The 57,127-nt window shown below is 72.5% G+C and carries 45 protein-coding genes and 2 tRNA genes (1 of these 47 cut by a window edge); 16 read left to right on the top strand and 31 right to left on the bottom strand.

Features of this window, described 5'->3' with window-relative positions; translation table 11 throughout:
- A protein-coding gene (locus ACFVVU_RS34715; protein ID WP_380682897.1) for a TIGR03960 family B12-binding radical SAM protein crosses the window boundary here: on the bottom strand, positions 1 to 1,758 show its 5' portion. 171 nt of this gene lie to the left of the window's left edge; only the first 1,758 of its 1,929 coding nucleotides appear in the window; its start codon is at positions 1,756 to 1,758; the stop codon falls past the left edge of the window.
- A gap of 436 nt (positions 1,759 to 2,194) precedes the next feature.
- On the opposite strand from ACFVVU_RS34715, the gene ACFVVU_RS34710 reads away from it, so the two are divergent.
- Positions 2,195 to 3,487 carry a M14 family zinc carboxypeptidase gene (locus tag ACFVVU_RS34710; protein WP_387793917.1) on the top strand — a complete coding sequence of 431 codons (1,293 nt, stop codon included), beginning with the start codon at positions 2,195 to 2,197 and terminating at the stop codon, positions 3,485 to 3,487.
- 36 nt (positions 3,488 to 3,523) lie between these two features.
- Here the strand turns inward: ACFVVU_RS34710 and ACFVVU_RS34705 are convergent, their stop codons facing one another.
- Entirely contained in the window at positions 3,524 to 4,552 is a 1,029-nt protein-coding gene (locus ACFVVU_RS34705) for a GDSL-type esterase/lipase family protein (RefSeq protein ID WP_387793916.1), read from the bottom strand.
- Positions 4,553 to 4,740: 188 nt separating this feature from the next.
- On the opposite strand from ACFVVU_RS34705, the gene ACFVVU_RS34700 reads away from it, so the two are divergent.
- Complete coding sequence (locus ACFVVU_RS34700) at positions 4,741 to 5,247, top strand: MarR family winged helix-turn-helix transcriptional regulator (RefSeq protein WP_380682900.1); 507 nt, start codon at positions 4,741 to 4,743, stop codon at positions 5,245 to 5,247.
- A gap of 45 nt (positions 5,248 to 5,292) precedes the next feature.
- The gene (locus tag ACFVVU_RS34695; protein ID WP_387793915.1) at positions 5,293 to 5,946 is read left to right on the top strand and encodes a nitroreductase family protein; all 654 of its coding nucleotides are present in this window, start codon (positions 5,293 to 5,295) and stop codon (positions 5,944 to 5,946) included.
- Positions 5,947 to 6,012: 66 nt separating this feature from the next.
- Here the strand turns inward: ACFVVU_RS34695 and rodA are convergent, their stop codons facing one another.
- From rodA to ACFVVU_RS34655, 8 genes are all read right to left on the bottom strand, one after another.
- Positions 6,013 to 7,212 (bottom strand): rod shape-determining protein RodA, encoded by a 1,200-nt coding sequence (rodA, locus tag ACFVVU_RS34690; protein ID WP_380682902.1) that lies wholly within the window; start codon positions 7,210 to 7,212, stop codon positions 6,013 to 6,015.
- On the bottom strand, positions 7,209 to 9,476 hold the full coding sequence (gene mrdA / locus ACFVVU_RS34685) for a penicillin-binding protein 2 (RefSeq protein ID WP_387793914.1): 2,268 nt from the start codon (positions 9,474 to 9,476) through the stop codon (positions 7,209 to 7,211). Before mrdA ends, rodA begins: the two co-directional genes overlap by 4 nt.
- 64 nt (positions 9,477 to 9,540) lie before the next feature.
- Positions 9,541 to 10,179, bottom strand: a complete 639-nt coding sequence (gene mreD / locus ACFVVU_RS34680; RefSeq protein ID WP_380682904.1) for a rod shape-determining protein MreD — start codon at positions 10,177 to 10,179, stop codon at positions 9,541 to 9,543.
- A 3-nt stretch (positions 10,180 to 10,182) separates the two neighbouring features.
- Entirely contained in the window at positions 10,183 to 11,157 is a 975-nt protein-coding gene (mreC, locus tag ACFVVU_RS34675; RefSeq protein ID WP_380682905.1) for a rod shape-determining protein MreC, read from the bottom strand.
- Between the two features lie 92 nt (positions 11,158 to 11,249).
- A complete protein-coding gene (locus ACFVVU_RS34670) occupies positions 11,250 to 12,275 on the bottom strand; it encodes a rod shape-determining protein (protein WP_355372351.1) in 1,026 nt (341 codons plus the stop codon).
- A gap of 319 nt (positions 12,276 to 12,594) precedes the next feature.
- On the bottom strand, positions 12,595 to 13,008 hold the full coding sequence (gene ndk, locus ACFVVU_RS34665; protein ID WP_380682906.1) for a nucleoside-diphosphate kinase: 414 nt from the start codon (positions 13,006 to 13,008) through the stop codon (positions 12,595 to 12,597).
- Between the two features lie 132 nt (positions 13,009 to 13,140).
- Entirely contained in the window at positions 13,141 to 13,479 is a 339-nt protein-coding gene (locus ACFVVU_RS34660; RefSeq protein ID WP_355372308.1) for a DUF4233 domain-containing protein, read from the bottom strand.
- Positions 13,480 to 13,481: 2 nt separating this feature from the next.
- Complete coding sequence (locus ACFVVU_RS34655) at positions 13,482 to 14,873, bottom strand: bifunctional folylpolyglutamate synthase/dihydrofolate synthase (protein WP_380682907.1); 1,392 nt, start codon at positions 14,871 to 14,873, stop codon at positions 13,482 to 13,484.
- 174 nt (positions 14,874 to 15,047) lie between these two features.
- On the opposite strand from ACFVVU_RS34655, the gene ACFVVU_RS34650 reads away from it, so the two are divergent.
- The 3 genes from ACFVVU_RS34650 to ACFVVU_RS34640 all read left to right on the top strand — a co-directional run bounded on the left by ACFVVU_RS34650 (position 15,048) and on the right by ACFVVU_RS34640 (position 19,440).
- Entirely contained in the window at positions 15,048 to 16,481 is a 1,434-nt protein-coding gene (locus tag ACFVVU_RS34650; protein ID WP_387793913.1) for a glycosyltransferase, read from the top strand.
- A gap of 54 nt (positions 16,482 to 16,535) precedes the next feature.
- Positions 16,536 to 17,732 carry a non-hydrolyzing UDP-N-acetylglucosamine 2-epimerase gene (gene wecB, locus ACFVVU_RS34645; protein ID WP_387793912.1) on the top strand — a complete coding sequence of 399 codons (1,197 nt, stop codon included), beginning with the start codon at positions 16,536 to 16,538 and terminating at the stop codon, positions 17,730 to 17,732.
- Between the two features lie 178 nt (positions 17,733 to 17,910).
- Positions 17,911 to 19,440, top strand: coding sequence for a chitinase (locus tag ACFVVU_RS34640; RefSeq protein WP_387793911.1), 1,530 nt, complete (start codon positions 17,911 to 17,913; stop codon positions 19,438 to 19,440).
- A 33-nt stretch (positions 19,441 to 19,473) separates the two neighbouring features.
- Here the strand turns inward: ACFVVU_RS34640 and ACFVVU_RS34635 are convergent, their stop codons facing one another.
- Together ACFVVU_RS34635 and ACFVVU_RS34630 are read right to left on the bottom strand one after the other, a co-directional pair.
- On the bottom strand, positions 19,474 to 20,007 hold the full coding sequence (locus ACFVVU_RS34635) for a hypothetical protein (protein WP_380715543.1): 534 nt from the start codon (positions 20,005 to 20,007) through the stop codon (positions 19,474 to 19,476).
- Between the two features lie 255 nt (positions 20,008 to 20,262).
- Positions 20,263 to 22,902, bottom strand: coding sequence for a valine--tRNA ligase (locus ACFVVU_RS34630; RefSeq protein WP_380687956.1), 2,640 nt, complete (start codon positions 22,900 to 22,902; stop codon positions 20,263 to 20,265).
- Between the two features lie 195 nt (positions 22,903 to 23,097).
- Here ACFVVU_RS34630 and ACFVVU_RS34625 point away from each other — a divergent pair, with 195 nt between their 5' ends.
- Positions 23,098 to 23,946 carry a hypothetical protein gene (locus tag ACFVVU_RS34625; RefSeq protein WP_387793910.1) on the top strand — a complete coding sequence of 283 codons (849 nt, stop codon included), beginning with the start codon at positions 23,098 to 23,100 and terminating at the stop codon, positions 23,944 to 23,946.
- 84 nt (positions 23,947 to 24,030) lie between these two features.
- Here the strand turns inward: ACFVVU_RS34625 and clpX are convergent, their stop codons facing one another.
- From clpX to ACFVVU_RS34595, 6 genes are all read right to left on the bottom strand, one after another.
- Positions 24,031 to 25,320 (bottom strand): ATP-dependent Clp protease ATP-binding subunit ClpX, encoded by a 1,290-nt coding sequence (clpX, locus tag ACFVVU_RS34620; protein ID WP_030309676.1) that lies wholly within the window; start codon positions 25,318 to 25,320, stop codon positions 24,031 to 24,033.
- A 235-nt stretch (positions 25,321 to 25,555) separates the two neighbouring features.
- Entirely contained in the window at positions 25,556 to 26,218 is a 663-nt protein-coding gene (locus tag ACFVVU_RS34615) for an ATP-dependent Clp protease proteolytic subunit (RefSeq protein WP_344344462.1), read from the bottom strand.
- A gap of 57 nt (positions 26,219 to 26,275) precedes the next feature.
- Positions 26,276 to 26,893, bottom strand: coding sequence for an ATP-dependent Clp protease proteolytic subunit (locus tag ACFVVU_RS34610; RefSeq protein ID WP_045941987.1), 618 nt, complete (start codon positions 26,891 to 26,893; stop codon positions 26,276 to 26,278).
- 284 nt (positions 26,894 to 27,177) lie between these two features.
- Positions 27,178 to 28,575, bottom strand: a complete 1,398-nt coding sequence (gene tig, locus ACFVVU_RS34605) for a trigger factor (protein ID WP_355372330.1) — start codon at positions 28,573 to 28,575, stop codon at positions 27,178 to 27,180.
- Between the two features lie 254 nt (positions 28,576 to 28,829).
- A complete protein-coding gene (locus ACFVVU_RS34600) occupies positions 28,830 to 30,404 on the bottom strand; it encodes an MDR family MFS transporter (protein ID WP_387793909.1) in 1,575 nt (524 codons plus the stop codon).
- A gap of 98 nt (positions 30,405 to 30,502) precedes the next feature.
- Positions 30,503 to 30,576, bottom strand: a tRNA-Pro gene (locus ACFVVU_RS34595).
- A gap of 144 nt (positions 30,577 to 30,720) precedes the next feature.
- Between ACFVVU_RS34595 and ACFVVU_RS34590 the strand changes: the two genes are divergently transcribed.
- Positions 30,721 to 30,791 (top strand) — tRNA-Gly (locus tag ACFVVU_RS34590).
- A gap of 82 nt (positions 30,792 to 30,873) precedes the next feature.
- On the opposite strand, the gene ACFVVU_RS34585 is transcribed toward ACFVVU_RS34590, so the two are convergent.
- Positions 30,874 to 31,434 carry a hypothetical protein gene (locus ACFVVU_RS34585; protein WP_380689237.1) on the bottom strand — a complete coding sequence of 187 codons (561 nt, stop codon included), beginning with the start codon at positions 31,432 to 31,434 and terminating at the stop codon, positions 30,874 to 30,876.
- Between the two features lie 216 nt (positions 31,435 to 31,650).
- Here ACFVVU_RS34585 and ACFVVU_RS34580 point away from each other — a divergent pair, with 216 nt between their 5' ends.
- Positions 31,651 to 32,454 carry a DUF6348 family protein gene (locus ACFVVU_RS34580; protein ID WP_387793908.1) on the top strand — a complete coding sequence of 268 codons (804 nt, stop codon included), beginning with the start codon at positions 31,651 to 31,653 and terminating at the stop codon, positions 32,452 to 32,454.
- Between the two features lie 36 nt (positions 32,455 to 32,490).
- Here ACFVVU_RS34580 and ACFVVU_RS34575 read toward each other — a convergent pair whose 3' ends face one another.
- From ACFVVU_RS34575 to ACFVVU_RS34560, 4 genes are all read right to left on the bottom strand, one after another.
- Entirely contained in the window at positions 32,491 to 32,685 is a 195-nt protein-coding gene (locus ACFVVU_RS34575; protein WP_355372342.1) for a hypothetical protein, read from the bottom strand.
- Positions 32,686 to 33,236: 551 nt separating this feature from the next.
- Positions 33,237 to 34,373 carry a PP2C family protein-serine/threonine phosphatase gene (locus ACFVVU_RS34570; protein ID WP_380689232.1) on the bottom strand — a complete coding sequence of 379 codons (1,137 nt, stop codon included), beginning with the start codon at positions 34,371 to 34,373 and terminating at the stop codon, positions 33,237 to 33,239.
- A 462-nt stretch (positions 34,374 to 34,835) separates the two neighbouring features.
- Positions 34,836 to 35,327 (bottom strand): ribose-5-phosphate isomerase, encoded by a 492-nt coding sequence (locus ACFVVU_RS34565; protein WP_355375987.1) that lies wholly within the window; start codon positions 35,325 to 35,327, stop codon positions 34,836 to 34,838.
- 81 nt (positions 35,328 to 35,408) lie between these two features.
- Positions 35,409 to 36,008 carry a biotin transporter BioY gene (locus ACFVVU_RS34560; protein WP_387793907.1) on the bottom strand — a complete coding sequence of 200 codons (600 nt, stop codon included), beginning with the start codon at positions 36,006 to 36,008 and terminating at the stop codon, positions 35,409 to 35,411.
- Positions 36,009 to 36,309: 301 nt separating this feature from the next.
- Here ACFVVU_RS34560 and ACFVVU_RS34555 point away from each other — a divergent pair, with 301 nt between their 5' ends.
- A complete protein-coding gene (locus ACFVVU_RS34555; RefSeq protein ID WP_380687691.1) occupies positions 36,310 to 37,725 on the top strand; it encodes an amino acid permease in 1,416 nt (471 codons plus the stop codon).
- Positions 37,726 to 37,804: 79 nt separating this feature from the next.
- Here the strand turns inward: ACFVVU_RS34555 and ACFVVU_RS34550 are convergent, their stop codons facing one another.
- Complete coding sequence (locus ACFVVU_RS34550) at positions 37,805 to 38,455, bottom strand: DsbA family protein (protein WP_380687689.1); 651 nt, start codon at positions 38,453 to 38,455, stop codon at positions 37,805 to 37,807.
- A 253-nt stretch (positions 38,456 to 38,708) separates the two neighbouring features.
- Here ACFVVU_RS34550 and pepN point away from each other — a divergent pair, with 253 nt between their 5' ends.
- Positions 38,709 to 41,273 carry an aminopeptidase N gene (pepN, locus tag ACFVVU_RS34545; protein ID WP_387793906.1) on the top strand — a complete coding sequence of 855 codons (2,565 nt, stop codon included), beginning with the start codon at positions 38,709 to 38,711 and terminating at the stop codon, positions 41,271 to 41,273.
- 76 nt (positions 41,274 to 41,349) lie between these two features.
- Here the strand turns inward: pepN and ACFVVU_RS34540 are convergent, their stop codons facing one another.
- Entirely contained in the window at positions 41,350 to 42,696 is a 1,347-nt protein-coding gene (locus tag ACFVVU_RS34540) for a glycoside hydrolase family 18 protein (RefSeq protein ID WP_380684195.1), read from the bottom strand.
- Positions 42,697 to 42,900: 204 nt separating this feature from the next.
- Entirely contained in the window at positions 42,901 to 45,564 is a 2,664-nt protein-coding gene (gene acnA / locus ACFVVU_RS34535) for an aconitate hydratase AcnA (RefSeq protein WP_380684194.1), read from the bottom strand.
- A gap of 341 nt (positions 45,565 to 45,905) precedes the next feature.
- On the opposite strand from acnA, the gene ACFVVU_RS34530 reads away from it, so the two are divergent.
- The 4 genes from ACFVVU_RS34530 to ACFVVU_RS34515 all read left to right on the top strand — a co-directional run bounded on the left by ACFVVU_RS34530 (position 45,906) and on the right by ACFVVU_RS34515 (position 48,765).
- A complete protein-coding gene (locus ACFVVU_RS34530) occupies positions 45,906 to 46,442 on the top strand; it encodes a SigE family RNA polymerase sigma factor (RefSeq protein WP_380684193.1) in 537 nt (178 codons plus the stop codon).
- Positions 46,443 to 46,552: 110 nt separating this feature from the next.
- Positions 46,553 to 47,683 (top strand): hypothetical protein, encoded by a 1,131-nt coding sequence (locus ACFVVU_RS34525; RefSeq protein WP_380684192.1) that lies wholly within the window; start codon positions 46,553 to 46,555, stop codon positions 47,681 to 47,683.
- 41 nt (positions 47,684 to 47,724) lie between these two features.
- Positions 47,725 to 48,132 (top strand): type II toxin-antitoxin system VapC family toxin, encoded by a 408-nt coding sequence (locus ACFVVU_RS34520; RefSeq protein WP_380684191.1) that lies wholly within the window; start codon positions 47,725 to 47,727, stop codon positions 48,130 to 48,132.
- Between the two features lie 78 nt (positions 48,133 to 48,210).
- Positions 48,211 to 48,765 carry a superoxide dismutase family protein gene (locus tag ACFVVU_RS34515; protein WP_387793905.1) on the top strand — a complete coding sequence of 185 codons (555 nt, stop codon included), beginning with the start codon at positions 48,211 to 48,213 and terminating at the stop codon, positions 48,763 to 48,765.
- Between the two features lie 37 nt (positions 48,766 to 48,802).
- Here ACFVVU_RS34515 and argF read toward each other — a convergent pair whose 3' ends face one another.
- The 3 genes from argF to ACFVVU_RS34500 form a co-directional block, all read right to left on the bottom strand.
- Complete coding sequence (gene argF, locus ACFVVU_RS34510; RefSeq protein WP_380684188.1) at positions 48,803 to 49,804, bottom strand: ornithine carbamoyltransferase; 1,002 nt, start codon at positions 49,802 to 49,804, stop codon at positions 48,803 to 48,805.
- A 190-nt stretch (positions 49,805 to 49,994) separates the two neighbouring features.
- On the bottom strand, positions 49,995 to 52,751 hold the full coding sequence (locus tag ACFVVU_RS34505; protein ID WP_387793904.1) for a polynucleotide kinase-phosphatase: 2,757 nt from the start codon (positions 52,749 to 52,751) through the stop codon (positions 49,995 to 49,997).
- On the bottom strand, positions 52,748 to 54,310 hold the full coding sequence (locus ACFVVU_RS34500) for a 3' terminal RNA ribose 2'-O-methyltransferase Hen1 (protein WP_387793903.1): 1,563 nt from the start codon (positions 54,308 to 54,310) through the stop codon (positions 52,748 to 52,750). The genes ACFVVU_RS34505 and ACFVVU_RS34500 overlap by 4 nt, the downstream gene beginning before the upstream one ends.
- Before the next feature lie 127 nt (positions 54,311 to 54,437).
- On the opposite strand from ACFVVU_RS34500, the gene dapD reads away from it, so the two are divergent.
- The gene (gene dapD / locus ACFVVU_RS34495) at positions 54,438 to 55,427 is read left to right on the top strand and encodes a 2,3,4,5-tetrahydropyridine-2,6-dicarboxylate N-succinyltransferase (RefSeq protein WP_380684184.1); all 990 of its coding nucleotides are present in this window, start codon (positions 54,438 to 54,440) and stop codon (positions 55,425 to 55,427) included.
- Between the two features lie 145 nt (positions 55,428 to 55,572).
- On the opposite strand, the gene ACFVVU_RS34490 is transcribed toward dapD, so the two are convergent.
- Positions 55,573 to 55,764, bottom strand: a complete 192-nt coding sequence (locus tag ACFVVU_RS34490; protein ID WP_380690261.1) for a DUF397 domain-containing protein — start codon at positions 55,762 to 55,764, stop codon at positions 55,573 to 55,575.
- Positions 55,757 to 56,620, bottom strand: a complete 864-nt coding sequence (locus ACFVVU_RS34485; RefSeq protein ID WP_380690259.1) for a helix-turn-helix domain-containing protein — start codon at positions 56,618 to 56,620, stop codon at positions 55,757 to 55,759. Before ACFVVU_RS34485 ends, ACFVVU_RS34490 begins: the two co-directional genes overlap by 8 nt.
- Positions 56,621 to 57,127: the final 507 nt, after the last annotated feature.

Genomic DNA, 57,127 nt, shown 5'->3' with positions numbered 1-57,127 from the left:
GAGTCCGCTGTCCAGGTGGTCCCAGGGCAGGACCTCCTCGTAACCGCGCTCGCGGGTGGTGTACCAGTCGACGTCGACGCCGGTGCCGGCCAGGCCCTTCTCGGCGCTCGCCATCCAGCGGTCGTACGAGAAGTGCTCGCGCCAGCCGTCGAAGCGGCCGCCGTCCTCGTAGACCGCGCGGATGATCGCGCCGACCCGGCGGTCGCCGCGGGAGAGCAGGCCCTCCACGATGCCGGGCTTGCCGTCGTGGTAGCGGTAGCCGATGTTCTTGCCGTACTTGCGGTCGCCGCGGATCGAGTCGCGCAGCTTGGCCAGCCGGGCGTCGGTGGCCTCGGCGGACAGCTGCGGGGCCCACTGGAACGGGGTGTGCGGCTTGGGCACGAACCCGCCGATGGAGACGGTGCAGCGGATGTCGTTCTGGCCGGTGACCTCGCGGCCCTTCTGGATGACGTTCTTCGCCATCTCGCCGATCTGGAGCACGTCCTCGTCGGTCTCGGTGGGCAGGCCGCACATGAAGTACAGCTTCACCTGGCGCCAGCCGTTGCCGTAGGCGGTGGCGACGGTGCGGATGAGGTCCTCCTCCGACACCATCTTGTTGATCACCTTGCGCATGCGCTCACTGCCGCCCTCGGGGGCGAAGGTGAGGCCGGAGCGGCGGCCGTTGCGGCTGAGCTCGTTGGCGAGGTCGATGTTGAAGGCGTCGACGCGGGTGGACGGCAGCGACAGGCCGATCTTGTCCTCGGCGTAGCGGTCGGCCAGGCCCTTGGCGACGTCGGCGATCTCGGTGTGGTCCGCGGAGGACAGCGACAGCAGGCCGACCTCCTCGAAGCCGGTCGCCTTGAGCCCGCGCTCGACCATGTCGCCGATGCCGGTGATGCTTCGCTCCCGCACGGGGCGCGTGATCATGCCGGCCTGGCAGAAGCGGCAGCCGCGGGTGCAGCCGCGGAAGATCTCCACGGACATCCGCTCGTGGACGGTCTCGGCGAGCGGGACGAGCGGCTGCTTCGGGTAGGGCCACTCGTCGAGGTCCATCACGGTGTGCTTGGAGACCCGCCACGGCACGCCAGGGGCGTTCGGCACGACGCGCCCGATCCGGCCGTCGGCCAGGTACTCGACGTCGTAGAACTTCGGGACGTACACGCCGCCGGTGCGGGCCAGCCGCAGCAGCAGCTCGTCGCGCCCGCCCGGGCGTCCCTCGGCCTTCCACTGCCGGACGATCTTGGTGATGTCGAGCACGGCCTGCTCGCCGTCACCGATCACCGCGCAGTCGATGAAGTCCGCGATCGGCTCGGGGTTGAACGCGGCGTGGCCGCCGGCCAGCACGACCGGGTCCTCGTCGGTCCGGTCGGCGGCGGCCAACGGGATGCCGGCCAGTTCGAGCGCGGCCAGCATGTTGGTGTAGCCGAGCTCGGTGGAGAAGGAGAGCCCGAACACGTCGAAGGCGCGCACCGGCCGGTGGGCGTCCACGGTGAACTGGGGGACGCCGTGCTCGCGCATCAGCGCCTCGAGGTCCGGCCAGACGCTGTAGGTGCGCTCGGCGAGGACGCCCTCCTGCTCGTTGAGCACCTCGTAGAGGATCATGACGCCCTGGTTGGGCAGGCCCACCTCGTAGGCGTCGGGGTACATCAGCGCCCAGCGGACGTCGCAGGCGTCCCAGTCCTTGACGGTCGAGTTCAGCTCGCCGCCGACGTACTGGATCGGCTTCTGGACGTGCGGGAGGAGGGCCTCCAGGCGTGGGAAGACCGATTCGACAGTCATGAGTACTAGGAACCCTTACGACGTTCGGGACCGCCGCGCACTCCGCGGGGGCGACGGCTGGGAGGGGTGACCCTCAAGGGTAGCCGAACCGCCGTGGCCCCCGGCCCGGCCGAGGGCGGTGGTCCGGCCCCGGGGCCCGGTCCGGCCGGGGATCCCGGCACGTGAACGCGGCCCCACCGGCGTCCGACCGCGGGCCCACCGCGGCCCCACCGCGGGTGCCCGACGACTGTTGACACGTTCCGCGGGCACGTGCGGTACTGGCAAGGCTCCACCGGAAGGTCCTGTGCGCCCCCGGGACGAGGGAGTTGGCCGCGCGCGCACCGGCCGCGCCGGGAGGGCCCGGTGCGACCTCGCGCCGCGCTCCCGGCCGAGGCCCCCGACCCCGCGCCGGGCGCCCGACCGTGCCGCCCCGCCCGCCCCCGAGGACAGGAGAGCCATGACCGACACGGGCCGGCGGACGCGCCGGATCCAAGCCCCGCACCTCGACACCGGGACCTATCCGACGGTGGCGCGCGCGATCGCCGCGGCCCGCCGGCTGGCCCGCCGCCACCCGGGGCGCTGCCGGGTCCGCGAGGTGGGCCGCTCCCGGGCGGGGCGCCCGCTGGTGCTGCTCTCGGTGGACGGCGGCGAGCACACGGTGCTGGCCGTCGGCGGGCCGCACCCGAACGAGCCGGTGGGCCTGGCCGCCGCCGTCGGGCTGGCCGAGCGGGTGCTGGAGCTTCCGCCGCGCCCGGGGGTCGGCTGGCACGTCCTGCTCTGCCTGGACCCGGACGGCGCCGCGCTCAACGAGGGCTGGCTGCACGGCCCGCTGACCGCGGCCCGGCACTACGAGCACTTCTTCCGCCCGGCCTTCCACGAGCAGCCGGAGCTGCTGCCGCACCCGGACGGCCCGCTGGCGCCGATGCCGGAGAGCAGGGTGCTGACCGGGCTGATCGACGAGCTGCGCCCGGTGCTCCAGTGCTCGCTGCACGGCGTGGATTTCGGCGGCGCGTTCGTGCAGCTCACCCGGCCGCTGCCGGCCCTGGCCGACCGCTTCGCCCGCTCGGTGGCGCGCGGCGGCATCCCGCTGGACGTCGACTCCTACGACGCGGTCGGCTGGGACAGCCCGGCCCCCGGCACCTATGTGATGCCGGCGCCGGGCCGGCGCCGGCAGCCGCTGCCGGACCGCCCGGAGCTGTCCACCTGGTCGTACGCGGGCCGGTACGGCGGCATCACGGCGGTGCTGGAGGCACCGATGTGGGCGATCGACGCGGTCGGCGACGCCCGCCCGGCGCCGGACGTGCGCGCCGCCGTCGGGGCCTGCGCCGACCGGCTGGCCGGCCGGGTCGGGGAGCTGACCGCCCTGCTGCCGCTGGTGCCGCCGCACGCCGGGGTGGCGTACGGCCCGCTGCTGCGCGCCGTGGAGTTCAATCTGGCGGTCTGCCGGCCGGTGGTGGACGACTGGATCACCCACTGGTCGTCGGCGCCGCTGTCGGTGTCCCGGGTGACCGCGGCGCGGATCGCGGCCGAGCGGGTGCCGCTGCGGATCGCCTCGATGCTGCTGCGGCTGCTCGCGGACTGCGGCGGCCCGGCGGCGGACGCGGCCCGGGCGCGCGCCCGGGGGGTCGTCTCGGCGAGCCTGGAGGGCCTGCAGCGGCTGGGCGCCCGCTGGGTGCCGGTGGAGACCCAGGTCGCCCACCAGACCCGGGCGGTGTTCGCCGCCGCCGACCTCCTGCTGCCGCCCGGCTGACGGCGGCGAGCGGCGCCCCCGGCCGCCGCGCCCAGGTCAGTCGCCGAGCAGCGGCAGCAGGAACGGTTCGACCAGTCCGGCCAGCCGGTGCTCGCCGGCCGGCGTCGGGTGCAGGCCGTCGGCGTACAACCCGTCCGCCTCGGCGAGCGGCAGTACGTCGCGGCCGTCCACCAGGTGCAGCCGCCGGTCGCCGAGCCGTTGCAGCACCCGCACGGCCGCGCCGGTCAGCTCGCGCACGTCGGCCAGCGTCAACCCGGCGGCGTTGCGGACGTGTTCGCGCGGCGCCGACGGCAGGGCCGCGATCACGGCGATCGGGGTGTCCGGGTGCCCGTCCCGGACGGTCTCGACGAATCCGCCCACCGCTGGACCCCAACTGCGCGCGGTGAAGGCTGACTTGAGATAGGCGTTGGTGCCGATCTCCAGGGTGATCAGCTCGGCGGGGGTGTCCCGCAGGACCCGGGCGACCAACGGGTCCAGATAGGCCTGCCCGGCGAACCCGAGGTTGCGCAGCCGCCAGCCGCGGCGGCGCGCGAGCAGCGCGGTCCAGCTCTCGGAGGGCCCGTGCGGGAACATGGCGTGCGTCAGCGAGCTGCCGTAGGCGGCCCAGCGCGGTCCGGCGCGCCGGACCGGCGCCAGCAGCCGGTGGCCGGACAGGCCGACGGCGGCGAGGCGGGTGCGGGACAGGTGCGGCAGCCACACCTCGACCTCGGCCGGGACGCCGGGCAGGGCGATGTCGATCCGTTCCCGGCCGGGCCCGGGGCGGCGGCGGTGGACGAGCACGCCGTCGGCGAGCACGTCCAGCGGCGCCCCGCCCGCCTCCGCGTCCACGTCCAGGAGCAGCCGGGCCGCGTCGGTGCGCACGGCGAAGCGGGCGCCGGCCGGGAGCGCGGCGAGCCGGCCGAAGTCCTCGCTGAGCGTGGTGGCGATCCGCTCCTGCGGCATCCGCAGCGGCAGCACCGTCCCGCCGGCCCGCTCGAAGCCGCAGACGCCGTCCCAGCCGAGCCGTTCGTCCGCCGGGTCGAACCATCGCACCCGCGGCTCCCCCGCGGCTCCGGTCCCGGTCATCGCCCACCCCCGTCCGTCCGCCGGCGGACCCCTCCGCCGGCGCATCCGTCCACCGGCAAATCCGTCTTCCGGCCAACAATCTGACCTTCAATCACGTATGCTCACCGAAACGTATCGGCAGAAATCATCTACCGTCAAACAATCTCCGGGGAGCGTTATGCTGGCCGTCCACCACCGAAGGAGCCCCGATGGCCACCGCCCCCCGGCCCGCCCGCCTCGCCTCGCCCAGCCGGGCGGACGACGGCGGCGAGCGGCGGCGCTACTTCGCCGCGCTCACCCTGGACCGCCCGGACGTCGCGCTCTGCCGGGCCACCACCGCGGTCGCCCGCTCCATCGACGAGCGGCTCTCCGGGGGCCCCCTGACGGTCCCCCAGCACCTGGTGCTCAAGATGCTCGCCGCCGTCGGCAGCTGCTCCCAGCAGGAGCTGAGCGAGCAGCTGCGGATCGACCGCAGCGTCATGGTCGGCTGCGTCGACGCCCTGGAGGGCGCCGGCCTGGTCCGCCGCGAGCGCCACCCCCGCGACCGCCGCGCCTACGCCGTCACCCTCACCCCGGACGGCAGCGCCGCCCTGGCCGAGGCCGACCGCGCCATGGCGCCCGTCCTGGACCACGCCTTCGCCGCCCTCTCCCCGGACGAGCGCGCGACGCTGGTCCGCCTCACCCGCAAGCTCCTCGACGTCCCGCCGGCCGACTGAGGCCCCGCCCCGCGGCCGGCCCACCGATCCCGGAGGCCACCGGCCGTGCCACAGCTCGATCTGACCACCGACCAGCTCCTCACCACCACCCGGGCGGTGCGCCGCCGCCTCGACCTCACCCGCCCGGTCGACCGGGCCCTGGTCGAGGAGTGCCTGGCCCTCGCCACCCAGGCCCCCACCGGCCGCAACCGCCAGCGCTGGGACTTCGTGGTGGTCACCGACCCGGCCCGGCGGGCCGCCCTGGCCGGCCTCTACCGGCTCGGCCTGACCCACCCCCGCGACCGCGTCGCCCGCACCGGCCTGGACCGCACCACCGAGGACACCGCCCGCCGGCTGCGGCTGGCGGTGAGCGCCCAGCACCTCTTCGACCACCTGCACGAGGTCCCGGTCCTGGTGGTGCCGTGCGTCCGGATCGAGAGCCGGCACGAACTGGCCGGCCACACCGGCCAGGCCAACGCCTGGGGCTCGATCCTCCCGGCCGTCTGGCAGTTCATGCTCGCCGCCCGCTCCCGCGGCCTCGGCACCGCCTGGACCACCCCGCACCTGCACTACGAGCGCGAGGCCGCCGAGCTGCTCGGCATCCCCTACGAGACGGTCGCCCAGACCGCGCTGGTCCCGCTCGCCCACACCCTGGGCACCGACTTCCGCCCCGGCCCGCGGGTGGACACCGCCCGGATCACCCACTGGGACAGCTGGTAGCCCCCGGACGACAGAAAGGGCCGGCCCGGGGGAACACCCCGGACCGGCCCCGCCGCACCGGCCTTCTCAGGCCGCTATCGGCCGCTGGCTCTGCACCGCCTGCAGCAACCCGATCGCCACCCAGGTCGAGAACATCGACGAGCCTCCGTAGGAGACGAACGGCAGCGGGATGCCGGCCACCGGCATGATGCCCAGGCACATCCCTATGTTCTCGAAGCCCTGGAAGGCGAACCAGGCGACCACCCCGGCCGCCACGATGGTGCCGTACAGGTCGGTGGCGTGCCGGGCGATCCGGCAGGCCCGCCACAGCACCACGCCGAGCAGCACGATGATCGCCATCGCGCCGAGGAAGCCCAGCTCCTCGCCGGCCACCGTGAACACGAAGTCGGTCTGCTGCTCCGGCACGAACTGCCCGGTGGTCTGCGTCCCGTGGAACAGGCCCTTGCCGGTCAGCCCGCCGGAGCCGATCGCGATCCGGGCCTGCGCGGTGTTGTAGCCGACGCCGGACGGGTCGAGCGCCGGGTTGGCGAAGGCGGCGAAGCGGTCGATCTGGTACTTGCTCAGCACCCCGAGCTTCCAGATCGCCACACATCCGCCGACACCGGCCAGCATCAGCCCGAGCACCCAGCGGTTGGCCGCGCCGGAGGCCAGCAGGATGCCCAGCACGATGACGGCCATCACCATCACCGAGCCGGCGTCCGGCATCAGCATCACTATGGCCATCGGCAGCGTCGCCCAGACCAGCGCGCGGAACACCGCCTTGTCGGCCGGGAACTCCCGCTCCCCCGCGTCCACCTGGTCGGACATCACGATCGCCATCGACAGCACGATCGCCAGCTTGGCGAACTCGGCCGGCTGCACCGAGAAGCCGCCGCCCAGCTGGATCCAGGAGTGCTGGCCGTTGATGGTCGAGCCGAGCGGGCTGAGCGTGGCCAGCAGCAGCAGGATCACGCCGGCGTACAGGAACGGCACGAGGGTGCGGAACCGCCGGCTCCCTATCGCTATCACCACCGCGCACAGCACCGCCCCGATCAGGACGTTGGTCAGGTGCCGGAACAGGAAGTACTGCGGGTCGCCGTGGGTCAGCGAGTCGCGCCCCCGGGTCGCCGACCAGACCAGCAGCGAGCTGCCCAGCGAGAGGACCACCGCGGCCAGCAGCAGTATCCAGTCGATCCGCCACAGCGGGGAGTCCTTGGCCAGCGACTTGGGCACCCCGCCGCGCTGCGGGGCGAGCCGCAGCTGGCGGTACGAGCCGTAGGAGGTCATGCCCGGCCCCTTCCGGTGGAGCGGGTGGGTTCGACGGCGGCCTCGGCCGCGACGAGCACCGGGGCGGCGCCGCCGGACTGCGCCGGGTCCAGGAAGACCCGCGGCGAGTCGCCGCTCACCCCGGGGTCGCCGAGCCCGGCGCCGTCCGCGCCGAACGAGGCCGGCTTGACGATCGCGGTGCCGTCCGGGTTGAACTTCGGCAGCTCGGCCTGCGGCGTGGGCAGCAGCGCCTTGCCCTGGTCGACGTTGCCCTTGTCGTCGACGCCGTACAGCGACTGGTAGATCCGCCGGATCGCGTCGCCGGAGCCACCGGAGCCGGTGCCGCCCTGGCTTATCGTCATCACGACCGCGTAGTCGCGGCTGTAGGTGGTCAGCCAGGAAGTGGTCTGCTTGCCCTCGACCTCGGCGGTGCCGGTCTTGGCGTGCAGCTCGATCTTGCCCTGCGGCCAGCCCGCGCCGGTGAACTTCCAGGCGGCGGTGCCGTTGGTGATGACGCCCGCGGTGGCCTGGTCGATGTAGCCGAGCAGCTTCTGGTCGCCGGGCAGCCGGCCGTCCTCGTGCGGGGCGATCTCGCGGACGAGCTCCCCGCTCGGGCTTATCACGGCCTTGGCGACCGTCGGCCGGTAGAAGGTGCCGCCGTTGGCGAGCGCCGCGTAGATCCGGGCCATCTGGATCGGGGTGACCAGGGTGTCGCCCTGGCCGATCGCGAAGTTGACGGCGTCACCCGCGCGCATCTGGTAGCCGTCGACGCAGTTCTCCCGGGCGATCTGGTCGGAGAAGCTGTTGCCGCCCTTCTCCGCCTGCTTGCACCAGGCGTCCTTGTTGTTGTCGTAGAAGGACTGCTTCCACTGCCGGTCCGGCACCCGGCCGGTGACCTCGCTCGGCAGGTCGATGCCGGTCTTGGCTCCGAGGCCGAACTGGTGGGCGGTCTTGAAGAACCAGTCGCCCGGGTCCTTCTTCGGCTTGATGCCGCCGTCCTTCATCCACTGGTCGTACGCCAGGCCGTAGAAGACGGTGTCGCAGGAGACCTCCAGGGCCCGCTCCAGGGAGATCGGGCCGAAGTTCTCGCTCTCGAAGTTCTTGAACTCGCGCCCGCCGATGGTCAGGCTCTTCGGGCAGTCGTAGCGGCCGTCGAGCGAGTAGCCGGCCTGGACGGCGGCGGTGGTGGAGATGACCTTGAACGTCGAGCCGGGGGCCGACTGACCCTGTATGGCCCGGTTGAGCAGCGGGAAGTTGGACTCCTTGCTGGTCAGCGCCTGGTAGTCCTTGCCGCTGATGCCGCCCTGCCACAGGTTGGGGTCGTAGGTGGGGGCGCTGGCCATCGCGACGATCCGCCCGGTGTGCACGTCCATCACGACGGCGGCGCCGGAGTCGGCCTCGTAGTTGCGGTTGGTGACCTTGTCGAAGGTCTTGCGGGCGTCGGCCATGGCCTGCGCCAGGTTGTCCTCGACGACCTTCTGCACCCGGGCGTCGATGCTGGTCACCAGGTTGTTGCCGGTCTGCGGGGCGGCCTGGTCGGCGGTGCCGATCACCCGGCCGAGGTTGTCCACCTCCAGCTTGGTGATGCCGGCGGTGCCGCGCAGGTCGCGGTCGTAGACGGACTCCAGCCCGGCGCGGCCGATCTGGTCGGCCGGCAGGTAGCGGTCCAGGCCGGCCTGGTCGGCGGTCTTCGAGACCTCCTCGTCGGTGACCGGCGAGAGGTAGCCGAGCACCTGGGCGAGGTTCGCGCCCTCGGCGCCGGTGTAGTGGCGCACGGCGGTGGGCTGGGCGGTGACCCCGGGGAAGTCCTCCCGGCGCTCCATTATCTGCATCGCCTGCTGGGTGGTCGCCTCCTTGGTGACCGGGATCGGCTGGTAGGGCGAGCCGTTCCAGCAGGGCTGCGGGGTCTTGGCGTCGCAGAGCCGGACCTTCTCCTGGACGTCCTTGGCGGGCATCCCGAGCACCTCGGCGAGCCGGGTCAGCACCGCCTTGCCGGCGTCCTTCTGCTGGAGCAGCGAGGTGCGGCTGACCGAGACGACCAGCTTGGTCTCGTTGCCCGCGAGGATCCGCCCGGAGGCGTCCAGGATCTCGCCGCGCACGGCCGGTTCGACGACCTCGCGGATGTGGTTGCCGGTCGCCTTGGCGGTGTAGACGCTGGCGTTGCGGATCTGCAGGTACCACAGCCGTCCGCCGAGGGTGGCGAGCAGCGAGAGCACCAGGATCTGCAGCACCACCAGACGGATCGTCACCCGCCGGGTACGGCCGGTCTCGGGGATGTTGCTCACGTCTCGTGCGCTCCAAAAACAGAACGGGGGCGGGCGGGCTGGTCGGGCCGGGTCGGCACCGGGGCTACGGGCGCTTTCCCGCGCCCAGCAGGCGCTTCTTCTTGAAGGACGCGCCGCCCGTGGTGTCACGGGTGGTGCGGTAGCGGGCCAGGCTGCCGAGGCCGGGGCCGCCCTCGTCGTCGTCGGCGACGGCCAGCGGGTCCTTGCCGAACCGGCGGGCGATCAGCATCACGGCGGGCACCACGAAGGGGGCGAGCAACAGGTCGTAGATCAGCGCGGTGACCACCAGCTGGCCGAGCCCGACGTGCCGGGCGGCGGTGTCGCCGACCAGCGCGCCGACCATCGCGTACAGCAGGGTGGAGGCGATCGCGGCGCCGCCCACCACCAGCAGCGCGCTGAGGACCGAGCGCTGGCGCCCGTGCTCGGGGCGCAGCAGTCCGGCGGCGTAGCCCATCAGGCAGAGCACCAGCGCGTAGCGGCCGATGGCGTGGTCGGAGGGCGGGGCGAGGTCGGCGAGCAGGCCGGCCGCGAAGCCGACCAGGCAGCCGCCGGTCGGCCCGTAGACGAGGGCGAGGCCGACCACGACGAGCAGCAGCACGTCGGGGGTGGCCCCGGGCAGTTGCAGCCGGCCGAAGACGCTGACCTGGAGCAGCAGGCCGAGCAGGATCAGGACGGCGGAGACGGGGATGCGGGCGAGGCGCATGGCTCAGTTCCCCCCAGTGGGCTTGGCGGGCGGGAGGGCGGCCGGGGCGGCGGGCACCAGGGGCACGGCCGGCCCGGCGGGCGCCGCCGGCGCGGCCTGGCCCTGGGCGGCGGGCGCGGGGGCGGGCGGCAGGACGGCGTCGCGCGGGTCGGTGCGCGGCGGGACGACGACCACGCCGACCAGGTCGAGCCGGGTGAACTGGACGAAGGGCTCGACCAGGACGGTCTTGGTGAGCTGTCCGGGGTTGGCCTCGACCTGGACGACCTTGCCGACCGGGACGCCGGGCACGAACGGGCGGCCGCTCTGCGAGCCGAAGGTGACCAGCCGGTCGCCCTCCTTGACCTGGGCCTTGCCGTTGAGCAGCGAGACCTTCATGGCGCTGGTGCCGCCGCCGGCGGCGAAGCCGATCTCGCCGCTGCCCTCCAGCCGGGTGCCGGCGGTGAAGCCGGGGTCGGAGGCGAGCAGCACGGTGGAGGTGGTCGGGGCGACGGTGGTGATCCGGCCGACCAGGCCCTGGCCGTTGATGACGGTCATGTCGCGGGTGAGGCCGTCGTCGCTGCCGGCGTCGATGGTGATGGTCCAGGAGAAGCCCTGCGCCGGGCCGATCGCGATGGTCTGGGCGGCCTTGACGGTGTATCCGCCGGCGCCCGCGGTGCGCAGCAGGTCGTCGAGCTGCTTGGTGCGCCCGCCGGCCATGTCGGAGGAGGCGAGCTTCTGCCGCAGGTCGGTGTTCTCGCGGGCGAGCTGGTCGGTGCGGCCGCTGTGCGAGGCGGCGTCGCGGAAGGCCCGGACGGTGTCGGCGACCGGGTCGACGGCGGTGGCGGCGCCGCGTTCGACCGGGCCGAGGACGGCGGCCGCCGCGCGCCGGGCGCCGCCGAGCGGGGAGCTCTCACCGCCCTTGATGTCGACGGTGATCAGTGCGAAGGCGACGGCCACCAGCAGGATCAGCAGCAGCCGGCTCTCTCGTGTGTCCCTCACGGTGCTGGTACTGCCCCTTCGTACCCCTGGCCGCCGGACCGGGCTGTGGACCCGGGCGGGGGCCCGTCAGTTCGGCTGTGGTGTCGGTTCTGCTAGCGGCGCGGCGCGGCGTCGAGTACCTGCTGGAGCGCCTCGAACTCCTCGACGCACTTGCCGGAGCCGAGTGCGACGGAGTCCAGCGGGTTCTCCGCGATGTGGATCGGCATGCCGGTCTCCCGGCGCAGCCGCTCGTCCATGCCGCGGAGCAGGGCGCCGCCGCCGGTGAGCACGATGCCCCGGTCCATGACGTCGCCGGCCAGCTCGGGCGGGCACTGGTCGAGGGTGGTCTTGACCGCGTCGATGATCGAGTTGACCGGCTCGTCGATGGCCTCGCGGACCTCGGCGGCGGAGATGACGACGGTCTTGGGCAGGCCGCTGACCAGGTCGCGGCCGCGGATCTCGGCGTGCTCGTCCTTCTCGCCCTCCAGGCCGAAGGCGGAGCCGATGCTCATCTTGATCTGTTCGGCGCTGCGCTCGCCGAGGAGCAGCGAGTACTCCTTCTTGATGTGCTGGACGATGGCGTTGTCCAGCTCGTCGCCGGCGACCCGGATGGACTGCGCGGTGACGATGCCGCCGAGCGAGATGACGGCGACCTCGGTGGTGCCGCCGCCGATGTCGACGACCATGTTGCCGGTGGGCTCGTGGACGGGCAGCCCGGCGCCGATGGCGGCGGCCATCGGTTCCTCGATGATGTGCACCTGGCGGCAGCCGGCCTGCAGGGAGGCCTCGATGACGGCGCGGCGCTCGACGCCGGTGATGCCGGAGGGGACGCAGACGACGACCCGGGGGCGGGCGAGGAAGCGGCGGCGGTGCACCTTGAGGATGAAGTAGCGCAGCATCCGCTCGGTGATCTCGAAGTCGGCGATGACACCGTCCTTGAGCGGGCGGATGGCGACGATGTTGCCGGGGGTGCGGCCGATCATCTTCTTGGCCTCGGAGCCGACGGCGAGGATGCCCCCGGTGTTGGTGTTGACCGCGACCACCGACGGCTCGTTGAGGACGATGCCCTTGCCCCTGACGTACACCAGCGTGTTGGCAGTTCCGAGGTCGATCGCCAAGTCGCGGCCGATGAACGACAGGTTGCTCGCCATGGGGTGGGGTGCCTTTCCCGGGCTCGGAGTCATGTGGGGTGGACGGTGTGCGCGCCCACGCGTGGGCGGCGACCAGCTGAGCTGCCTTACCGGGCCCTTGAGTCGCGTCCATCGTAGTCACGCCGGTCGGCACTGACGTCGAGGTGGGGCATGCCGTCCATTGTCCGGGGCGTGATCGCTTCTCCGGGCATTGGGACGCCGTGTCGGAGGGCCTGGTTCCCTATTTCCCGATAAGAATGCCCCGGCCGGGCCAATAGTCCCGACCGGGGCCTTCCGAAGGGCCCGAATGATCGCCGCGCCGGTCGGGTCAGGCGTGGGCGGGGAAGAAGATCTTGATCTCGCGCTCGGCGGACTCGACCGAGTCGGAGGCGTGGATGAGGTTCTCGCGGGTGATCGTCGCGTAGTCGCCGCGGATGGTGCCGGCACCGGCCTCCAGCGGGTTGGTGGCGCCGGCCAGCATGCGGATGCCGGGGACGACCTCCTCGCCCTCGACGATCAGGGCGATGGACGGGCCGGAGGTCATGAACTCCAGCAGCGGCTCGTAGAACGGGCGGCCGACGTGCTCCGCGTAGTGGTGCTCCAGCGTCGCCCGGTCGAAGGTGCGCAGCTCGACGGCGGCGAGCCGCCAGCCGGCCTTGCGCTCGATGCGGCTGATGATCTCGCCGGCCAGGCCGCGCTTGACGGCGTCGGGCTTGAGCAGGACGAGAGTGCGCTGGGACACGGGGCGTCTCCTGGAGGAAGGGGTTCGGCACGCACGCGGTTCGACGCGCACGCGCCGATCCGCGTGCGCCGTGCGACTACCGCAGAGGTTACCTTGCGTGAGCGAACGCGCCGGACCCGGTCCGGGGCCGCCTCAGACGGCCGCTGCGGCGGCCCGGGCGGCCTTGATCTCGTCGATCTTGCGGCCGTAGTGCACCGAGCACCACCACAGTCCGGCGAAGACCACGCCGAGCCCGAACATGGTCGGCACGACGAAGCCGCTGGCGATCAGCGCGAGCTGCAGGGCCCAGCCGACGGCGACCGCGCCGGGGCGGTTGATCATGCCGCAGAGCAGCAGGCACAGCGCCATGGCGATGCCGCTGACGGTCCACAGCGCCCCGGTGGAGACGTCGGAGAGCTGCATCGCGACCAGCGCCGCGAACAGCACCACGAGGGCCTCGCCGATCAGCGTCGAGGAGCAGAGCGTCCTCATCGTCACTTCCTCCCGAGCAGCAGGCGGGCCTCGCCCACCGTGATGACCGAACCGGTGACCAGCACCCCGGCGCCGCCGAGGTCGCCCTCCTCCTCGGCCAGGGTGACGGCGGCGGCGATGGCGTCGTCGAGCCGGGGCTCGACCTGGACGCGGTCCTCGCCGAAGACCTCGACCGCGAGCGCGGCCAGCTCGTCCACGTCCATCGCACGGTGGGTGGAGTTGCGGGTGACGACGACCTCGGCGAGCAGCGGCTCGAAGGCCTCCAGGAGGCCGGCCACGTCCTTGTCGCCGCTGGTGCCGATGACGCCGACCAGGCGGGTGAAGCCGAAGGACTCGGTGAGCGCGGCGACGGTGGCCCGGGCGCCGTGCGGGTTGTGGGCGGCGTCCAGGACGATGGTGGGGCTGCGCCGGACGACCTCCAGGCGGCCCGGGGAGCTGACACCGGAGAACGCCTGGCGGACCTTGTCGGTGTCGAGCTTGCCGCCGCGGGCGCCGCCGACACCGAAGAACGCCTCGACGGCGGCCAGGGCGAGGGCCGCGTTGTGCGCCTGGTACTCGCCGTGCAGCGGCAGGAAGACGTCCTCGTACTCCTCGCCGCCGAGCCCGCGCAGGGTCACCAGCTGGCCGCCGACCGCGAGTTCGCGGCGGATGACGCCGAACTCCAGGCCCTCGCGGGCGACCGTGGCGTCGACCTCCACGGCGCGCCGCAGGATGGTCTGGGCGGCGTCGAGCTGCTGCTGGGCGACAACGGCGACGGAGCCGGGCTTGATGATCCCGGACTTCTCGACGGCGATCTCGCCGGTGGTCTCCCCCAGCTTGTCGGTGTGGTCCAGGCCGATCGGGGTGATCACCGCGACGGTCGCGTCGATGACGTTGGTGGCGTCCCAGGAGCCGCCCATGCCGACCTCGACCACGGCGACGTCCACCGGCGCGTCGGCAAAGGCCGCGTAGGCCATGCCGGTGAGCACCTCGAAGAAGGACATGGCGACCGGCTCGCGCTCGTCGACCATCCGCACGTAGGGCTCGATGTCGCGGTAGACCTCGACGAACCGCTCGGGGGTGATCGGGGCGCCGTCCAGGGTGATCCGCTCGGTGACGCTCTCCACGTGCGGGCTGGTGTAGCGGCCGGTGCGCAGCTCGAAGGTGCCGAGCAGCTGCTCGATCATCCGGGCGGTGGAGGTCTTGCCGTTGGTACCGGTGACGTGGATGGAGGGGAAGGACCGCTGGGGCTGGCCCAGGATGTCCATCAGGGCCTCGATCCGGTCGAGCGAGGGCTCCAGCTTGTTCTCCGGCCAGCGCTCGGAGAGTTCCACCTCGACGTCGCGCAGGGCGTCGCCGGTACCGCCGTCGGCGGGGCGGAGGGTGTACGGGTTCGGGTCGGCCTTGTCGCTCACGACCACAGTCTACGGAGCGGGGGCCGACGCTCCTCACGGGGTGAGAACCACCACTTTGCCCGAGTTGAACAGTTTCCTCTGTTTACTATCGATTTAGCGACATCAGACCGCAATGAAGCATTGATTCGCACCCCAAGGAGACAAAACACCTTCGATCATGAGGAGCAGCTCGCCATGCCCGACGCCCTGCGCCAGTTCGTCGAGATGCGCCGCGAGGGGTTCCTCCAGCTCGGCGGGCTGATCTCGCTGGCCCTGCTCTGCTACATGGTCCTCGTCTTCGGCCGCTTCCTCGTCTACTGGGCCGGCTCCCGCCACGCCTTCCGGCACAGCAGCCCGGCCGGGCCCGGCGACCCCGCCGCCTTCCGGTGGCACCTGGTGATCCCCTGCCGGGACGAGGAGGCGGTGATCACCCAGACCCTCGCCGGCCTGCGGGCCGTCGCCCCCGCCGCCCACCTGTGGGTGATCGACGACGACAGCGACGACGGCACCCGCGCCCTGGTGCTCGCCGCCGCCGAACGCGACCCGCGCGTCCACCTGGTGCAGCGCCGCCGCCCGCACGCCCGGATCGGCAAGGGCGCCGCGCTGAACGCCGCCTACCGGGAGATCTCCGCCTGGCTGCCGCCCGGCACCGACCGCTCCCGGGTGGTCCTCGGCGTGGTCGACGCCGACGGGCGGCTCGACCCCGGCACCCTCGAACAGGTCTGCAACGACCGCGCGATGGGCCGCCCCGACACCGGCGCCGTGCAGATCGGCGTGCGGATGCGCAACGCCGACGACGAACGGCCGCTGCCCGGCCGCGGCCGGACCGCCAACGCGGTGGCCCGCGCCCTGGTGCGGATGCAGGACGTCGAGTTCCAGGCCAACAACGCCGGCATGCAGCTGCTGCGCCGCCGCACCGGCAGCGTCGGCCTCGGCGGCAACGGCCAGTTCGTCCGGCTCACCGCCCTGGACTCGCTGACCGCCGAGGAGGGCCGCGCCGGCCGCCCCTGGCCCGAGCGCGCCCTGCTGGAGGACTACGAGTCCGGCCTCGACCTGCGCCTGGCCGGCTGGCGGCTCACCCATGTCACCGAGGCCAACGTCTCCCAGGAGGCCCTGGTCTCCTGGCGGCGCTTCCTCACCCAGCGCACCCGCTGGGCCCAGGGCAACATGCAGTGCCTGCGCTACACCGGCCGGGTGCTGCGCTCGCGGCACTACCGGCCCGCCGGCAAGGCCGAGGTGCTCTACACCTTCCTCCAGCCGGTGGTCTGCGTCCTGCTGGTCGTCCTCACCCCGCTGTCGCTGGCGATCACCGGGGCGGGGCTGGCGCTCTTCCCCGAGGAGACCGCCGACTTCCAGCTGCGGTACGGCCCGTGGATGGTGCTCGCCTTCGTGCTCGCCACCCTGCCGATGGTCTTCTGGGGCCCGGCCTACCGCCGGCTCGTCCACCCCGACCGCCGCCGGCTCACCGGCCTGCTCTGGGGCGTCCTGGTCTGGCTCTACGCCTACCACCTGTTCGTGGTCGCCACCCGGGCCGCCGTACGCCTGCTGCTCGGCCGCAACGGCTGGGCCAAGACCCGGCGCAACGCCGAGAAGGTCGCCCTCGGCGACCCCACCGCGCTCGAGTCCTGAACCCCCGCTCCTCCTTCGCCTCCCGACCGCCCCGACCCCCGGAGCCGTTCCGCCATGACCGCGTGCCCGACCCCGAAGCCCGCCGCCCGCCGCCCGCTCGCCCCCGGCAGTGTCGCCGTCGTCCTCGGCACCCGCCCCGAACTGGTCAAGCTCGCCCCGCTGATCCACGAGCTCGGCCCGGCCACCCGCCTGGTCCACACCGGCCAGCACTGGGACGAGGCGATGTCCGGCCGCTTCCTGCGCGACCTCGGCCTGCCGAGCCCCGAACTGCTCACCGGCGTCGGCGGCCGCCCCCGGGCCGGCCAGATCGCCCAGTCGCTCGGCCAGCTCGACGCCGCCTTCGCCGAGCACCGCCCGGCCGCCGTCGTCGTCCAGGGCGACACCAACGCCACCCTGGCCGGCGCGCTCGCCGCCAACGCCCGGGACATCCCGCTGGTGCACGTCGAGGCGGGGCTGCGCAGCTTCGACCGGGCGATGCCCGAGGAGCACAACCGGGTGATGGTCGACCACGTCGCCGACCTGCTGTGCGCCGCCACCCCGGACAACGCCGCCAACCTGCGCGCCGAGTCCCTCGCCGAGGAGCGGATCGCGCTCACCGGCAACACCGTCGTCGAGGTGGTCCGCAGCTCGCTGCCGGACACCGCCGCCCGGGCCGCCCTGCTCGCCGGGCACGGCCTCGCCGCGGACGGCTACGTGCTGGCCACCGTGCACCGGCCGGAGAACACCGACACGGCCGAGGCGCTCGGCGCCGTCCTCGCCGAACTCGACCGGATCGCCCGGGCCGGCACCCCGGTGCTGTTCCCGATGCACCCGCGCACCCGGGCCGCCGTCGAGCGCTTCGGCCTGGAGGGCCTGCTGGAGCGGCTCGCGGTGACCGGGCCGGTCGGCTACGCCGACTTCCTGGGCCTGGCCCGGCACGCCGCGCTGCTGGTCTCCGACTCCGGCGGGGTGCAGGAGGAGTGCACCGTGCTCGGCCGCCCACTGCTGGTGGTGCGCCGCTCCACCGAGCGGCCCGAGGCCGTCGAGGCCGGCTTCGCCGCGCTGGTGGCACCCGGCGCCGAACTCGGCGAGCACGCCCGGACCTGGCTGGCCGACACCCCCGAGCGGCTCGCCCGGCTCGCGGCCACCCCGAGCCCCTACGGCGACGGCCTGGCCTCCGCCCGGATCGCCGATCTGACCGCCGATCTGACCGCCGGCCCGGCCGCCGGGCAGGCCGGGGCGCCCGCCGGCGCGCTGCCGACGGCCGCCTGAACGGCCCGCCCGGACAGGGCCCTCTTGACAGCAGAATTGGTCTACTCCATTTTGTGAGGGCAAGTCTCCTATCCCGACAGGGACTTGAGTTGTCGGTAGCTCCCGCACGCGTACCCATCGACACCCGGACGGCTCTCCCCCACGGGAGCCGCCGGCCTCCCCCACAGGAGATGGAGTCATGCCACCTGCACGACAGCGGCGCCCGCGCGCCGTCCACTCGATGCTCGCCGGCGCCAGTGCCGTCGCGATCGGCCTGAGCGGCCTGGTCCTCGCCGGCGGCACCGGCGCCCACGCCGCCACCGACGTCGAACTCATCACCAACGGCGGCTTCGAGGACGCCAACCGCCTCAACGGCTGGACCTGTACGGCCGGCACGCCGGAGACCGGCACGGTCCACTCCGGCACCGGCGCGCTGCGCTCCACCCCGGCCGGCGGCGACACCGGCGAATGCACCCAGACGGTCACCGTCAAGCCGTCCTCGACCTACACCCTGAGCAGCTGGGTCCAGGGCTCGTACGTCTACCTCGGCGCCCGCGGCACCGGCGGCACCGACCCGAGCACCTGGACGCCCGGCGGCAGCGCCTGGTCCAAGCTCAGCACCACCTTCACCACCGGGGCGAGCACCACCAGCGTCACCGTCTACCTGCACGGCTGGTACGGGCAGCCGGCCTTCCTGGCCGACGACGTCTCGCTGCTGGGCCCGGGCGACCCCAAGCCCTCCCCGACCGCGACCACGCCGACCCCGACCGACCCCGGCAGCCCGTCGCCCACCGACACCACCACGCCCTCCCCCACCGCCACCACGCCCCGGCCGCCGTCCAAGCACCTGCTGACCGGCTACTGGCAGAACTTCGACAACGGCGCCACCGTGCAGCGGATCAGCGACGTCCCGGCCGCGTACGACATCATCGCGGTCTCCTTCGCCGACGCCACCTCCACGCCCGGGGGCCTGAGCTTCACCCTGGACCCGACGCTCTCCTCCCGGCTCGGCGGCTACACCGACGCCCAGTTCAAGGCCGACATCGCGGCCAAGAAGGCGGCCGGCAAGAAGGTGATCCTCTCGGTCGGCGGCGAGAAGGGCACCGTCTCGGTCAACAGCTCCACCTCGGCCGCCAGCTTCGCCAACAGCGCCTGGTCCCTGATGCAGACCTACGGCTTCGACGGCGTCGACATCGACCTGGAGAACGGCATCAACTCCACCTACATGGGCCAGGCGCTGCACACCCTGGCGGCCAAGGCGGGCTCGGGCTTCACGCTCACCATGGCGCCGCAGACCATCGACATGCAGTCCACCGGCATGGAGTACTTCAAGCTGGCGCTGAACGTGAAGGACATCCTCACCATCGTCAACATGCAGTACTACAACTCCGGCGCCATGCTGGGCTGCGACGGCCAGGTCTACTCCCAGGGCACCGTCAACTTCCTCACCGGGCTGGCCTGCATCCAGCTCAAGGGCGGGCTGCGGCCCGACCAGGTGGGCCTCGGCGTCCCGGCCTCCACCAGCGCGGCCGGCGGCGGCTACGTCAGCCCGAGCGTGGTCAACAACGCGCTGGACTGCCTGGCCGCCGGCACCAACTGCGGCAGCTTCAAGCCCGACACCAAGTGGCCCGGGATCGGCGGGGCGATGACCTGGTCGACCAACTGGGACGCCAAGGCGGGCGGCGGCATCGCCTCCACCGTCGGCTCCCACCTGCACGCGATGCCGTAACCGGCACACGCGGGACCGTGGGCCCGGGCGGGGTCAGACCCCCGCCCGGGCCTCCGGCACGGCCGCGGGCGCGCCGCCGTGCCGGCGGCGCAGCTCGGCGGTGATCTCCGCGAGCTCGCCCTCCGGCAGCAGCGGCAGCATCATCGCCACGCCCTGCAGCAGGCCGCCGAGCAGGAAGGTGGTGTCGGGGGTGGTGGCGACCAGGCCGCGGACCTCGGCCACCTCGCCGGCCGCGACCGCCTCGATCAGCCGGGCCGCGTCCACGCCCTCCTCGTCGACGTGGACGGCGCCGGTGTCGCGCGGGGCGCGCCGGGCCATCGCCCGCAGCACCCGGTCGCCGACCTCGGGGGCGTAGGCCTTGCGGACCGCCTCGGCGGCGATCCAGGCGAGCAGCGTGGTCACCTCGCGCTCGACGTGCTCCTCGAGCAGCCGGTCCAACGCGTGGTCGAACGCGAGCTGGTTGCCGTGCCGGAAGGCGAGCAGCAGTGTCGCCGCCCGCCCCTTGGCCTCCTCGACCACCTCGGCAGGCAGTTCGTCGGCCAGCTCCTCGGTCACCATCACGCCCATGCCCTCCCGTCACTCCTCGCCGTCCGAAACTCGATGCACACCGTACACAGTCGACCTGGAAACTTCCGCGAGCGCGCGCGGGCAAGACCGGAATGAATTCGGGCGGAATAGGTCCTCACCCGGTCCGGGATGAATATTCGCCGGAAGGGAGCAACGGATTGGGCTATTGGGCCGCACGATTTTCCGACCTTCCGGAAAAACGGCGGAGCCGCACCCCGCGTCGGCGGGATGCGGCTCCGGGGAACCGTCGGCGCGTCAGCCCTGCGGCAGCGCCGCGAGCTGGGCGGTGATCCGGGCGATGTCGGCCTCGGCGGCCTCCTGACGGGTCCGGATCTTGGCGACCACGTCGTCCGGCGCCTTGGCCAGGAAGGCCTCGTTGCCGAGCTTGCCGCCGCACTGCGCCTTCTCCTTCTCGGCCGCCGCGAGGTCCTTGGCGAGGCGCTTGCGCTCCGCCGCGACGTCGATGGTGCCGGACAGGTCCAGCGCCACGGTGGCGCCGGCGACCGGCAGCGAGGCGGTGGCCGCGAAGCCCTCCTCGGGCACGGTCAGCCGCAGCAGCGAGCGGATCGCGTCCTCGTGGACGGCGAGCACGGTGCCCGCGAGCTCCAGGCGCGCCGGGACCTTCTGGGCCGGCTGCAGACCCTGGTCCGAACGGAACCGGCGGACCTCGGTGACCACCTGCTGCAGCGTGGCGACCTCGGCCTCGGCCTCGGCGTCCCGGTAGCCGGCGTCCTTCGGCCAGTCGGCGACGACCACCGACTCGGCACCGGTCAGCGTCGTCCAGAGCGCCTCGGTGACGAACGGCACGACCGGGTGGAGCAGGCGCAGGGTGACGTCCAGGACCTCGCCCAGCACCCGGCGGGAGGCCTCGGCCGGCGCGCCGCCCTTGGCCAGGGTGGTCTTGGAGAGCTCGACGTACCAGTCGAACACCTCGTCCCACGCGAAGTGGTAGAGCGCGTCCGAGGCCTTGGCGAACTCGTAGTCGTCGTACAGCGCGTCGACCTCGGCCACGGTCGCGTTCAGCCGCGACAGGATCCAGCGGTCCACCGCGGTCAGCTGCTCCGGTGCGGGCAGCGGGCCGTCCACGGTCGCGCCGTTCATCAGCGCGAACCGGGTGGCGTTCCAGATCTTGTTGCAGAAGTTCCGCGCGCCCTTGACCCAGTCCTCGCCGATCGGCACGTCGGCGCCCGGGTTGGCGCCGCGGGCCAGGGTGAAGCGGACGGCGTCGGCACCGTAGGCGTCCATCCAGTCCAGCGGGTCGACGGCGGTGCCGGAGGACTTCGACATCTTCTTGCCGAACTCGTCACGGACCAGGCCGGTCAGGGCGACCGTCTTGAACGGCACCTGGCCGTCCATCGCGTACAGGCCGAACATCATCATCCGGGCGACCCAGAAGAAGATGATGTCGTGGCCGGTGACCAGGACGTCGGTCGGGTAGAACTTCTCCAGGTCCGGGGTCTTCTCCGGCCAGCCCAGCGTGGAGAACGGCCACAGGCCGGAGGAGAACCAGGTGTCCAGGACGTCCGGGTCCTGGTGCCAGCCCTCGCCCGTCGGCGGCTGCTCGTCCGGTCCGACGCAGACGACCTCGCCGTCCGGGCCGTACCAGACCGGGATCCGGTGGCCCCACCACAGCTGGCGCGAGATGCACCAGTCGTACATGTTGTCGACCCAGTCGAAGTAGCGGCGCTCCAGCTCCTTCGGGTGGATCTCCACCTTGCCGTCGCGGACCGCGTCGCCGGCCGCCTTGGCCAGCGGCTCGACCTTGACCCACCACTGCAGCGACAGCCGCGGCTCGACCACCGTGTGGCAACGCGAGCAGTGGCCGACGGCGTGCATGTACGGGCGCTTCTCGGCGACGATCCGGCCCTGCTCGCGCAGCGCGCCGACGACGGCCGAGCGGGCCTCCAGCCGGTCCAGGCCCAGGAACGGGCCGTGCACGGTGATCGCGCCGCGCTCGTCCATGACGCTCAGGTTCGGCAGGTCGTGGCGCTGGCCGATGGCGAAGTCGTTGGGGTCGTGCGCCGGGGTCACCTTGACGGCGCCGGTGCCGAACTCCGGGTCGACGTGCTCGTCCGCGACGACCGGGATCTCGCGGTCGGTCAGCGGCAGCTTGATGGTCCGGCCGACCAGGTGACGGTAGCGCTCGTCCTCCGGGTGGACGGCCACCGCGGTGTCGCCCAGCATCGTCTCGGCGCGGGTGGTGGCGACGACGATCGAGTCCTCGCCGTCCCCGTAGCGGATCGAGACCAGCTCGCCGGGGACCTCCTCGTGCTCCACCTCGATGTCGGACAGCGCGGTGAGGCAGCGCGGACACCAGTTGATGATGCGCTCGGCGCGGTAGATCAGGCCGTCGTCGAAGAGCCGCTTGAAGATCGTCTGGACGGCCTGCGACAGGCCCTCGTCCATGGTGAAGCGCTCGCGCGACCAGTCGACGCCGTCGCCGAGGCGGCGCATCTGGCCGAGGATCTTGCCGCCGTAGTTCGCCTTCCACTCCCAGACCTTCTCGACGAAGGCCTCGCGGCCCAGGTCGTGGCGGGACAGGCCGGACTCGGCGAGCTGCTGCTCGACCTTGTTCTGGGTGGCGATGCCGGCGTGGTCCATGCCGGGCAGCCAGAGCGCCTCGAAGCCCTGCATGCGCTTGCGGCGGGTCAGCGCGTCCATCAGCGTGTGCTGGAAGGCGTGGCCCAGGTGCAGCGCACCAGTGACGTTCGGCGGCGGGATGACGATGGCGTACGGGGGCTTGTCGCTCTTGGCGTCGGCGGTGAAGTAACCGCGCTCTACCCAGCGCTCGTACAGCTCGCCCTCTACCTCCGCCGGGGCGAAGGTCGTCGGGAGGGTGGCTGCGTCGTCCCCGGCGTGCGTGCTCACGGGGCGCTGGTTCGTGGTGTCGGTCACGACGGACAGTTTACGTAACCCGGGAACCGGGTCACGAACGGCTTTCACCCCCCGGACACCGGAGCCCGGCACCGGAGCCGGCCGGCACGGCCCCGGGGTATTCCCCGACCGGGTGACGGACCGGTGCGATAACGTGCCGGACATTCGTCCGAGCCTTCGTACAAGCCCGGCACCACCGTCCCAGGAAGGGCCTCCGTGACCGAGCAGAACCCCTACGGCGCCCCGCCGCCGCCCGGCGGCCAGCCCCCGTACGGCGGGCAGCCCTACGGCGGGCAGCCCTACGGCGCGCAGCCCTACGGCGAGCAGCCCTACCCCGGCCCGCCCGCGCCGCCGCAGACCCCGCCGCCCTACGGCGCCGTCCCGCCACAGTCCGGCCCGCCCGGTGCGCCGGGCCAGCCGCTGCCGCCCGGCTACGCCCCGTACGGCGCGTTCCCCGCACCGGCGCCGCCGCGCCGCTCCCGCCGCACCCTCGGCATCCTCATCGGCGTCTTCGTGCTCGTGCTGGCCCTCATCGGCGGCGCGGTCGCGTACTTCGTCTTCGACATCACCTCCAACGCCGGCACCCAGAAGATCGTCCTGCCGGCCGGCTTCAACGGCCTCACCAAGGACGAGAACAACGAGGTCGCCCGGCAGATGGAGGAGGGCATCACCACCGAGCTCGGCAAGGGCGACGGCTCCTGGAACCCGACCGGCGTCAGCGCCGTCTACCAGGACTCCGCCGGGGACCCCAAGCTCGTGGTGCTCGGCGCCTACGGCAAGGTGCTAGCCCCGAAGACCGAGCTCAACGCCATGTTCAAGGGCCTCCAGTCGGACGGCACCACGGTCAACGACCGGCACGCCGTCGACCCGGGCCCCAAGGGCGGCAGCATGGACTGCGGCGTGGCCTCCCAGGACGGCACCGACCTGGGCGTCTGCGCCTGGGCCGACTCCAGCAGCCTGGTCCTGGCGATGGCCCCGCCGTCGGAGGACGGCGGGCGCCCCGACCTCGACAAGCTCGCCGCGGACACCCGCGCCCTGCGCGCCGCCGCCGAGGTCCCGAAGTAGGCCCCCACACGCCCGAGGGCCCCGGCGCCGCCCGTGGAGGCGGTACCGGGGCCCTCGTCGTTTCCGGGCGGGACCCGTCGGGCGTCAGGCGCTCTTCTCGCGCCGCTCCCGCTTGATCATGTCGCGCGGCACCAGGGTCGGGATGGCGTGCTTGGAGACGACGTCCCCGGTCACCACCACGCGGGCGACGTCCTGGCGCGAGGGCACCTCGTACATCACGGACATCAGCACCTCCTCCATGATGGCCCGCAGGCCCCGCGCGCCGGTGCCGCGCAGGATCGCCTGGTCGGCGATCGCCTCCAGCGCGTCCCGGGAGAACTCCAGCTCCACGCCGTCCAGTTCGAAGAGCTTGCGGTACTGCTTGACCAGCGCGTTCTTCGGCTCGGTGAGGATCTGCAGCAGCGCCTCGCGGTCCAGGTTGTGCACGCTGGTGATCACCGGGAGGCGGCCGATGAACTCCGGGATCATGCCGAACTTGACCAGGTCCTCCGGCATCACCTGACGGAAGTGGTCGCTGGCGTCCAGCTCCCGCTTGGAACGGATGTTCGCGCCGAAGCCGATGCCCTTGGCACCCGCCCGACCCTCGATGATCCGCTCCAGGCCGGCGAACGCGCCGCCCACGATGAACAGCACGTTGGTGGTGTCGATCTGGATGAACTCCTGGTGCGGGTGCTTGCGCCCGCCCTGCGGCGGCACCGAGGCGGTGGTGCCCTCCAGGATCTTCAGCAGCGCCTGCTGCACGCCCTCGCCGGAGACGTCCCGGGTGATCGACGGGTTCTCGCTCTTGCGCGCGACCTTGTCGATCTCGTCGATGTAGATGATCCCGGTCTCGGCCTTCTTGACGTCGTAGTCGGCCGCCTGGATCAGCTTGAGCAGGATGTTCTCGACGTCCTCGCCGACGTAGCCGGCCTCGGTGAGCGCGGTGGCGTCGGCGATCGCGAACGGCACGTTCAGCATCCGGGCCAGGGTCTGCGCCAGCAGCGTCTTGCCGGAGCCGGTCGGGCCCAGCAGCAGGATGTTGGACTTCGCCAGCTCGATGGCGTCCTCGCGGCCGTTGCCGCCGCTGCGGCCGGCCTCACCGGCCTGGACCCGCTTGTAGTGGTTGTAGACGGCCACCGACAGGGCCTTCTTGGCGAGGTCCTGGCCGACCACGTACTGGTCCAGGAACTCGTAGATCTCGCGGGGCTTCGGGAGCTCCTCGAAGCGCACCTCGGAGGTCTCGGCGAGCTCCTCCTCGATGATCTCGTTGCACAGGTCGATGCACTCGTCGCAGATGTACACGCCTGGGCCGGCGATCAGCTTCTTCACCTGCTTCTGCGACTTGCCGCAGAACGAGCACTTGAGCAGGTCGCCACCGTCTCCGATGCGTGCCACGAGGTGCTTCCCCTTCGCCAGGGGCCCCGCGGGAGTTCCGGGGCCTGGTGCTGTGGACCGTCGACGCCGACGGCGATCGGTCTCGCTATCCGACGGTACTCTGCCGAGCCGCCGATTCCGCCCTCTTCGCCGGGTCTGCCCTACGCCCTGGGCGAATTGATACCGAACAGATGCCGTCGGAGCAGCCCCCGGCTCCCTCCCGCCCACGAGGACGGGCCGGGAGGGAGTGCCGACCTCAAGAGGTCAGCGAGGCCTTGCGGGTCGAGATCACCAGGTCGACCAGACCGTACTCGACGGCCTCCTCGGCCGTGAGGATCTTGTCGCGCTCGATGTCGTCGCGGACCTGCTCGACCGACTTGTTGGAGTGCTTGGACAGCATCTCCTCCAGCTGCTCGCGCATCCGGAAGATCTCCTTCGCCTGGATCTCCAGGTCGGAGACCTGGCCGCGGCCGGTCTCGGTGTACGGCTGGTGGATCAGGATGCGGGCGTTCGGCAGCGCCATCCGCTTGCCGGGGGTGCCGGCCGCCAGCAGCACGGCCGCCGCCGAGGCCGCCTGGCCCATGCAGACCGTGGTGATGTCCGGCTTGACGTACTGCATGGTGTCGTAGATGGCCGTCAGGGCCGTGAACGAGCCGCCGGGCGAGTTGATGTACATCTGGATCTCGCGGTCCGGGTCCATCGACTCCAGGCACAGCAGCTGCGCCATGATGTCGTTCGCGGAGACGTCGTCCACCTGCGAGCCGAGGAAGATGATGCGCTCCTCGAACAGCTTGGCGTACGGGTCGTACTCACGGATGCCCTGCGAGGTGCGCTCGACGAAGCGCGGGACGATGTAGCGGCCCTCGGCCCGCATGTCCTCGACGCGGGCCTTGGCGGCCGACAGGCTGGGGATGTTCATGGGTGTTCTGGTCCTCCGGAGCGTTGTGGCTGTGGTCTCGTGGGCCCGGGCCGGGGCTCAGGCGCCGGTGCCGCCGCCGCCGGGGACGTCCGCGGCGCTGTGCATGATCGCGTCGATCAGGCCGTAGTCCAGGGCCTCCTCCGGCGTGAACCAGCGGTCGCGGTCGGAGTCCTGGGTGATCTGCTCGAAGGACTGGCCGCTGTGGAACGCGATCAGCTCGGACATCCGCTTCTTGGTGCGCAGCAGCTGCTCGGCCTGGATGCGGATGTCGGTGGCCGAGCCGCCGAGGCCGGCGGAGGGCTGGTGCATGAGGATGTTGGCGTTCGGGAGCGAGAAGCGCTTGCCCTTGGCGCCGGCGGTCAGCAGGAACTGGCCCATCGAGGCCGCCATGCCCATCGCGATCGTGACGACGTCGTTCTTGATGTACTGCATGGTGTCGTAGATCGCCATGCCGGCCGAGATCGAGCCGCCCGGGGAGTTGATGTAGAGGAAGATGTCCTTGTCCGGGTCCGCGGCCAGCAGCAGCAGCTGGGCGGTGATCTTGTTCGCGATGTCGTCGTCGACCTGCTGGCCGAGGAAGATGATCCGCTCGTTGAGCAGCCGGTTGTAGACCTGGTCGCCGAGGCCGCCCAGCACGTCACCAGCGGCGGCGTGCGGCGCCATCGGGCCGGGCATCTGCATCTGCGGGTACGTCACTTAGCCACCTGCTCAGTCGATTTGGACGGTCGCTCCACGGCCGTCACGATGTCGCACAGCTTCCGGGTATCACGTCGTGATTGTTGCTGTCCATGGACCCTAACGCGCAGGCCCGGCCGCTGAATCCCTCACGCAGAACTGTTCGCTGTGAGCGCAGGGTTCGCGGCCCCGGCGGGCCCGGCCCCGGGAACGGCGCGGGCCCGGACACCGTACGGCGTCCGGGCCCGCGCTCACGCCTCGGGCGAGCGAGGCGACCGCGGCGGTCAGGCCTCGGTCTTCTCCTCGGCCTCGGCCTCGGCGGCCGGGGCCTCGACGGTCTCGGCCGACTCGTCGGCCTCGTCGTCGTCGAAGTTGATCTCGTTGCCCTCGGTGTCGACGACCTTGGCGGCCTCGACCACGGTGGCCAGCGCCTTGCCGCGGGCGACCTCGCCGACCAGCAGCGGCACCTGGCCACCCTGGACGACCTGCTGGGCGAACTGGTCCGGGGTCAGGCCCGAACCGGCGGCACGGCGGATGAGGTGCTCGGTCAGCTCCTCCTGGGAGACGTTGAGCTCCTCGTCGGCGACGATCTGGTCCAGGACGAACTGGGTCTTGATGCCCTTCTTCGCCTGCTCCTCGGTCTCCGCGAGGTACTCCTCCTCCGACTTGCCCTGGGTCTCCAGGTAGCTCGCCAGGTTGAGGCCCATCGGCTCCAGCTGGTGGTGCTCGAGGTTGTGCTTGCGGGTCTCGATCTCGTCCTTGAGGAGCTTCTCCGGGAACTCGATCTCGACCAGGCCGAGCAGCGCGTCCAGCACCTTCTCCTGGGCCTGGGTGGCCTGGTCGTACTCCTTCATGCGCTCCAGGCGCTTGCGGGAGTCGGCCTTCAGGTCCTCCAGGGTGTCGAACTCGCTGGCCAGCTGGGCGAACTCGTCGTCCAGCTCGGGCAGCTCCTTCTCCTGGACGGCGGTGACCTTGACGGTGACCTCGGAGGACTTGCCGGCCTGGGTGCCACCCTTGAGCTCGGTGGTGAAGGTGGCGGTGCCACCGGCCTCCAGGCCGACGACGGCCTCGTCGATGCCGTCGATCAGACGGCCCGAGCCGATCTCGTAGCTGACGCCGGCGGCGGTGCCGTCCTCCGGCACCTCGCCGTCGACCTTGGCCTCGAGGTCGACGACCACGATGTCGCCGGCGGCGGCGGCGCGCTCGACGTCCTTGACCGAGGAGAAGCGCTCGCGCAGCTGCTCCAGGGACTTGGCGATGTCCTCGTCGGAGACCGCGATCGGGTCGACGGTGACCTCGATGGTCGAGAAGTCCGGCAGGGTGATCTCCGGGCGGACGTCGACCTCGGCGGTGAACTTCAGGTCACCGCCGTCGGCGATCTTCTCGACACCCTCGATGTTGGTGATGTCGGGCTGGCCGAGGACCTCGATCTTGCCCTCGTCGACGGCCTGCGTGTAGAAGCGCGGCAGGGCGTCGTTGACGGCCTCCTCCAGCACGGCGCCACGGCCGAAGCGCTGGTCGATGACCCGGTTCGGGATCTTGCCCTTGCGGAAGCCCGGGACCGAGACCTGCTGGTTGATCTTCTTGTACGCCGCGTCGAGGCTGGGCTTGAGCTCCTCGAAGGGCACCTCGACGGTGAGTCGAACCCGGGTCGGGTTCAGAGTCTCGACGGCGCTCTTCACGGTTAGGTCTCCTATGGGCTTGCGGTCAGGTTGCCTGCGCCCTCCCCGGACGCCGGCCGGGGCCGGTTTCCAGCGGGTCGGGCGAGACGGGCGATGGGCGGTTGGAGCTGCATCTCCCGTGGGGGGTGGACGGTGAGCGTGACTCCTCGCCCTCGTGCGGTTGACCTGGGTGGACGCCACAGGGACTACCGCCAGCGCCCCATCCTACCGGTACCACGAAAGGCGGACGCCAGGACGCCGCCGTCCGGGCCCGTTCAGGCCCTCCCGGCGGCCTTCCGGGCCGGTCCGGACACGCCCGCGGCGGCGGCTCCGGAGGGCACCGCGCCCTCCGGCCCGGCCTCCGTCCCGGCCGCGGAACCGGTGCCGCCCCCGGGCCCGGTGCCGCCGGAAACCGGGGCCGGGCGCATGGTCGCGGCGGCGTCGGAGTCCCGCACCCGCAGCGCGATCACGGCCGCGAGCAGGGCCAGCCCGGCCGCGGTCAGGAAGGCGGCGCGGTAGGCGGTGAGGTTCGCCACGGGCGTACCCGAGGCGTCCGCGGTGAACGGTCCGACGGCGGTCAGCACGGTGCCCAGCACGGCCACGCCGAGCGCCGAGCCGAGCTGGCGCTGGGCGTTGTACAGGGTGGAGGCGGCGCCGGTGGAGGCCACCGGGATCGTCGCGAAGGCCGCGGTCTGGCTCGGCATGAAGACGTGGGCCATCGCGAACCCGCAGACGAAGAGCAGCGCGCGCACCGCCCACAGGTTGCTGTCCGGCCCGATCGTGGCCATCACCGCCAGCCCGGCGGCCACCACGGTGGCGCCCGTGACGAGCAGCCGGCGCGGGCCGAACCTCGGGTAGAGCCGGCCCGCGATCTGCGAGGCGAGCATCACACCGAGCGCCTCGGGGAAGATCATCAGACCGCTGTGCAGGGCGTCCATGCCGAGGGCGTCCTGCATCAGCAGCGGGAACAGGTAGAGCATGCCGAGGAAGGCCGCGCCGGAGAAGAGCGAGAGCAGATTGGTGGTGCGGAAGATCCGGTCCCGGAAGAGCCGCAGGTCGAGCATCGGCTCGGGGCGGCGCAGCTCGACGGCGACCAGTGCGGCGAGGGCGAGCGCGCCGCCGAGCGCCGCGGCGAGGATCCGCGCGCTCCCCCACCCCTCGGACGCGCCCTCGGAGAGCGCGTACATCGCCGCACCGAAGCCCGCCGCGGAGAGCAGGAAGCCGGCCGCGTCGAAGCGCCCGGCGCGCTCGGCGCGGTAGTCCGGCAGGAAGAGCAGGCCGAAGACCAGCGCGGCGAGGCCGACCGGCAGGTTGACGATGAAGACCCAGTGCCAGGACCAGCCGTCCACCAGCCAGCCGCCGAGCACCGGCCCGGCGGCCGGGGCGACCGCGGTGGGCAGCATCAGCACCCGGGTCGCCCGCATCCGCTCCTCCTGCGGGAAGGCGTGGAAGAGCATGGTCATCCCGACCGGGGTGAGCAGACCGCCGGCCGCGCCCTGGAGGATCCGGGCGAGGGTGAGGTCGGTCAGCGAGCCGGCCACCCCGCACAGCAGCGAGGCGAGGGTGAACAGGGCGAGCGAGGCCAGGAACACCCGGCGGGTGCCGAGGCGGTCGCCGAGCCAGCCGGAGAGCGGGACGAAGACCGCCAGGCTGACCAGGTAGCCGACGTTGATCACGCCGACCCCGGCGGGGTCGGTGCCGAAGTCGCGGCCGATCGCGGGCAGCGCCACATTGACGATCGTGGTGTCCATGATCGACATGAACAGCGCGGCGACGAAGACGACGCCGACCGCGGCCTTGGGGTTCATCCGCGGCCGGCGCGGTGCTCGCGCCGGGCTCGTCGCACTCATCGGGGCTCCAGGTTCGGTGAAAAATCAACCACCTACCATGCCGGAAGGGCCCCGGAAACGACAACAGGGCCCCGCCCTGGGCGAGACCCTGCGCACGGTCGGGGTGACCGGATTCGAACCGACGGCCTTCCGCTCCCAAAGCGGACGCGCTACCAAACTGCGCCACACCCCGTGGTGCCGAGAGGAAGCGTACACGCCGGGCCCCGCCGGATCGGCGAGATATTCCGAGGCCCTCACCGGGAACGGGTGTGCACGCAGCCGACCGGACCAGGTACGCTGTTCCCGACCTTCCGTCCGGTGACGGCCGGGGGATCGCGCGGGCGTAGCTCAATGGTAGAGCCCTAGTCTTCCAAACTAGTCACGCGAGTTCGATTCTCGTCGCCCGCTCCGCAGGACGAACGGCCCCGGAGGATGCACCGCATCCCCGGGGCCGTTCGCGTTCCCGACGGCGGGTCGGACAGACCCCGGGTCAAAGGCCCAGCCGGGCGGCCCGGGCCGCGGCCCGCTCCAGCAGCCGGTGGACGTCGGCCTGCCGGGTGGCGGGCCGGTCGTTGAACTCGTCCGGGGAGCGCACCGGGCGGCCGGTGGCGTGCAGTACCTCCATCAGCTGGACCCGGGCGGTGCGCACGGTGGCCGGGGTGCCGAACCCGTGGGCGAGCACCGCCGCCTGGGCGCCGAGCAGGCAGACCCGGCCGGCCGCGTCCCACATCGCCCCCTGCAGCCAGCCGTGCGCGGCGATGTAACGGGAGGCCAGGCCGAGGTGCTCGGCGGCGGTGACCGGGGCGGGCCGGGCGGGGCGGCGCAGCGCCCGGTCGAGCAGGGTGGCCCGGGGCAGTGGGTGGCCGGCGTGCCAGGGCTGCGGAGCCGAGCCGTAGCGGCAGACGGGGTGGGGCGCCGGGGTGCGCGCGGGCGCGGGCAGCGAGGCCAGGTACGCCTCGATCTCGGTGACCAGCCCGGAGGCGTCCGGGGTGAGCAGCAGGGCGGGCACCGGGACGGTCGGCGCAGCGGGCGGCGGGGCGGTGCGGGGCATGCGGGTTCTCCAGGCGGCGACGGTGGTGTTCGCTACCCAAAATGGTGCATTCCCGTCATTTCGGCGACCGGAGCGCCACGCCCGCCCCACCCGGCCCGAACGGTTTCCCGGGGGGCCTCCGGGCCGATAGCCTCGGCGGCGTTCGAGAGCAGTTCGAGAGCAGTTCGATGGCCGATGGCGTCGAGACGATTCGAAGCCGTGAGCGGAGGAGTCCCCGTGCGCCCGCAGGACCGACTGGCCGTCATTCAGCGCTGCGTGGTCCGGGAGATGGCGCGGTTCGGGCAGGAGTTCACCGTCGACGGCGAGGTGGTGCGCGGTCCGGGGACGGTCGCGGTGGCCGTCCGGGAGCACCCCGGCGGCGAGGGCGCCGGGCACGTGGACCTCGGCTGGGCGCTGGAGCTCGGCCGGGCGGACGCGCCGGTGGTGTGGGACTGCGCGGCCGGCCTCGGCAAGACCGAGGAGGAGAAGCTCGACAACGCGGTGCGGATGTGGGCGACCACCACGGCGGCCGCGCTGGTCGAGACGGCCGAGCGCCGAGGTGCGCACGCCGACCACGCCGACCACCCCGAACTGCTCGGCTGGCACGCCGTCCAGGGGCCGGCGGCGGTCTTCGGGTTCGGCAACGAGCATCTGGCGGCCTGGCTGGCCGGGAACCGGGTGGTGCCGGCGCTGGCGCCCGCGCTGCTGCCGGCGCTGACCGGGGCGGGCGAGCGGCGGCCGCACGGGGTGAAGCTGTTCCTCGGCGGGCGGTCGGGGGACGACGTGGCCGAGGTCAGGGTCGACGGCGAGGTGAACGAGGCCGCGTCGGCGGCGCTGCGCGCGCTGGACTGGCCGCGCGGCGAGCGGCTGTGCTGGGCCCGGCTGTTCGTCCTGCTGACGGCGCGCGAGGAGGCGTCCGCGCCGGTGACCGCACCGGCCGGCGCCGGCGGGGTCGTGGCGGCCCGGCCGGCGGCCGTGGCGGCGGCGCGCCCGCGGGGCCTGTTCGCCCGGTGGCGGCAGGCGAGGCGCGCCGACCGGTGACGGGGCGCCGGCCGCGAAGGGCCGGCGGTCCGGGGGTCAGCTGGCGATGTTCGAGATGGACTTGGCGATCTGGCTCAGGAAGTCCTGGATCGGCTTGGCGGCCGTGCTCTGGTTGAGCATGAAGCCGAACAGGGCGGCCAGGATGAAGTGCCCGACCTTGAGCTGCTTCTGGCGGATGAAGATGAAGCAGATGATGCCGAACAGGACCAGCGCGGAGACGGAGAGTGCCACCCGGACTCACTTCCTCGTTTCATAGCGGGGCGCCACCGGCTGACGACCCCTGTGAAGCCGGACCCCGGCCTGTCCGACGGTCCCGAGGCGGAACGGCAGATCGTCCGGCACGTCGAGGCCGGAGGGGTGGCCGCCCGTGACGGCCGCACGGTGTTCGTCGTGCCGCATGTGACGCCCCCCATCCCCCGAATCCTGAACAGTCCCGCCCGGACTCAGTGTGGTCGACCGTGCCGATTGCGTAAAGGTCTGACAGTCGGTCGAACGCCGATATCCTGCGATGCGAGACGAGTTTCCGCCGACCGAGACGATAGCCGAGACCTCCTGACGAATCCTCGGCGGGGCGCCGCTGAGCGGCCGGGAAACGTTCGGCGGGCCGGACCGGAACCGGCAGGTCCGCTCTGCTTCCGGGGCGCCGGAATTGGCTGAAGATCAGCTCCGGGGCTTGACAGCGGCTGCCGTTGGCACGTGCCACCCCCGAGGGGGCGCGGAAGGCCCGTCGCGCGGGGCTCCACCAGCCGGTTCCGCACCGCGCCGGGCCCGTTGCGCACGGCTCAGTCGCGCCAGAACAGCAGGACCGCGCGGTCGTCGTTGATGTCCCGGGCGACCGTCTCGATCAGCCGGGAGGCCGCGCCGCCGCCGGCTCCGGCGCCCGGCACCAGCCGGTCCGCCTCGCCCATCAGCCGGTCCATGCCCTCCGAGAGGTCCCGGCCGGGTGCCTCGACCATGCCGTCGGTGCACAGCAGCAGGACGTCGCCGCGGTTCAGCCGCCCCCGCACGCCCTCGAACTTGGCGCCGTCGTAGATGCCGAGCGCCGGGCCCTCCAGCGCCTCCTTGACCTCCCAGCGGCCGGCGCCCGCCAGCCGCTGCATGCCGGGCAGGTGCCCGGCCGAGAGCAGCTCGTACTCGCCGGTGTCCAGGTCGAGCACCAGGTGCACGGCGGTCGCGAAGCCCTCCTCCCAGGACTGCCGCAGCAGGTAGCCGTTGGCGGCCGGCAGGAAGTCGTGCGCGGGCAGCGAGCCCAGCAGCCCGCCGAACGCGCCGGAGAGCAGCAGCGCCCGAGAGCCGGCGTCCATGCCCTTGCCGGAGACGTCCGCGAGGACCACCTCCAGCACCCGGCGGCCGGGGCCGGTGCGGTCGGCGACCACGAAGTCGCCCGAGAAGGACTGCCCGCCGGCCGGGCGCAGCGCCATGTCGGCGTGCCAGCCGTCCGGCAGCCGGGGCACCCGGCTCTGCACCCGCAGCCGCTCGCGCAGGTCGAAGAGCATCGTCGAGCCGCCCCACCAGGGCACGCCGACCCGGCTGCGGAACTGGGCCAGCAGCAGGCCGCCGACCCCGGCGGCGCCGACCACCAGGGCGGCGCCCGGGGTGACCCCGTAGGTGTAGGCCTCCGGGTGGTCGCTGGCCACCCGCTGGCCGGTGTGGATGACCGACTCGGCGGACAGGCCGAGCGCGGCCAGCGCGTAGAGCACCACCAGCGAGCCGGGGCGCAGCAGCAGGGCCGCCGCCAGGATCGGCAGGACCAGCGCGGTCGGCGGGGCCCAGGCGGGCCACCAGACGTTGAGCAGGATCAGCAGTGGGACCAGCAGGGCGAGCGCGCAGAGCACCGGCCAGTCGGCGGCGCCGCCGCGGAACCAGTCGACCGCGGCGGTGCGCAGCCTTCGGCGGACCCGGCGGAGCCTCTTGCGCAACCGGGCCGTCACGGGGTCGGACGCCGGAGCGGCGCCGGGCCTCGTCGCAGTCGTCTGGGGCGGTGTGCCCGGCGCTCTGCCAGCCATGGGGACCGACCATATCCAGCGGTCGCGGTCGGCGTCGACGGCCAGGGTGCGAGCGGTGGTGCGGTGGCGCGGGCGCGTCAGCGGGTTTCGGCCGATTGCGGCGGGCGGCGTCCGGGGTGTCAGGAGGCGTGCGGGCGCGGGGCGTACGAACCGACCGGACGGCGCACGCCCCGTCGCGCGGGCGGTCGGGCGCGGCGTGCGCCGGGGTGCGCGCTGTGGCCGATCACACAGCGGCCGCACAGCCGCCGTCCAGCCGCCTCCCAGCCGCCGTCCAGCCGGTTCCGGACCCCGCGCGCGGGCCGGGGAACGCGGCGGCCGGCCGCGCCGTCGGGGGGCGTGGCCGGCCGCCGGGAGGAGCCGGGACGGGCGGGAGGGTCAGCCCTCCTGCTGCGGGTGGTGGGCCGGGATCGGCGGGAGCTCGCCGGTGGTCTCGTACACGCTGAGCATGTCGATCCGGCGGGTGTGCCGCTCGTCGCCGCTGTACGGGGTGTTGAGGAAGACCTCCACGAACTTCGTGGCCTCCTCCTCGGTGTGCATCCGGCCGCCGATGGAGATCACGTTGGCGTTGTTGTGCTCGCGGCCGAGCGCGGCGGTCTGCTCGCTCCAGGCCAGCGCGGCGCGGACGCCCTTGACCTTGTTGGCGGCGATCGCCTCGCCGTTGCCCGAACCGCCGATCACGATGCCCAGCGACTGCGGGTCGGAGGCGGTGCGCTCGGCGGCCCGCAGGCAGAACGGCGGATAGTCGTCGAGGGCGTCGTAGATGTGCGGCCCGCAGTCGACCGGCTCGTGGCCGGCCTCCTTGAGCCACTCCACGAGGTGGTTCTTCAGTTCGTATCCGGCATGGTCGGAGCCCAGGTACACGCGCATGCCCATGAGTGTGGCATGCGCGTGGACCCGGGCTCCGCAGGGGGCGCCGCCTTCGGCAGGTCGGCGCCGTGCGCCATTTCCTCAGCGGCGGCCGAGGAGCTTCCAGGCGAGCGGGAGGGCGCCGGCGGCGAGGGCGGCCTTCAGGGCGTCGCCGACCAGGTACGGGTAGAGGCCGAGCTCGGCGGCGCGGGCCATCGGGACGTCGAGGGCGAAGGCCAGGTAGGGCACGCCGACCGCGTAGATGGCGAGGCTGCCGAGGACCATCGCGGCGGCGGTGCGCACCGGCGAGCGGTCGGCACCGCGCCGGGCCAGCGCGCCGACCAGGCCGGCGGCCAGCACGAAGCCGATCGCGTAGCCGAGGGAGGGCATCGACCAGCCGGAGGCGCCCTCGGCGAACCACGGCACGCCCGCCATGCCGGCGAGCAGGTAGAGGCCGAGCGAGGCGACGCCCCGGCGGCTGCCGAGCGCGGTGCCGACCAGCAGGGCGGCGAAGGTCTGGCCGGTGACCGGCACCGGGGAGCCGGGGACGTTCACCGACAGCTGGGCGGCCAGGCCGGTGAGCGCGGCGCCGCCGGCGACCAGGGCGAGGTCACGGGCCTGGCCGCCGAGGCGGCTGCCGGCGGCGGGCAGCAGGTCGGCGAGGACGGCGCGGCTCGGAACGGGGGTGCTGGCGGTGGCCATCGGGCTTCTCCTCGGCACGGTGGGGATCCGGACGATCGAAGGATCAGCGGATCAAGTGAGTGATCACTCTGAACCTACGCGGCGATCACGCCGAACACCGTCAGGGATCCGGACAAACCCCCGGCCGGACTCCTTGTCGGGTCCCGACCCACCGGGGCGACGGAGCGTGAGCATCCGGGGTCCGAATGTCACGATGGGGTCCGCATGCTGGTCCCGAACCGGACATTCTTGGCATGCCTAGTCGTGTCACCGGATATTGGACAGCTCGCACCGCATGTCGAACAGTCTGGATCCACCTCCCATGGCCCCCACCTCCGCGCCCCCCGCGCCCGGGACCACCACAACCGAGTCCGATCCCCCGGCCGACGGCCGGCAGCTCGCGCACGGCCTCAAGCAGCGCCACCTCTCGATGATCGCGCTCGGCGGCGTCATCGGCGCCGGCCTGTTCGTCGGCTCCGGCGCGGGCATCGCGGCGGCCGGGCCCGCCATCATCCTGGCCTTCGTGCTCTCCGGCCTGCTGGTCATGTTGATCATGCGGATGCTCGGCGAGATGTCGGCGGCCCGCCCGGCCTCCGGCTCCTTCTCGGTGCACGCCGAGAAGGAGATCGGCCCCTGGGCCGGGATCACCGCCGGCTGGATGTACTGGGTGATGCTCTGCTGCGGCGTCGCCGCCGAGGCCACCGCCGCCGGCAAGATCGTCAACGGCTGGATCCCCGGCGTCTCCGCCTGGGTCTGGGTCGCCCTGTTCATGGTGTTCTTCTGCGCCAGCAACCTCACCGCGGTGAAGAACTTCGGCGAGTTCGAGTTCTGGTTCGCCGCCGTCAAGGTCGCCGCGATCATCGCCTTCCTGGTGCTGGGCGGGCTCGGCATCGCCGGCGTGCTCGGCCCCGGCGCCCCCGGCACCGCCAACCTCACCGGCCAGGGCGGCTTCCTGCCCACCGGCGTCAGCGGACTGATCGTCGGCCTGCTCGCCTCCGTCTTCGCCTACGGCGGCCTGGAGACCGTCACCATCGCCGCCGCCGAGTCCGAGGACCCCCGGCGCAACGTCGCCCGGGCCGTGCGCACCGCCGTCTGGCGGATCGCGATCTTCTACATCGGCTCGATGGCGCTGGTCGTCACGCTGGTCTCCTGGAAGGACCCGGCGGTCGTCGCCGACGGCCCCTACGTCACCGTGCTGCGCCACCTCGGGGTGCCCGGCGCCGGGACGATCATGCAGTTCGTGGTGCTGATCGCGCTGCTGTCCGCGATGAACGCCAACATCTACGGCGCCTCCCGGATGGCCTACTCGCTGGTCGGCCGCGGCCAGGGCCCGCGCGCCCTCGCCAAGGTCGGCGGCGGGGTGCCCCGGCGGGCGGTGCTGGCCTCCTGCCTGTTCGGCTTCGCCGCCGTCCTGGCCGCCAAGTTCTGGCCCGCCACCGTGTTCACCTGGCTGATGAACACCACCGGCGTCGCGATCCTGGTCGTCTGGCTGTTCATCTGCGTCGTCCAGCTGCGGATGCGCCGCCGGCTGGAGCGCGAGGCGCCCGAGCTGCTGACCGTGCGGATGTGGGGCTTCCCCTACCTGACCTGGGTCGCGATGGCCGCCGTCGCCGGCATCCTCGCCCTGATGACCACCACCGAGGGCAACCGGCAGCAGCTGTACGCGGCCGGCGTGCTGGTCGTGCTGCTCACCGCCGCCGGACTGCTCAAGCAGCGCCGGGACGCCGTCCGCGGCTGACGCGGGGCGCGCGACGCGCGGGAGGGGCCCGGTACCGCGTGGTACCGGGCCCCTCCCGCGCGAGCGGCCGCTCGACGACCTACTCGAAGGACGGGCTCGCGGTACGGGTCCGCTTGATCTCGTAGAAGCCCGGCGTGGAGGCGACCAGCAGGGTGCCGTCCCACAGCCGCGCCGCGGCCTCGCCGCGCGGGATCGGCGTCACCACCGGGCCGAAGAACGCGACCCGCTCGCCGTCCGCGCCCTCGACCGCGATCACCGGGGTGCCGACGTCCTCGCCGACCAGGGTGATGCCCTCCTTGTGCGACAGGCGCAGCGCGTCGTCGTACGCGTCGGTGCCGGCCGCCTCGGCCAGCTCCACCGGCAGCCCGGCCGCGGCCAGCGCCGCCTCGATCGTCTCCCGGTTCTGCGGCAGGCCCTGGTTGTGGAAACGGGTGCCCAGCTCGGTGTACAGCCGGCCCAGCACCTGATCGCCGTGCTGCTTCGCGGCCGCGATGCACACCCGCACCGCGCCCCAGGCGTTGTCCAGCAGGTCCCGGTACTGCGGCGGGAGGTCCCGGCCCTCGTTCAGCACCGACAGGCTCATCACGTGCCAGTTCACGTCCACCGGGCGCAGCTGCTGGACCTCGATCAGCCAGCGGGACGTCATCCAGGCCCACGGACAGGCCGGGTCGAACCAGAAGTCGGCGGTCTTGCGCTCGGCGGCGCCGGCGGCACCAGCGGAGTTCGTCACGGCTGTCGTCCTTCGAGAGTCGTCCGGAAGAAGAGCGGAGAAGTGCGCGGCGGAGGCCGTGCGGCCGTGGCGGACCGCGCCCCCAGAGCGCCAACGCCCGGCCCCCGCCACTGATTCCGGCCCGCCTGCCCGAGTTGTGCAATGGTACCGGCGCGGGGGGCGTGAAAGGATGCCCCCGCAGCACCACAGCGCGCCGCACCACCGCACCAGCGAAGACCGCACCACCGTGCGAGCCGGACAAAGGAGTACCGCCGTGCCGGGCAAGAACCTGAGCCGCGACGAAGCCCAGCAGCGGGCCAGCATCCTCACCGTGGACGGCTACCACGTCCGGCTGGACGTGACCTCGGCCCCCGACCCCGCGGCCGCCACCTTCCGCTCCACCACGACCATCGCCTTCCGCTGCGCCGAACCGGGCGCGTCGACCTTCGTCGACCTGCTCGCCCCGGCCGTACGCGCCGTCACCCTCAACGGCCGCGCCCTGGACCCGGCCGCCGCCTACGACGGCGCCCGGGTGCACGTCGACGGCCTCGCCGCCGAGAACGTGCTCACCGTCGAGGCCGACTGCGCCTACAGCCGCACCGGCGAGGGCCTGCACCGCTTCACCGACCCGGTCGACGGCGAGACCTACCTCTACACCCACTACGAGCCGGCCGACGCCCGCCGGGTCTTCGCCACCTTCGAACAGCCCGACCTGAAGGCCCCGTTCACCTTCACCGTCACCGCGCCGGCCGCCTGGGACGTGTGGTCCAACGCCCCGCACGGGAACGTCACCGCCGAGGACGGCGCCCGCACCTGGGAGTTCGCGCCGACCAGGCCGATCTCCACGTACCTCACCGCCGTCGTCGCCGGCCCGTACCACGTCGCCCGCGACCACTACAGCCGCACCCTCGACGACGGCACCGTGCTGGACATCCCGCTCTCCGCGCTGTGCCGCAGGTCGCTCGCCCCGTACTTCGACGCCGACGAGATCCTCGGCGTCACCAAGCTCGGACTCGACTTCTTCCACGAGCGGTTCGGCTACCCGTACCCCTTCGGCAAGTACGACCAGGCGTTCGTCCCCGAGTACAACATCGGCGCCATGGAGAACCCCGGCTGCGTCACCTTCCGCGAGGAGTTCATCTTCCGTTCGAAGGTCACCGACGCCGCCTACGAGGCCCGCGCCAACGTCGTCCTGCACGAGATGGCGCACATGTGGTTCGGCGACCTGGTCACCATGCGCTGGTGGGACGACCTGTGGCTGAAGGAGTCCTTCGCCGACTTCATGGGCTCCTACGGCCTGGTCGGCGCCGGCACCCGCTACCGCTCCGCCTGGGTCACCTTCGCCAACCAGCGCAAGGCCTGGGCCTACCGGCAGGACCAGTTCCCCACCACCCACCCGATCACCGCGGACATCCGGGACCTGGAGGACGCCAAGCTCAACTTCGACGGCATCACCTACGCCAAGGGCGCCTCGGTGCTCAAGCAGCTGGTGGCCTACGTCGGGGCGGAGGCCTTCTTCGAGGGCGCCCGCCGCTACTTCCAGCGGCACGCCTTCGGCAACACCGAACTCGCCGACCTGCTGGACATCCTGGAGGAGACCAGCGGCCGCGACCTCAAGTCCTGGGCCGCCGCCTGGCTGCAGACCGCCGGCGTCAACACCCTCACCCCGCAGCTGACCTCCGACGCCGAGGGCCGGATCACCGAGCTCGCCGTCCTCCAGGACGGCGGCGTGCTGCGCCCGCACCGGATCGCGGTCGGCCTCTACGACCGGGACGACGACGGCGCGCTGGTGCGCACCGGCCGCTTCGAACTGGACGTCACCGGCGCCCGCACCACCGTCGCCGAGGCGGTGGGCCGCCCGCGCCCCGCGCTCGTCCTGCTCAACGACGACGACCTGACGTACTGCAAGATCCGCTTCGACGAGGAGTCGCTGGAGACCCTGCGCACCGGCCTCGGCGACATCAAGGACGACCTGGCCCGCGCGCTGGCCTGGTCCGCCGTCTGGAACCTCACCCGGGACGCCCTGATGCCGGCCCGCGACTACGTCGCGCTGGTGCTGCGGTTCGCCGGCCGGGAGGCCAACATCGGCGTCCTGCAGTCGCTGCACACCCAGGCCAAGGGCGCCGTCGACCTGTACGCCGACCCGGCCTGGCGCGGCGAGGGCGGCCGGCTGCTCGCCGACGGCGCGCTGCACGAGCTGCGCGCCGCCGCCCCCGGCAGCGACCACCAGCTGGCCTGGGCCCGCTTCCTGGCGCAGACCGCCAACGGCTCGGAGCACCTCGGCCTGGTCCGCGGTCTGCTGGCCGGCACCGCCCGGATCGACGGCCTGGAGGTCGACCAGGAGCTGCGCTGGGCACTGTGGCTGGCGCTGGCCGCGGCCGGCCAGGCCACCGAGGAGGAGCTGGCCGGGGAGCTCGCCGCCGACAACACCGCGAGCGGACGCCGCCAGCACACCCAGTGCCTGGCCGCCCGGCCCACCCCGGAGGCCAAGGCCGCCGCCTGGTCGGCCGTGATCGACTCCGACGAGCTGCCCAACGCGCTGGTCGAGGCCAACATCGCCGGCTTCGCGGTGCCCGCGCACCGCGACCTGACGGCGCTCTACGCCGCGCCCTACTTCAAGCTGCTGGAGCGGGTCTGGGCCGAGCGGACCATCGAGATCGCGATGCGCATCGTCGGCGGCTTCTTCCCGCAGGCGCAGGTGGACGAGGCCACGCTGGCCGAGGCGGACGCCTGGCTGACCGGGCACCCGGACGCGGCGCCCGCGCTGCGCCGGCTGGTGCTGGAGCGCCGGGACGACCTGGCGCGGGCGCTGCGGTCGCAGGCCTGCGACCGCGCCTGAGCGGACGGACGGGAGGGCCCGCCGCGACGAGCGACGCGGCGGGCCCTCCCGTTCTCATGTCCGGGTCAGGGCCGGCTCACTTGCCGCGCAGGCCCTTGTCCAGGGCGGCGATCCCGCTGCCCTGCGCGTCGTCGCCGTCCAGCGACCAGACCATCACACCGGCCAGGTCGTTCCAGCGGGCGTAGCGGCCCTTCTCGGTGAGCACCTCGGCCGAGTCGAAGCTGTAGAAGGTGGTGCCGTCGTACTTCCAGGACGCGCCGTGGTCGCGGTCCACGTAGGTGGTGCCGGGCAGCGCGTTGATCTCCTTGTAGGAGCGGTCCGCCACGGTGCCGGTGGCCTTCTGGTACAGGCCGCCCCGGTTGCCGGCCGGCACACCGGTCCAGCCGTGGCCGTAGAACGGCGCGCCGAGCACGGTCTGCTGGGAGGGCAGGCCGCGCTGGGCGTAGTGGTCGACGGCCTTGTCGGCGCTGCGCTGGCGGGCGTCCGGGTCGGTGGGGTCGGAGTAGAGCGGGGCCTGGTGGTTGGCCGGGCCCTTGCCCTCCCACGGGCCGTGCAGGTCGTAGGTCATCAGGTTGAGCCAGTCGACGGAGTTCGCCAGCTCGGGCAGCTCCAGCCGGTCGGCGACGGTCTCGTTGGCCGCGACGGCGGCGGTCAGCAGGTAGTGCTCGGGCTTCTTGGCCTTGCCCTTGGCGCCCGCGGCGCGCTCGGCGGCCAGGCCGTCCAGCTGCTTGCGGAACTCGGCCATCAGCAGGGTGAAGTTGCGGCCGTCCTCGGGGCGGACCACGTTGCCCTCGTCACCGCCGCCGCCCGGGTACTCCCAGTCGACGTCGATGCCGTCGAAGACGCCCGCGGCGGCGCCGGCGCCGCCCTCCGGGGAGCCGGCCAGCTGCGGCACGTCGCCCTTCAGGTAGAGGTCGACGCAGGAGGAGACGAACTTCTTGCGGGCCTCGTCGGTGGCGGCGGCGTCCGAGAAGTACTTGGACCAGGACCAGCCGCCCAGCGAGATGACGACCTTGAGCTGCGGGTTCTGCGCCTTGAGCTTGCGCAGCTGGTTGAAGTGGCCCTTGAGCGCCTGGCCCGGGGCGTCGGCGACGCCGTCCACCGAGTCGGCGGCGGAGAAGGCGCGCTGGTAGTCGTTGTAGGCGTCGCCCTGGCCAGGCTCGTTGCTCTGGAAGCAGGTGCCCTCGGCGGAGGCGTTGCCGAAGGCGTAGTTGATCACGGTGAGCCGGCCGGCCTGGCCGGACTCCTGGACGCGCTTGGCGGAGCTGTCGGCGCCCCAGGAGGTGAAGTAGCCGACCCGCTGGCCCTTGAGCTTGGGGCCCTGGGCGCCGGCGGCGGCATGGGCCGTGGCGGTGGCGACGGTGGAGGCGAGCAGCGCGGCGACGGTGGTGGCGGCGAGCAGGGCGGGGCGGCGAATGGGCATACCGGACCTATTCTCTGAAGCAGCGTCAATTGGTCTGGACCAAGCTGGAACAGAGGTTTAGTCCATCGCGGGCACACCGCACAAGAGGCGCGGCACGGTCGGCGCACTATGCAAAAGGCCGGCAAAGCCGAGGAGGCGCCCGGGCAAAGCGAAGGAGGCCGGACCGCGGGTGCGGTCCGGCCTCCTCGGCGCTCAGCGCGGTGCTCAGCCGTTGATCAGGCTGCGCAGCACGTACTGCAGGATGCCGCCGTTGCGGTAGTAGTCCGCCTCACCGGGGGTGTCGATGCGCACGACCGCGTCGAACTCCCTGCCGGTCCCGTCGGCGCCGACCGCGACGACCTTGACGGTCGCCGGGGTGCTGCCCTCGTTGAGCTCGGTCACGCCGGTGATGGAGAAGGTCTCCTCGCCGGTCAGGCCGAGGGAGTCGGCGTTCTGGCCCTCCGGGAACTGCAGCGGCAGGACGCCCATGCCGATCAGGTTCGAGCGGTGGATGCGCTCGTAGGACTCGGCGATGACGGCCTTGACGCCGAGCAGCGCGGTGCCCTTGGCGGCCCAGTCGCGGGACGAGCCGGAGCCGTACTCCTTGCCGGCCAGGACGACCAGCGGGGTGCCGGCGGCCTGGTAGTTCTGCGAGGCGTCGTAGATGAACGACACCGGGCCGTCGGCCTGGGTGAAGTCGCGGGTGTAGCCGCCCTCGGTGCCCGGCGCGATCTGGTTGCGCAGGCGGATGTTGGCGAAGGTGCCGCGGATCATGACCTCGTGGTTGCCACGGCGCGAGCCGTAGGAGTTGAAGTCGCGCTTCTCGACGCCGTTGGCGGTCAGGTACTGCGCCGCCGGGGTGCCCGGCTTGATGTTGCCGGCCGGGGAGATGTGGTCGGTGGTGACCGAGTCTCCCAGCTTGGCCAGGACGCGGGCGCCGGCGATGTCGGTCACCGGGCTCGGGGTCTTGGCCATGCCCTCGAAGTACGGGGGCTTGCGGACGTAGGTGGACTCGGCGTCCCACTCGAAGGTGTTGCCGGTCGGGACCGGGAGCGACTGCCAGCGGTGGTCGCCGGCGAAGACGTCCTGGTAGCCCTTGTCGAACATGTCCTGGTCGATGGAGGCGGCGACGGTGTCCGCGACCTCCTGCTCGGACGGCCAGATGTCGGCGAGGAAGACGTCGTTGCCGTCGGCGTCCTGGCCCAGGGCGTCCTTGGTGAGGTCGACGTTCATGTTGCCGGCGAGGGCGTAGGCGACCACCAGCGGCGGGGAGGCCAGGTAGTTCATCTTGACGTCCGGGTTGATCCGGCCCTCGAAGTTGCGGTTGCCGGAGAGCACCGAGACGACGGCCAGGTCGGCCTCGTTGACCGCGGCCGAGACCTCCTCGGGCAGCGGGCCCGAGTTGCCGATGCAGGTGACGCAGCCGTAGCCGACCAGGTTGAAGCCCAGCTTCTCCATGTACGGGAGCAGGCCGGCCTTCTCGTAGTAGTCCATGACGACCTTGGAGCCGGGCGCCAGGGTGGTCTTGACCCAGGGCTTGACCGTCAGGCCCTTCTCCACGGCCTTCTTCGCCAGCAGGGCGGCGCCCAGCATGACGGAGGGGTTGGAGGTGTTGGTGCAGGAGGTGATCGAGGCGATCACGACCGCGCCGTTGTCGATCTGGTAGGTCGAGCCGTCGGGCACGTTGACCGCGGTCGGCTTGGAGGCCTCGGCCGAGTAGGTCGGCAGCGCCTCGGCGAAGCGCTCGGAGGCCTCGGCCAGGATCACGCGGTCCTGCGGGCGCTTCGGGCCGGAGATCGACGGGACGACGGTCGAGACGTCCAGCTCCAGGTACTCGGAGTAGACCGGCTCGTGCGCCGGGTTGTGCCAGAGGCCCTGCTCCTTGGCGTACGCCTCGACCAGGGCGAGCTGCTGCTCGTCGCGGCCGGTGAGCTTCAGGTAGTTGATGGTCTCGGCGTCGATCGGGAAGATCGCACAGGTCGAGCCGAACTCCGGCGACATGTTGCCGATGGTGGCGCGGTTGGCCAGCGGGATGGCGCCGATGCCGTCGCCGTAGAACTCGACGAACTTGCCGACCACACCGTGCTTGCGCAGCATCTCGGTGATGGTGAGCACCAGGTCGGTGGCGGTGGTGCCGGCCGGCAGCTCGCCGGTCAGCTTGAAGCCGACGACGCGCGGGATCAGCATGGAGACCGGCTGGCCGAGCATGGCCGCCTCGGCCTCGATGCCGCCGACGCCCCAGCCCAGCACGCCCAGGCCGTTGACCATGGTGGTGTGCGAGTCGGTGCCGACGCAGGTGTCCGGGTACGCCTGGCCGCCGCGGACCATGACGGTGCGGGCCAGGTGCTCGATGTTCACCTGGTGGACGATGCCGGTGCCCGGCGGGACGACCTTGAACTCGTCGAACGCGGTCTGGCCCCAGCGCAGGAACTGGTAGCGCTCCTTGTTGCGGCCGTACTCGATCTCGACGTTCTGGACGAAGGCGTCCGGGGTGCCGAACTTGTCCGCGATGACGGAGTGGTCGATGACCAGCTCGGCCGGGGCCAGCGGGTTGATCTTGGCCGGGTCGCCGCCCAGCTCCTTGACGGCCTCACGCATGGTGGCGAGGTCGACCACGCACGGCACACCGGTGAAGTCCTGCATGATCACGCGGGCCGGCGTGAACTGGATCTCCTGGCTCGGCTGGGCGTCGGCGTCCCAGTTGCCGAGGGCACGGATGTGGTCGGCGGTGATGTTGGCGCCGTCCTCGGTGCGGAGCAGGTTCTCCAGCAGCACCTTGAGGCTGTAGGGCAGCCGCTCGGACCCCTCGACGGCGGAGAGCTTGAAGATCTCGTACGACTCGTCGCCCACCTGCAGCGAGCTGCGGGCGTCGAAGCTGTTCGCGGACACGACTGACTCCTTCTAGGTGCTTCGTGCGGTATCCGGCCGCCACGCTGGTAAGGTCACCCTTACTTGGGTGGACCCTCCCCGCACCGCCGGTGAGCGCCTCTCGGCAAGTATCTTGATGTCGAGATATATCGTAAGCCTGAGTTATCTCGATGTCGAGATAAACCATAGTGCATGCTGCGGCGTCCGCCACGTCGGCACCACCTCCAGCCTGCCCCCACCGGGTGCATCCTCCCCGAACCCCCGCCGAACCCTCCCGTAACGCGCCCGCCGGGCTCACGCGTCTATCCGGGCACAGGGGACGCGCGGCCGCCGTCCACGAGGCGCGAGGGGCAGGGGACAGCGTGATCGGCAGGACACGACGGACCGGGGAGAACGCCGAGTTCGAGGCCTTCGCCCAGGCTCGCGGACAGCACCTCTTCCGCACCGCGCTACTGCTCTGCGGGGACTGGCACCTCGCCGAGGACCTCACCCAGACCACCCTCGCCAAGCTCTACGCCGCCTGGCCCAAGGTGCGCCGCGCCGAGAGCCCGGAGGCCTACGCCCGCGGCGTGCTCGTCCGCACCCACCTCTCGCACCGGCGGCTGCGGCGCAGCGGCGAACGGCCCGCCATCGGCGACCTGCCGGAGCCGCCCGGCGGCCTGGCGCCCGCGGCCGGCGACCCGGCGCTGCGGGTCACCCTGCTCGCCGCGCTCGGCGAACTGTCACGCCGGGACCGGGCCGTCCTGGTGCTGCGCTACTGGGAGGACCGCAGCGTCGAGGAGACCGCCGCCGAACTCGGCGTCAGCGCCGGGGCGGTGCGCAGCCAGGCGCTGCGCGCCCTCGGGCGGCTGCGCGGCGTGCTCGGGCCGCAGGCCGCCGAGCAGCTCACCGTCTCCTGAGGCCCCCGCACCGTCCACCGCACCCGATTCATCCGAATCATTCCGTCCATCCGGCTCATCCGGCTCATCCAGCTCATCCGACTCATCCCGACGAAACCGAGGAACCAGCAATGGACACACCGAACGGCCCCCGGGACACCCAGGGGCTCTCCGACACCTTCGAGAGGGCGATGGGCGGCGTCGGCGCCGAACTCGGACCGCTGATCGCCGGCGCCACCGAGCACGGCCGCCGCATCCGGCGCCGCCGCCGGGCCACCATGGCCGGCGCGGTCGCCACCGTCGCCGTGCTGACGGTCGGCGGCACGCTCGGCCTGCACTCCGGCGACAGGCCCGGCGTCGCGCCCGCGGCGGGCGGCGCGTTCCCGGCCCCGCTGCCGAAGCCCACGTCGGGCCCCGAGCAGCAGCGTCCCGGCACCGGGGCCAACGCCGACAAGGTCGCCATGACCGGCCGCGCCACCGTCCACGCCCTGCTGCAGATCCTGCCGCCCGGTGCCACCACCTCCGGCTACTCCGGCCGCTCCGCGGTCATCACGTCGACGATCCGCTACGCCGACCACGCGTTCCTGAGCGGACCGGACCTGCCCAGCGTCAACAGCAGCGGCTCCGTCCTCTACGACGACGGGAACGGCCCGGCCACCGTCACCGTCACCATGGTCGGCGGCTACGGCAGCCTCCACGTCCGCCTCACCCCCCAACCGGACTCCGACAAGAGCCGCATCAGCGTCCTCCCCTCCCAACCGGACTCCGACAACGGCAGCATCGGTGCCCTCGCCACCTCACAGCCGGGCTCCGACCAGGACCTGCTCACCACCTTCTTCGACAACCGCTACTCCTGCGCCAAGGCCAACGCGACCAACCAGTACCAGTACTGCTCCGACGCCGCGCTCCCGGACGGCAGCCGTCTGCTGATCACCGAGCTGGCCCAGGGCGAGCGGCTCTTCCGCACCGCCGACCTGCTGCGCCCGGACGGCACCCAGGTCCTGGTCAACGTCAACAACACGGCGATGGTGGCCGGCGCGGACACCCCCGAGCAGATCCGCAGCGGGCTGCCGCTCACCCTCGACCAGGTCAAGGCCATCGCGATGGACGGCCGCTTCCAGGAGTGGATCACCCCCGCGGCGGCGCAGCAGGCCGAACAGGCCGTCCAGCCGTACTACAACGAGGACCCGGGACCCGGGACCCCCTCCGCCCCGGCCGGCGCACCCTCCGCCCCGACCGGCGTGCCGACACCGGTACGGTGAGCCGCAAGTGAGAGGCCGGGAACGGATACGGGGGCCGACCGATGATCGTGGTGGACGCGTCCGCGCTGGTGCTGGCGCTGGCCGACGAGGGCGAGCGCGGGGAGGCGGCCCGGGCAGAGCTGGCCGCGGGCGGCGAGTGGGTGGCACCCGAGCACGTCGTCATCGAGGTGATGCAGTCGCTGCGCGGCCTCTACCTGGCGCGCGAGCTCACCGCCGAACGGGTCGGCGAACTCGCCGCCGCACTGCCGGGGCTGGCGATCCGGAAGGTCCCGGTCGAGCCGCTGCTCGGGCGGATCTGGGAGCTGAAGGACAACCTCACCCCGGACGACGCCGCGTACGTGGCGGTGGCGGAGCGGTTCGGGGCGCCGCTGGTCACGGCCGACCTGCGGCTGATGCGGGCCAGCGGGCCGCGCTGCGAGATCCGGGGGATCCGGCGGGCGGACGGGTAGCCGGGCCGTGTCCGGGGGGCGGCGCGCGGCGTTGAACGGGGCGTCCGGCCTCCCGCCCCCACTCGAAGAGGTTCGCCGATGCCCGCTCCGCTCGCCGCCGCCCCGTTCGCCGCCGCGCTGCTCCCGTTCGCCCTGCTGGCGCCGGTCGCGCTGCCGGCCACGGTCACCGAGGCCGACTTCGACCCGGCCACCGCGTTCGTCCCGCCGACCGCGATCAGCCACGCGCCGGACCTGGTGCCCTACGGCTCGCACGTCCGGGTGGTGACGGACCGCTCGCTGCCCGGGCGGACGGTCCTGACCGTGAGCGTGACCGGGGTCGCCGCCGACCACGTGTTCCCGGTGCACCTGCACACCGCCGCGTGCGGGGCCGACCCGGCCGCGTCCGGCCCGCACTACCAGGACGCGGTGGACCCGGTCAGCCCGTCCACCGACCCCGCGTACGCCAACGACCGCAACGAGCTGCGGCTCACCCTGCGCACCGACGCGCGGGGCGGGGGCACCGCCGCCGCCGCGGTGGCCTGGCGGCCCCGGCCGGGTGGGGCGCGCTCGCTGGTGCTGCACGCGGGCGACCCGGCCGGGGCGCACGGCGCGGCCGACCGGGTTGCCTGCGTGAACCTGCGCGAGGAGCGGTAGCGCGCCGGCCGCCGCCGTCGGTCGCCGTCGGTCGCCGTCAGTCGCCGAGGGTGGCGACCAGGACGGCCTTGATGGTGTGCAGCCGGTTCTCGGCCTGGTCGAAGACCACGGAGTGCGCCGACTCGAACAGCTCGTCGGTGCACTCCAGCTCGGCCATGCCGGTCTCCTCGAACAGCTGCCGGCCGACCACCGTGCCCAGGTCGTGGAAGGCCGGCAGGCAGTGCAGGAACTTCACCTGCGGGTTGCCGGTGGCGCGCACCGTCTCCATCGACACCTGGTACGGCTTGAGCAGCGCGATCCGCTCGGCCCAGACCTCCTTGGGCTCGCCCATCGAGACCCAGACGTCGGTGTAGAGGAAGTCCGCCCCGGCCACGCCCTCGGCGACGTCCTCGGTGAGGGTGATCCGGGCGCCGCTGGCCTCGGCGAGCGCCTGCGCGGCCTTGCGCACCTCCTCGTCCGGCCACAGCGCGCGCGGGGCGACGATCCGGATGTCCAGGCCCAGCAGCGCGCCGGTGACCAGCAGCGAGTTGCCCATGTTGGAGCGGGCGTCCCCGAGGTAGGCGAGCGCCACCTCGGTGAGCGGCTTGGTGGTGTGCTCGATCATGGTGAGCACGTCGGCGAGCATCTGGGTCGGGTGCCACTCGTCGGTGAGGCCGTTCCAGACCGGCACCCCGGCGTAGGCGGCCAGTTCCTCGACCACCGACTGGCCGTGCCCGCGGTACTCGATGCCGTCGAACATCCGGCCGAGCACCCGGGCGGTGTCCTTGATGGACTCCTTGTGGCCGATCTGCGAGCCGGCCGGGTCCAGGTAGGTGGTGGAGGCACCCTGGTCGTGGGCGGCGACCTCGAAGGCGCAGCGCGTCCGGGTGGAGGTCTTCTCGAAGATCAGCGCGATGTTCCTGCCGCGCAGCCGGGGCTGCTCGGTGCCCGCGTACTTCGCCGCCTTGAGCGAGGCGGCGAGGTCCACCAGGAAGCGGAACTCCTGGGCCGTGAAGTCGAGCTCCTTGAGGAAGTGCCTGTTCCGGAGGTTGAAGGCCATGCCGGGCTCCTGGGTGTGACGGTGACAGTGACAGTGACGGTCTCGGGCGGGCGGGCAGAAAGAAGTAGCAAGTCTATACGATGCTCAGAATTTCTATGCAAGACTGCCGATCGAACGACTTCCGCTTCCTTCCGCCCGCCCGCCTGTCCGCCCTGTCCGCCCTGTCCGCCCTGTCCGCCCGCCGACGCCGCTACAGCCGCGGATCCACCGGCTCCGACTCCAGGGCGAGTACGGCGAAGACCGGCTCGTGCACCCGCCAGAGCGGCTCACCCGCCGCCAGCCGGTCCAGCGCCTCCAGCCCGAGCGCGTACTCGCGCAGCGCCAGAGAGCGCTTGTGCCCGAGGAAGCGCTGGCGCAGCCGGTCCAGGTGCTCGGTGTAGTCCGGACCGTAGATGATCCGCAGGTACTCGCGCCCGCGCACCTTGACCCCGGGCTGGACCAGCCCGCCCGGCCGGCCCTCCCTCGCCTTGCCGCGCACCAGCGAGGCCAGCGGCTTGACCACCATGCCCTCGCCGCCCGCCGCGGTCAGCTGCTCCCACCAGGCGACACCGGCGGCGAGCGAAGCCTCGTCGGCGGTGTCCACCACCAGGCGGCCGGTGCGGTGCAGCAGCGGGGTGGTCGGGCGGTCCGCCGTGTTCGCCGCGTCGGCCGCGTCCGCGGTCTCCGCCGTGTTCGCGGCGTCGGCCACGTGCGCCTCGTCCGCCGCGACCAGCCGGTCGATCCACGCGAGGTGCTCGTCGTGCGGACGCACCGCGAGGTTCACCCCCTCGGCGGCCAGCACCTGGAACGGTGCCAGCCGGATCCCGGCCAGCCCCTCGGTCGGCCAGCAGTACCGCCGGTACGCCTCGGTGAACGCCTGCGCGTCGGCGGCGCGCCGCCGCTGGCGCCCAGTCAGCTCGGCCACGTCCAGCCCGCGCCCGCCCGCCCGCTCCAGCGCGGCCAGCACCTCCGGCAGCGCCGCGCCCGCCGCGGCGCCGACCGCCGCGTACTGGCGGCGCAGCAGCTCGACGGCCTTCAGCGACCACGGCATCAGCTCGGCGTCCAGAAGCAGCCAGTCGGTGCGCAGCTCCTCGAACAGCCCGGACCGCTCGGCCGCCGCCCGCAGCCGGTCCAGCACCGCGGCGGTGAGCGCCTCGTCCCCGAGGAAGGCCCGGCCGGTGCGGGTCCAGATCGCGCCCGGGACGGCCGACCCGAACCGCTTCTCCAGCGCCGCGCCGTCCCGCGCCACCAGCACCACCGCGCGGGAGCCCATGTGCTTCTCCTCGCAGACCACCCGCTCGACGCCGTCCGCCCGGTAGGCGGCGAAGGCCTCGTCGGGGTGCTCCAGGTAGCCGGGCCGGCCCGAGGTCGCGCTCGGCGCCATGGTCGGCGGCAGGTAGGCGAGCAGCCGGGGGTCGATCGCGAACCGGCTCATCACCTCCAGGGCCGCCGCCGCGTTCTCCTCGCGGACCGCGACCCGGCCGTGCAGCGAGGTCTCCACCACCCGGCGGCCCGCCACGTCGGCGAGGTCGAGCGGACGGCCCTCGCGGGCACCCGGCGCGTCCGTGTGCATCGGCCGCACCGGCGCGTACCACTCCCGCTCGGCCTCGACAGTGACCAGCTCCCGCTCCGGGTAGCGCAGCGCGGTCAGGCTGCCGCCGAAGACGCAGCCGGTGTCCAGGCAGATGGTGTTGTTGAGGAAGCTCGCCGTCGGAACCGGTGTGTGGCCGTAGACCACCAGCGCCCGGCCCCGGTACTCCTCCGCCCACGGGTAGCGCACCGGCAGGCCGTACTCGTCGGTCTCGCCGGTGGTGTCCCCGTACAGGGCGTGCGAGCGCACCCGGCCGGAGGCCCGGCCGTGGTACTTCTCCGGCAGGCCGGCGTGGCAGACCACGAGGGCGCCGCCGTCCAGCAGGTAGTGGCTGACCAGGTCGCGGATGAACGCCCGGACCTCGGCCCGGAACTCCTCGGACTCGCCCGCCAGCTGGTCCAGTGACTCCTGGAGGCCGTGCGAGACGGTGACCTTGCGCCCGCTCATCGCGCGGCCGAGCTTGTTCTCGTGGTTGCCCGGCACGCAGATCGCGTGCCCGGCCGCCACCATGCCCATCACCAGGCGCAGCACGCCCGGCGTGTCCGGCCCGCGGTCCACCAGGTCGCCGACGAAGACGGCCGTCCGCCCGTCCGGGTGCACCGCGTCCACCGGTCGCCCGGCGTCGTCGCGCACCAGCGTCCAGCCGAGGCGGGTGAGCAGGGTCTCCAGCTCCGCGCGGCAGCCGTGGATGTCGCCGACGATGTCGAACGGGCCGGTGAGGTGGCGCAGATCGTTGAAGCGCTTCTCCGGCACGATCTCGGCGCTCTCGACCTCGGCCGCGCCGCGCAGGATGTGCACCTTGCGGAAGCCCTCGCGCTCCAGGCCGCGCAGCGAGCGGCGCAGCTCGCGGTGCTGGCGCGGCACCACGTGGGCGGGCAGCTGACGGTCCGGGCGGGAGCGGTTGCGCTCGGCGCAGACGCCCGGCGGGACGTCCAGCACGATGGCGATCGGCAGCACGTCGTGCTCGCGGGCGATCCGGACCAGCTGCCGGCGGGCCTCCGGCTGGACGTTGGTGGCGTCCACGACGGTCAGCCGGCCGGCGGCGAGGCGCTTGCCGACGATGTAGTGGAGCACGTCGAAGGCCTCGGCGGAGGCGGACTGGTCGTTCTCGTCGTCGGCCACCAGGCCGCGGCAGAAGTCCGAGGAGACGACCTGGGTGGGCAGGAAGTGCTTGCGGGCGAAGCTGGACTTGCCGGCGCCGCTGGTGCCGATCAGCACGACCAGGGAGACGTCCGTCACCGGCAGGCGGCGGGGGGCGGGCGGCGTGGCCGGTGCCGTCGGTCCGGTCGGTGCAGTCGATTCGGTCGCTGTGACCGGTTCGGTCGCTGCGGTCGCTGCGGCGTCGGCGGGCTGGGTCGCGTCGGTCTCGTCGGTCATCGGGTCTCGCCCCCTTCGGGCGTCGTGCTGTTCGTGGTCGCCGGGGTGGCCGTCGCTCCGCGGTCGGTCGTGTCGCCGAGGCGGAACAGGGCGAGCTGCGTCGGGGCGCCCACCTCGTCGTCCTGCGGGCCGACCGGGCGGATGTCGACCGTGTAGCCGTACGCGGCGGCGACCCGTTCGGCCCAGGCGCGGAACTCGGCGCGGTCCCACTCGAAGCGGTGGTCGGCGTGCCGGAGACGGCCGGCCGGCAGGCTCTCCCACCGGACGTTGTACCCGGCGTTCGGCGTCGTCACGACCACCGCGGGCGGCCGGGCCGCGCCGAACACGGCGTACTCCAGAGCAGGCAGCCGCGGCAGGTCCAGGTGCTCGATCACCTCGCAGAGCACGGCCGCGTCGAAGCCCTTGAGCCGCTCGTCCGTGTAGGTCAGCGCGCCCTGGACCAGCCGCACCCGCTTCACCTGACGCTCCGGCATCCGGTCCAGCCGCAGCCGGCGGGCCGCCGTGGACAGCGCCCGCACCGACACGTCCACGCCCAGCACCTCGGTGAAGTTCGCGTCCTTCAGCAGCGCGCCGATCAGCTCGCCCTGCCCGCAGCCGAGGTCGGCCACCCGGGCCGCGCCGACCTCGCGCAGCGCGGCCAGGATCGCCGTGCGGCGCTGCTCGGCCAGCGAGGGCGGGCGCGGTTCGTTCTGCTCCTGCTCCTGCTCGGCTTCCTCCGAAGCGTCGTCGACCGCGTTGTCGACCTCCTCGGCCTCGCGGTCGTCGGCCTCCGCCAGCCGGGCCAGCTCCAGGCGCTCCATCGCCTGCCGGGTCAGCGACCAGCGCCGCGACAGGTAGCGTCGGGTGATCAGGGCCCGCTCCGGGTGACCGGCCAGCCAGCCCTCCCCGGCCGCGAGCAGCTTGTCGACCTCGTCCGGGGCGACCCAGTAGTGCTTGGCACCGTCCATCGCCGGCAGCAGCACGTACAGCTGCTGGAGCGCGTCCGCCAGCCGGGCCCGCTCCGCCGACAGCTCCAGCCGGACGTAGCGCGAGTCGCCCCACTCGGGGAAGGCCGCGTCCAGCGGGATCGCCGACGCCTCCACCTGCCAGCCCAGCGGCTCGAAGAGGCGGACCGCCATCGCCACGGCGGAGCCCTCGCGCGTGCTGTCGGCACCGCCGACCGGCACGGCCGGCAGCACGATCCGCAGCGGGCGCGGCCGGTCGGCCAGCCCGGGGCGGGCCTCGCAGACACCCTGCATCGCCGTCCGGAACACCGTCCGCAGCGCCACCGCGAGCAGCGAGGAGGCCGCGTACGGGCGGTCGTTGACGTACTGGGCGAGCGCGAAGTCCGGCGAGCCGGCGCGTCCCTTGCCCCGGCCCTTGCGGACCAGCGCGATCGGGTCGACGTCGAGCAGCAGCGCGGCCGTGCAGGCCTCGTCGCCCGCCTCCGGGTAGAAGACGTGCGCCTCGCCGTGCGCCGTGGAGAACCGCTGGACCCTGGCGGGGTGCTTGTGCAGCAGAAAGCCCAGGTCAGTGGCCGGGCTCTCGGCGGTACCTGTGGTGGAGATCGACATGAACACCTGTCGGAGTATTGCCGAGGACCGGCTCCACCGGCACCGCATTTTGTCGCCGCCCGGGGCCGACGGGGCCGGTCCGGACGGTGAGCGTGTTCGGCAACGGCGGCCCGGATTCGTTAACGTGCACGATGTGACTGCAGAATCCACCACCCCCGTGAGCGGCGCCGTTGCCGCAGGTCTGGCCACCATCGCCGCGGACGGCACCGTCCTCGACACCTGGTACCCGGCCCCCGCACTGACCGCCGGGGCCGGCCCGGCCGGGACCGTCCTCCTGACCGCCGAGCAGGCCGAGGCCGAGCTGGGCGCGGGCGCCGCCGAGGCGCTGCGCGCCGACGCCCGCCGCGGCGTCGAGGTGGTCGCCGTGCGCACCACCATCGCCTCGCTGGACGAGAAGCCGCTCGACGCGCACGACGCCTACCTGCGTCTGCACCTGCTCAGCCACCGCCTGGTGCGGCCGCACGGCCTGAACCTCGACGGCATCTTCGGCCTGCTGGCCAACGTGGCGTGGACCAGCATCGGCCCGGTTCCGGTGGACAAGGTCGAGCAGGCCCGGCTGGCCGTGCGCGCCCAGGGCGGGCAGCTCGCCGTCTACGGGATCGACAAGTTCCCGCGGATGACCGACTACGTCGCGCCGTCCGGCGTGCGCATCGCCCACGCGGACCGCGTCCGCCTGGGCGCGCACCTCGCCGTGGGCACCACCGTGATGCACGAGGGCTTCGTCAACTTCAACGCCGGCACCCTCGGCACCTCGATGGTCGAGGGCCGGATCAGCGCGGGCGTCCTGGTCGGCGACCACAGCGACATCGGCGGCGGCGCCTCGATCATGGGCACCCTGTCGGGCGGCGGCAAGCAGGTCGTCTCCGTCGGCGAGCGCTGCCTGCTCGGCGCCAACGCGGGCATCGGCATCTCCCTCGGCAACGACTGCGTCGTCGAGGCCGGCCTCTACGTCACCGCCGGCACCCGGGTCACCACCCCGGACGGCACCGTGGCCAAGGCCGTCGAGCTGTCCGGCCAGGACAACCTCCTGTTCCGCCGCAACTCCCAGACCGGCGCCGTCGAGGTCATCGCCCGCACCGGCTCCTGGGGCGGCCTCAACGCCGACCTCCACGCCCACAACTGACCCACACGCAACGGAGCGGGAAGTCGGGTCAACCGACTTCCCGCTCCGTTGCCGGTGACGGGCTTCGAAACCTGCTCGAACCCCGCCACCCCACCAGCCACTGTGCGGGGTGGCCCTCGCTCCGGTCGAGCGAGGGCCACCCGGGTCAGACCCGATCGTCGAGTTCGCCGGCCTTGATGCTGACGAGAAGGTCGGCGAAGGCAGCCTGAGTTGTGCAGAGGATCGTGGCGGGGTCATCGGATTCACGCACTTCGACCACTCCGGCCCCTGCACGCACCTCGACGCACTCGTTGTTCGCCGCGCTGTGGCTTGACTTCTGCCATATGACTTTAGGCATAACTGGCCTCTATTTCCTTCTTGATGGAACGGATGAAGTCGCGCGATCCGTCCTCGGAGAGCGCAGTGGAGTCCAGGCGATCGAAGATGACCCGTTGCTTGGCCAGATCTGCCGGAGAGTCGAAGAAGAGGGTGCCCTGTGAGACGTCCATCTGCACGGTGTCCAGCTCAGGAACCATCCCCATGGCGAAGGTTAGGTTCTCGCCGGAGCCCGGGAAGGTATCAAGCGCGAACGGAACCACCCTTACAGAGATTCCTGGCCGAGTGGAGTCCTCGATCAACGCCTCAAGCTGCTGAGCGAGGACTATCGGCCCTCCGAACTGCATGCGAAGAGCCGCTTCATGGATGTACGTGCGGAGAGACGTTCTGCCGGAGCGAACGATCTGCTGCCGCTGGATACGAAAGGCCGTCCTGACATCGATCTCGGTTCGGGACAGTGGCGGGTAGAGCCGAGTGAAGACCGCAGACGCATAGGCACCGGTCTGCAGAAGCCCAGGGATGTACGTCGTGGTGCAGATGGCGATTTCCTGCGCATGTGACTCAACCTCGGCCACTTCGAGGAAGTCTGTTGTCAGCACCTCCCGGTAGGCCTCCCACCACCCCTTGCCCCGGTCGCCGATGATGTCGGCAAGCGCGTCAACCAACGGTCGATTGGCGCAGTTGCAAGCCGCAGCGATGGTGCGGAGGCGCTCGACGCTGATACCGATCCGCCCTGACTCCATCTGAGTCACCTGAGCGGGACTCATTCCGACGGCACGGCCGAGCTGGGATCCTCCAAGGCCTGCCTGCTCACGCATCCGACGCAGCTCCGTTCCAAGCCTGCGTTGGCGGATGGTTGGGTTCGGGCGTGGAGGCATAGCTTCCTTCCAGGGCGTGGTCGGGCCAAGTGTGCCGCGCTGGCCACGCGGTGGTCCACCGGAGAGGGACGTTCCGGCCCCCGTTACCACTCTAGGGTGAATATCCCGCGAGCGTAAAAATTAGATACTTCCGTGCGCTATGGTCGATGCCACAGCGATCAGACGGATCGTCAGTAACGCCTGTTCCCTGGGGCAGTAGGCGCATGCTGCCCATTTCGCACCGCAGAGCAGCCAGGTCCGGACTGGCCTCGTTCACGGCGACGCATCCGTCGACCTTCTCTCCTCCCCTCCCTCCCTGCCTCTCCCCATGGAGGTCTCCCGTGCGTGCCCTCAACCCGCCCGACTGCTCCACCTTCCGCGCCGAATGCGCGCCAACCTCCGCTCCGCCGGCTGGCCGCCGGACGTCATCGCGGACGCCGAACTCGCCTTCCACGAGCTGTACATCAACGCCTGGCAGCACGCCGGCTCCCCGGCGCCGTCCGTCCTCGTCTTCCTGCGGCCCACCAC

It is taken from the genome of Kitasatospora sp. NPDC057965, from assembly GCF_042887135.1.
GTDB lineage: Bacteria > Actinomycetota > Actinomycetes > Streptomycetales > Streptomycetaceae > Kitasatospora.
The sequence above is the reverse complement of the archived record's forward strand: the minus strand, read 5'-3'. Positions and strand labels throughout refer to the sequence as shown.

What these genes read in the sequence shown, in the direction of transcription:
- ACFVVU_RS34555 (WP_380687691.1), top strand. Translation starts at nt 36,310, where the DNA reads ATGGCCCCCACCTCCGCGCCCCCCGCGCCCGGGACCACCACAACCGAG.
- ACFVVU_RS34705 (WP_387793916.1), bottom strand. Translation starts at nt 4,552, where the DNA reads ATGACCGGGACCGGAGCCGCGGGGGAGCCGCGGGTGCGATGGTTCGAC.
- ACFVVU_RS34505 (WP_387793904.1), bottom strand. Translation starts at nt 52,751, where the DNA reads ATGACCGACGAGACCGACGCGACCCAGCCCGCCGACGCCGCAGCGACC.
- ACFVVU_RS34635 (WP_380715543.1), bottom strand. Translation starts at nt 20,007, where the DNA reads ATGGGCGTGATGGTGACCGAGGAGCTGGCCGACGAACTGCCTGCCGAG.
- mreD (WP_380682904.1), bottom strand. Translation starts at nt 10,179, where the DNA reads ATGCGCCTCGCCCGCATCCCCGTCTCCGCCGTCCTGATCCTGCTCGGC.
- ACFVVU_RS34640 (WP_387793911.1), top strand. Translation starts at nt 17,911, where the DNA reads ATGCCACCTGCACGACAGCGGCGCCCGCGCGCCGTCCACTCGATGCTC.
- ACFVVU_RS34525 (WP_380684192.1), top strand. Translation starts at nt 46,553, where the DNA reads ATGGACACACCGAACGGCCCCCGGGACACCCAGGGGCTCTCCGACACC.
- ACFVVU_RS34540 (WP_380684195.1), bottom strand. Translation starts at nt 42,696, where the DNA reads ATGCCCATTCGCCGCCCCGCCCTGCTCGCCGCCACCACCGTCGCCGCG.
- ACFVVU_RS34485 (WP_380690259.1), bottom strand. Translation starts at nt 56,620, where the DNA reads ATGCCTCCACGCCCGAACCCAACCATCCGCCAACGCAGGCTTGGAACG.
- ACFVVU_RS34560 (WP_387793907.1), bottom strand. Translation starts at nt 36,008, where the DNA reads ATGGCCACCGCCAGCACCCCCGTTCCGAGCCGCGCCGTCCTCGCCGAC.
- argF (WP_380684188.1), bottom strand. Translation starts at nt 49,804, where the DNA reads ATGGCCTTCAACCTCCGGAACAGGCACTTCCTCAAGGAGCTCGACTTC.
- ACFVVU_RS34650 (WP_387793913.1), top strand. Translation starts at nt 15,048, where the DNA reads ATGCCCGACGCCCTGCGCCAGTTCGTCGAGATGCGCCGCGAGGGGTTC.
- rodA (WP_380682902.1), bottom strand. Translation starts at nt 7,212, where the DNA reads ATGACCTCCTACGGCTCGTACCGCCAGCTGCGGCTCGCCCCGCAGCGC.
- ACFVVU_RS34700 (WP_380682900.1), top strand. Translation starts at nt 4,741, where the DNA reads ATGGCCACCGCCCCCCGGCCCGCCCGCCTCGCCTCGCCCAGCCGGGCG.
- ACFVVU_RS34710 (WP_387793917.1), top strand. Translation starts at nt 2,195, where the DNA reads ATGACCGACACGGGCCGGCGGACGCGCCGGATCCAAGCCCCGCACCTC.
- ACFVVU_RS34515 (WP_387793905.1), top strand. Translation starts at nt 48,211, where the DNA reads ATGCCCGCTCCGCTCGCCGCCGCCCCGTTCGCCGCCGCGCTGCTCCCG.
- ACFVVU_RS34610 (WP_045941987.1), bottom strand. Translation starts at nt 26,893, where the DNA reads ATGCCCGGCCCGATGGCGCCGCACGCCGCCGCTGGTGACGTGCTGGGC.
- ACFVVU_RS34585 (WP_380689237.1), bottom strand. Translation starts at nt 31,434, where the DNA reads ATGCCCCGCACCGCCCCGCCGCCCGCTGCGCCGACCGTCCCGGTGCCC.
- ACFVVU_RS34490 (WP_380690261.1), bottom strand. Translation starts at nt 55,764, where the DNA reads ATGCCTAAAGTCATATGGCAGAAGTCAAGCCACAGCGCGGCGAACAAC.
- ACFVVU_RS34520 (WP_380684191.1), top strand. Translation starts at nt 47,725, where the DNA reads ATGATCGTGGTGGACGCGTCCGCGCTGGTGCTGGCGCTGGCCGACGAG.
- wecB (WP_387793912.1), top strand. Translation starts at nt 16,536, where the DNA reads ATGACCGCGTGCCCGACCCCGAAGCCCGCCGCCCGCCGCCCGCTCGCC.
- ACFVVU_RS34565 (WP_355375987.1), bottom strand. Translation starts at nt 35,327, where the DNA reads ATGCGCGTGTACCTGGGCTCCGACCATGCCGGATACGAACTGAAGAAC.
- ACFVVU_RS34600 (WP_387793909.1), bottom strand. Translation starts at nt 30,404, where the DNA reads ATGAGTGCGACGAGCCCGGCGCGAGCACCGCGCCGGCCGCGGATGAAC.
- ACFVVU_RS34615 (WP_344344462.1), bottom strand. Translation starts at nt 26,218, where the DNA reads ATGAACATCCCCAGCCTGTCGGCCGCCAAGGCCCGCGTCGAGGACATG.
- ACFVVU_RS34660 (WP_355372308.1), bottom strand. Translation starts at nt 13,479, where the DNA reads ATGAGGACGCTCTGCTCCTCGACGCTGATCGGCGAGGCCCTCGTGGTG.